Below are 57,671 nucleotides of genomic sequence, written 5' to 3'. Positions count from 1 at the left end.
ATGCCGATCTTCGACAAGGCCTGCCACAGGCTTTCATCGCCAAGGGCTTCCAGCACCGTACCGCCGTCACGGGTGACAATCGACGCCGGGTAGGCGGTGAACCACACCGACGACAGCGCCGTCGCATCCCGTGGCCGGGTCTGGGCATAGGGTTGCTGCCACAGGCGCCCTTGCCCGGAATAGAGCCTGGCCCGCTGGCGTGCCGCGTGCAGCATCGACTGTTGCACCAGCCAGTTCACATGATCGTTGTCCGCCGCCGTCATAAGCCCGATACCTGTCTTGGAGAAACGTTGCGTGTAGACATATGAGGGGTGTGGGGGCGAATCGTTGCATTGGGGTGAGGGCCTGGAAGTGGGATATCGCCTGGGCCGCCGCCATCGCAGGCAAGCCAGCTCCCACATTTTGACCGTGTTCGCAGCCCCCTGTGGGAGCTGGCTTGCCTGCGATAGCGGTGGTACTGCCAACCACCCGACTACTTGACCAGCCGCTTCTCTTTGGAAGGCCGATACCCAAAGTACGAGCTATAGCACTTGCTGAAATGACTCGGCGACACAAACCCGCACGCCACCAGCACTTCCACCTGGGACAGTTCGGTGTGCTGCAACAACCGCCGTGCTTCAGTCACACGCAATTCCATGTAGTAGCGCTGCGGCGTGGTGCCCAGTTGCTCCTTGAACAACCGCTCAAGCTGACGGCGAGAGCGCCCGGCATAAACGGCCAATTGGTCCAGTTCCAGGGGTTCTTCGAGGTTGGCATCCATCAACTTGACCACTTCGCGCAACGGCGCGCTGACGCTGACGTTTTCCGTCGGCTTGATACGCCGGTAGCGCGATTCTTCGAACGCCAGGATGTCTTCGATACCCTCCACCAGGGCTTTGCCGTGCAAGCTTTTGATCCAGTCCAGGGCCATATGAAACGCCCCCGATGGGCTGGACGCCGTGAGACGGTCGCGATCGATCACAAAGGGTTCGCTGGTGACGTGGGCCGCTTTGGACACCTCTGCCAAGGCCGGGCGATGTTCCGGGTGGATCGCGCAGTGATAGCCCTGCAACAAGCCGGCACGGCCGAGGAACCACGAGCCATTCCACAGCCCCGCAAGACCCACGCCTTGTTCGGCGGCAACCCGCAGGAGTTGCACAAAGTCGTCACCAGCCTTGAGTTCGGTGCGAAAGCCCCCGCAAATCACCAGCAATTCCAGCTCGTGCAACGCCGCAACGTCCAGGCGCGCGTCCGGGCGGATCACCAGGCCGAGGTCGCTGATGACTTCGCCATCGCCCCAGCCAAAGGTGCGCGTGGCAAACAGATCCGGGCGCAGCAGGTTGGCGGTGACCAGGGTGTCGAGGGTCTGGGTGAATGCGGGCAGGGAGAAGTGTTCGAGCAGCACAAAGCCGACACGGGTGACCGGCGACGGCTGTTGTGGGTTGTCATTCAGGTAGCGCAGGTTCTTGCCTTTCATGCCACCGCTGAACTGGCGTCTTTCCATCGAGGGGTTGCCCACTTTATTGTTGTTGGTGCAGTGGGCGCCATCTTAGAGGATTGGCGCACCAAATCGGCGAAATCGCGGCATCCAATGATCGAGGATCTGCGCGGACGCCAGGATATGGTGCGCGCGACCGATCAGCAATCGGCGCGGTACGAAGCCGATGTAGCGCGAATCGGCGCTGTTGTCACGGTTGTCGCCGAGCATGAAGTAGCTGTCGGCGGGCACGACCAGCGGGCCGAAGTCGCGGCGCGCGCGCACCTGGGGCATGAACTGCACCGTGCGCTGGCTGTTGCTCGCCAGCTCGGTAAGCTTGATTCCGGCGATGGACTGATCAGGCGAAATGCGCTCGCTGATGGCCTGCGCATCGAGGTAGGTGGCCGGCACGCCGTTGATCCACAGCACCTCGTTTTTCATTTGCAGGGTGTCGCCAGGAATGCCGACGATGCGCTTGATCAGGCGCACGCCGTCCTTGGGCGAGGTGAAGGTGACCACGTCGCCGCGTTGCGGGTTTTCCAACGCGAATACCGAGATGTCGGTCAGCGGCAGCTTGAGGTCGTAGGCGACGCGATTGACCAGCACCACATCGCCCTCCACCAGCGTCGGGCGCATCGAGCCGGAGGGGATGGGGTTCCAATCGGCCAGGGAGGTGCGGAAAATGCCGAAGCACAGCCAGAAAATAATGGCGTAACGGTATTTGCTCAACAGACGTCGCATACATCCTCGCACTGGCACGGTAACGGTCACTCTCGAGCGTAAAGATTACAGGTTGGCGGGCGCATAAACACCGGGATGTGGGCTGAGCTTGAAAAATCCGCCACCCTGCACAGGCTGAACCCAGGCGCCTGAACGCGCATCTGATACGGTTTTTTCTTTAGCATCTGCCTCTGTATCGAAAACTGCCCCGGGCGGACAATACGCCCACTCCCGACACCCTTGTCGAGTGCACCAGGACACTTCCTGGCGCCCCCTTCCCTTCGGAGGCCTTATGACCAAGATGGCAATTTTCCTGTTCGGCTTTTTAGTGCTGACCATCGGCATCGGCCTGCTGGCGACCATCTCGCCGGTGTAACGCCGTCAGCTGGCAAACAGCATCGGGTACAACGACAGCACCAGCAAGCCCGCCATTGACCCGTTGAACACCCGCAACCAGCGCGGCTCGCGCAACACATTGCGCAGGCCGCTGCCACAGACCACCCAGACACACACGCTGGGCAGGTTGACCACGGCAAACACCAAGGCGATCACCAGCACGTTGGTGACATACCCCTCGGCCGGCGTATAGGTAGTGATTGCCCCCAGCGCCATGATCCACGCCTTGGGATTGACCCACTGAAACGCCGCCGCGCCGAGGAACGTCATCGGCTTGCCATGCGCATCACTGCTCTCGGACATGCCGGCGGACGTCGCAATCTTCCACGCCAGGTACAGCAGGTACGCCGCGCCCACATAACGCAACAGCGTGTAGGCCCACGGGAACACCTTGAATACCTCGCCCAACCCCAGGCCCACCGCAACCACCAACAGCATAAAACCGATGCTGATCCCCAGCGCATGAGGCATCGAGCGACGAAACCCAAAGTTCACCCCCGACGCCAGCAGCATGGTGTTATTGGGCCCCGGGGTGATCGAAGACACGAAAGCGAACAGCACAAAGGCTGAGAGCAGGCTGGTAGACATGAACATGGCGCAGCATCCAGACGGTGGTGACAGGTCTGTGACAGTAGAGGTTTAGCGGGCCGAACGCCCCGTACAGCTAGGGGTGGATCGGGGAATACACTTTCGCCGCACAAAAAAAGGAGCAAACCGCAACGGTTTGCTCCCGGGATGCACTACTTAGCGCTGGCCACCGCCACCGCCTGGACCACCACCGTGGCCACCGCCTTGTCCGTGCCCACCACCACCACCACCACCACCACCACCACCACCTGGTGGTGGCATGAACATCCAGCAACCCGATAGGGTGGACAACAGCGCGACCACGACGGCCGCCTTGGTCAGGTAATTCAACTTCATGAAAACACTCTCTGCTTGGCAATATTTGTTTCGCGAGAGATAGGACAAGCGAAAGCCGACTGCGTCACGGCTATCGTGTAACGTGTTGGTAGGCTTTGTATTTTTAAACTTACAACGCGCTGCGAACGAAGCGTTTGCATCCAGCGCTATCGGAGTTTGAAACATGATGATCGTTCGATGCATCACCTTGGCTGCCCTGCTCGGCTTATCGCCCCTAACGATGGCTGAGCCCGCTATTGCAGTGGGCTTTTCACCGGAAGGCTCGGCGCGGGCCTTGGTCCTGGAGACCATCGGCAGTGCGCGGCACAGCATCCAGATGCTTGCCTACGCCTTTCAAGCGCCCGACATCACGCGGGCGTTGGTCGAGGCGCAAAAGCGTGGGGTGAAGGTGCGTGTGGTCATCGACAAGAAGCGCAACCTTGGCAAGGCCAGTACCACGGCCATGGACTTTGTCAGCCGCAATGGGGTGGAACTGCGTACCAGTGACCACTTTCACCTGCAGCATGACAAGGTGATTATTGTTGATGGCAGCACGGTGCAAACGGGGTCATTTAATTATGCGACGTCTGCGGAGACGGCGAATTCGGAGAATGTGCTGGTGATCAAGGGGACGCCGGAGGTGGCGCGCCGGTATGTTGATCATTGGCAGTCGCGGTGGGAGCTTGGAGTGGGTTATACGGCTCGGTGAGGTACGTTTCAGGGCGATAAAAAACTCCGTGGACGTTGGTCTACGGGGTTTTCAAGAGTGGGGGCCGAGGTTGGAATCGAGGCGGCGTAGGGGGATTTACGATCTATGAATAAAACCGAGCAACCTAATTAGTTAGAGCAAAAACCTTTCCAGATTTATGATTTATCAAGACGGCTAGAGGCTTCCTTCATGCGGCATTGATTTGTCATTGCGTAACTGATTTTCGCTGCAATCTTGGCTGGCTAGCATCGCCGCAGTCGTTTCATCCACGTCTTTCTAACCCTCCACAACAGATAGCTATCGGCCAAAAGCGAACAGTGATCCCGCTAAATAAAACTGTCCGCTTTTCTGTTAGAGGCACAGTTCAACCCTTACTTAAAAGCCGGTGAAGTGCATACCATCAGTTTTGATGGCAAGAACTCCAAGGCGACTCACATTTGAATCAGAAGAAAAAAATGGGGCTCACGATACGGCTAATGGGCAGGTAAATAACGGTTAAATAGCGTGGCGAAATCTATATCTTCGAGCTCCCGCCCAATGAAATAGCCTTTATCCCGAGCGAGATTAAGCGCTGCCCCCCCTGGGGCGGCAACAGGCAGAATAAAAGCCTTAGGGTTGAGCCGCCTTAACATATCGTATTCGACCTCAACACCTTCCATCCCGCCAATGAAAACTGCACCGACAAGATCTTCCCTAGAGAGCATCTGCTCGCGCATCAGTTGCAAGCTACCTTGGATATCCTCGAGAACGGGATCGGTATAAATTACGTTGCCAAACCGTTGGTTCTCTTCCGGATAACGACCTTCGAAAAAGCGGCTTTGATACAGGATCACAGAGCTTGCGTAATCAACCCCGAGATCTTCGCAGATGCTCCAAATCATTGGGGTAATTGCAGGATGGCCGCCCCATACAATCTTGTGACGGCGAACGGTAGCGATAGCCAATTCACGAACGGCACACTGGATTAGAAACGGGTCAGCGGTCTCGTAGTACGTCCCTCGCCCGTTCACGGGGATGCTTGCAGAGAGGAAAATTGCCCCCATTTCTACGCCCTCCAGTCTGCAAATTGCCAGCCAGCCTCGCAAGCCTTAACCCAGTGCGTCGCTTGGATGTATTGGCCCAGCCAGTCCAAGTGACTCAGCCATTGGGGATGCAGACCTATATGGTCATAGAGTATGGCCACAGATTCGTCAGGAGAGCTCATTGAAGCTTCGTGCATTGTTGTCGAGGTCGGCACGCCCACCGTTGGGTAAACCACAACCATCCGGTCGTCGGGAAGACGTACTCGAATCCCGCGGCCGGTGCCCATGCCAATCACTTCGCCACCTATGGCCTCAATGCCTATTCGCAGATTGCTTACCAAGTTGACGGTTCGCACCGCATGGCTCTTGCTGCGAACTTCTTCAAGCTGAAGACAGATCCGGTCAATCGCGGGGTCACTAATCCGTCCAGATATGACATCTATTTCACTCGCATCAAGTTCAGCGAGGCTTGCAGTTGCCAAGCGCGCGTTCCGCTGGGCCTCAGGCCACCCTACTCGAAGAACACTAATGCCCTTGGCAAGCGCCCTTCCGAACTCGGCTGCCGTCCATCGACTGTTGAAGTAGTCAGGCGTGTCGAGCATCAACAGCACGTCAGAGTCGCAAAGCCGATGCCACAGCATGGCCTGAAAATCTTCTGCCGGCGCGATGCTATGCGTATCCAGGAAAACGTCGAAATGCCTGGCAGAGAGCGCCTCGAACATCTGCATGGCTGTCTGCCTGGCCTCGTCTCGTCGATAACTGACAAAGACCCGACGTTGCTTCGGAAGCAGGCCCGCACATTCTAAAAGCGCAGTGGCGATACGTTTCACCCCACCATTGGCGTAAGACAAACAATTCAATGGGTGCAGAATTTCCGGGATTTCCGTCGCAACTCGATCTAGGTCAGACACGACCGGGACAACAGGAACGCCACCTCGCAGCAAGCTTGGTAGGCTGGGGTGATCCGCACCTACTCCGCCAAAAAAAACAACGGCAGCCGATCGTTGCTGATGAGGAGTAAAAGCAGCAGGAACTATCTCCAAGCTGATATCTTGGCCCAACCTCAAGCCGAACATGGAAACCGCATCTGCTACGGTGGTTTCAAGCTCAAAGATTTGTGCGGCCGTGGGCGCCCCCAAGACAGCTAGCTGATAGATGAATGACATGACAGCCTCACTATCGGAGTTGATTAAGCGCCAATAATCAAATAGACGCCGAGAGACTATCCCCCGAGCGCCCGCGCCTACTCAGAACCGCTCCCACGCATCAACATGTTGGCCGCCAAAGAATCTGGAGCGCACCTCCGCAAAGTGTTCTTTGCCAGCCTCATTGCCACGTTGCGCCATATCCTGGATAGCCTCGGCGTCATCCATTTTGATTTCGACAGGGGTCTGCTGGTTAACGCGCACGTGACGTGTCGGACCGAGGAAGCTCTCTGCGAGTACCAGAGCACCATGCTCTTGGGCGGCGAAAAAAAGATCGACACTGTGTGGTGCCCAACCTGCCTTGCCCTTTCCGAGCTGATCGGTGAAGTCGCTTTCGCTACTGAGCGTGCCGATGCTCAGTACATCAATCCTATCTAGAGGGATTTTCAAGTATCGAACCGCTTCCGCCAGAGCCGGGAGGATGGGGTTATTGGCCCAGACGCCTCCATCTAGGAACGTCTCCAGTGCGATAGGCCCGTCGAAGGCAACTTCATCGAAATAGGTAGGTGCAGCGGATGAAGCCAATGCGGCATCGACGGCTGAAACATCTCGATAAGCGGTGCGATCTGGGCTATGCGGGGTGACGATCGCCTCTGCTTGACCTTGCTTAGCCCGAACAGTGGGAATCACCAGACGGCAGCGAGAATCCACAGCCAACGTTTTGTTCCCGTACACCTCAGTCAACAGGTCGCGAAGTGTGGCTGAGTCATGCTTGGATTTGAGCCAGTGCCGCAGTTTCCGATCCTTCGGAAAAATCTGCGGCCCCTTTTTCTCGTAAAACTCAAGGATTTCACGCGGTTTCAGGCCCATGGCGAGCCCAATAGCAAGAATTGCACCCGTGGAAGTGCCAGCAACCAAGTCGAAGTGCGAAATCAGGTCATTCCCACCACCGGCCTTGAGCATGTCATCCCACTTGGCTAAGACTGCTGCAGTGAAGGTACCTCTGAGCCCTCCTCCGTCGAGCGCCAAGATGCGGAAGTTACGACCACGCGAGATGTTCCGGCGGGCAAGTGGTAGGTTCTTCAGTTGCTCAACAATCAGCCCTACGACCTGGTCAACCGATGTGCTGTTGGCAATGGTCGCATTCGCCTCGTGAGGTAGCCCGTTTCGCAGGCGAGATAACAACGAAGGGTCGTCTTTGAGATAACCCGCGATCGCTCCGCCAAAGCCAGCGACGACAAAGGCTGGCTTTCCGAGCTCAAGCATCGTATCCAGCTCATTGGGAACACCTGCTTTTGCTTTGTTCAGGTCCCACCACGCACCACCCACGCAAATGACGGCGTCCGAACGATCAGCCATCCAATCACGCATCGGCGTCAGGCCGTCTGCGGCCGGACCATCGCTATTATCTGCAGGCACGATCTCTACAGAAGCGAACGCACTCTGCTCTTCAATTTCAGCAGTGTACTGGTCCGTTGAGTAGCTCCTCGCCCGCACTAGAGTAAGTGCATCCTTGCTCCCACCTGCCTGGATGAAGCCCTCTGCGGCTTTGCGCAGTGGTTCAGTGAACGAAGGATGGCTCCCATGGACAATGGATCCCCCCTCACTGAAGACTTTCGCTGCGATTTTCTGTACGAAATCAGCGATGTCTGCTTGCAATTCTTTGTTCGACCCGGACAGGTGAATCCTGACGCCGGCCAGGCGCTGTGTGACTGCCATGTGTAATACCTGAGTGATCTGAAATGTCGATTTCTGAGGGCCACTAAGGCTAGGATCGTATTTCTAGTGGCCAGCCAAGCCCGCTGCGGTTTCGATCCAGCCAGCAATATTTTCCCTGCCGTTTTGAGCGACGAAGTCGTATCTCACGCAGTGCTCGGACAGCTTGACAACCTTGTTGTCGCTGGTAGGGGCATCAAACCACAGATCAGAGGCAGGGATGGCGGCGGCGTAGTCCGAGTACTTCACCCATTTACCGTCCTTGAACTCCGCGAAATAAATCTTTCCGCTGGAGAGATAGACACCCACTTCAGCCAGTGGGTCTTGGCCCTTAACTCCCAACTCCTTCGCGTTGTTTTTTAGGTCATGGATATCGACAGTGAGCAGCCCATTGCCCTTCAAAACGCTACGCACGATCTCATAACGTACCCAGCGCCTGGCAGCGGTGTACTGACCGGCAAGCACGCACGTCACGGAAGTGTTCTTGAGACCATTACGGAGGAATGTCTTGAGCGCCTCATCGCCTTCCTTCTGGGAAGCTTCGAATACACTGCCGTCGAAGAACCCATCCGCGGCTTGATCGTTGCTGACAACCAAGCAATTCCTGACATTAAAGACTCGCCAAACGTCTTCTTGATAATGGAATGAAAAAAATGTTTTACGTGCCATCCCTTGCCTCCATTCGTGGACAACCCACCGCCATTATTTCGGAGCGACCGCAGTTCACTCTGGCATGTGTCGTCTGTGGTCACCCTGTTAAGTGAGACCGCCAGACATCGAGCGGGTTAGAAGCCAACAAGATTACACCAAGCAATCGCCGGCGACATCAATATGATGGCCAGGTAGGAGTTATGGCGTGGTTCACTGCTTAGACATGTTGAATTGAGACACGGTAGGCAGCTTGAACAACGCATCAAAAGATGGCACTTTGCTTGCAAAATGCTAGGAAAGCTTGATTATGCCAATTCGCCAGTCAGATCTCCTTAACGCAGGCCAACGCCGCTCCATGCAAGGGCGATTCAGTAAGCGTTTCAGCCAACCCACAGCTTTTTTGAGCCATAGCCACAAGGACGCAACACTCGCTCTAGGCCTACAAGAACTGCTCAACAGTCAAGGTTGGGACGTCTACATTGACTGGCAGGATCAGACAATGCCCGACAAGCCGGATGCTGAAACGGCCTTCAATATCAAAGCAGCAATTATCCGCGCAGACTGGTTCCTCTTTCTTGCAACGCAGAACTCGATGACGTCACGCTGGTGCCCCTGGGAAATCGGCTTTGCGGACGGCAAAAAGCCCCATGATCGCATCGCGATTGTCCCCACCGTGGACAACTTTGGCCATTTTTATGGCAACGAGTACCTGAACCTGTATCACAAAATTGATGTGCCTAGTGGCGCCGCTGGTCTTGCCTTCTACGACACTCGAGGCAACGGCAAGTGGGTCAACACTCTTTAATTTCAACCTACCTGTATTGCCTACAACATGAAAAGGGAACATCTACGATCTGTATTACTTTTTTGTTAGGACCTGTGACTATGACGTAATGGACAAACATTAAAGCCTAGAAGAATACCATCTATGTACAAGGACTGGAGGTGACCGATGGCGGAGAAAAGGAATGTATTTATCAGCCATGTCCACAAGGATGATCATGGACTGCAGAAGCTTAAGGATTTGCTAGCCCCTAAAGGGCTGGAGGTAAGAGATTCCTCCATTCATACAGGGAAATTCAACAACGCCACTGATGAGCACTACATAAAGACACAGATCCTTGCGCCAGCTATCAACTGGGCGGGCGTTTTTATTTGCTACGTTTCCCCCCAGACCAAAAGCAGTGATTGGGTCAACTGGGAAATTGAATATGCAGCCAAACAGGGAAAGCGCATTGTTGGTGTATGGGAGCATGGCGAGAAAGAATGTGACCTCCCAAGTGCCCTAAAAGAGTATGCAGACGCTTTAGTTGGATGGCGTGGTAATGCCATCGTTGATGCAATCAACGGGAAGGATTCTTGGGAGAAGCCTGATGGTGACGGCTGTGATCAGGTGCCATTGAAGAGGCATCCATGCTAATGGCTCGTATTCATTCTTATGTCGTGCGGTATGACAGTGGTTTCGCACCTAACCCATTCTACGGTTATTGTTCGCTTGCAACTTGCAAACCCAGAATCCGTCAAACAGCTCATGTCGGGGATTGGGTAGTCGGTAGTGGCAGCAATGATCGAAGTATTCGACTTGGTGGACATCTCGTTTATGCGATGCGTGTCACTGAAGCAATGACATTTGATCAATATTGTTTAGATCCTAGGTTTGAATCCAAGAAACCGTACCGTAGTGGTAGCCGGAAGCAAAGCTGTGGAGACAATATCTATTTCAGGGCTGCAGTTGGGGCCGATTGGCAGCAGCGCGACTCGTTTCACTCTCATCCAGATGGCTCATCCAACCCGGATCATGTGGCTCGTGATACAGGTGTTAACAGAGTTCTGATTAGCGACGATTTTGTGTATTTCGGAGGCGAAGGCCCTGAGTTTCCCGATGAGTTGAAAGACCAGCAAGGCCGCAACATATGTAAAACAGGAATTGGGCTAACCACCTTTTCTGATGCGCAACTGATTATGAACTTTGAAAAGTGGATTCGTAGTTTTGGTGTGCGCAATTATCAGAGCGCGCCATTCGAATGGCTGAATCTACGCAGGTGACCTATGAAAAAAGAAGGCTCACTCCTACTATCAGATTACGCTGCGGAAATCGCAGCTACAGACGTACTTGATTCGCACGACTTCAATCCAGTCCTCCAAGGACTATACGGAGAGGTTGGTGGGATAATGGCTACGGCCAAAAAAAATGTTCGAGAGAGAACTGCATACCCTGGCTTTAGAAGGGCGGCAGAAGAAGAATTTGGCGACACTCTTTGGTATTTAGCGGCAATCTGCAGACGCTTGCAGATCCCTCTTGAAGATATCTTCGCGGAAGCTGCGAATCACGGAAATTTCAGAAATGTAGGAGCTGCAAGTGATGTAACCGAGGGTGCGTTAGCTTACATCGCTGTGCCCGTAGACTCGACCACTTCCTTGGACGCCACCTTAGTCCTTCTTGGACAATCAGCGGCGGCCTTGCTGGGAAACACTCCCACCCGTACTAATTTGGTTTCTTTCGCACGAGCGTATTTGGATGCAATGCACGCAGCCAAGCTTGCGTTTTCGGAGGTAGCTCGCGGTAATCTTCGGAAGGCTCGTGGCGCGTTTTTGGAGCCTCAAGTAGATGATTTAGCTGGCCTTGATTTCGACTGTGAGTTTGGGATCGAAGAGCAGCTACCTAGGGACTTTAGGATACGGGTAAATCAACGAGGAAGCGGCAAGAGCTATCTCCAATGGAAGGGGGTGTTCATTGGAGACCCGCTGACTGACAACATTGCCGATAATGATGGCTATCGATTCCACGATGTCTTTCACTTTGCTTACGCAGCAATCCTGCACTGGTCGCCTGTGATGCGGGCATTGATCAGACACAAACGGAAGAGTCATCCGAGGTATGATGAAGAACAGGACAGTGGTCGGGCCATCGTCGTGGAAGAAGGGGTTTCGGCGTGGATATTCTCCAGAGCCAAAGAGCTGAATTTCTTCGAGGAACAAGAAAAAATTTCACTTGGGCTTCTCAAGACTATTGGCGAGTTCGTGGCTGGTTACGAAGTTGCGAAATGCCCGCTGAAGCTCTGGGAGAGAGCGATTCTGGATGGTTATGCTGTCTTTCGCCAGCTTAAGGCGAACCAAGGTGGTTGGATCATTGGAAACCGAGAACAACGCACCATCACATACATGCCGCTTGAGTCTGAAAAATGAAGATCCACCCATTTGTTAATGCAGTTGCTTCGCTGCAGTTTGAAGACTGCTTCAATCCGTATTCTGATCGTTGTGAAATTCACGACCGACGCGATGCACCGCGTCGCCGTGCTGCCGCGCTGTCCGCCATGTTGCGTCGTGCGACTGAGGAGCCCGTAGATGCGATATGGATCGGACGAGATCTAGGATACCGCGGAGGACGCCGTACAGGCTTAGCCCTGACTGACGATGTTCACATAAACCAGCACACTAGACGTTGGAATCCTGACCTAGTCTCCGAGCGACCGACGATAGGTAATGCTGTGGCCGAACGAACCGCTGCGGTCATATGGGGGATGCTGGAAAACATTGATGCTCGCATCTTCTTGTGGAACGTATTTCCTCTTCATCCGCATGAATCAGGAGATCCGTTCACAAACCGGCAGCACAACGCGAGTGAGAGACGAGCAGGTGAAGCGCTTCTCCAGCAGCTCATTGACTTACTACGGCCCTCTCGCATCGTGGCCATTGGCAACGATGCTGCCGCTGCGGCACATCGCATTACAGATTCTGTACCTGTGGTTTGTGTGAGACATCCTAGCTACGGGGGGCAGACCCAGTTCCAGAAGCAGATATCGGAGCTCTATGGGCGTTGCATGAGCACTGGATCGTTGTTTTGACAAGCTTCGCTTCTTCGTGAACGGTGGTTGCCGTTTCAATTCCGCATGATAGCTGCCTCTGATGTAGTTGTAGCCCTGCGCTAATGTTGACGCCCGGCGTAGAGCTTTTCCTCTAGCGTCGCGCTTCTCTGCTAGAGGTACTCAAAAAAAACAGCTCCCGAATCTGATGGAATAGATCGATTACGCTATTCGGCCTTTTCCATTAAGCATATTGACCTTTGGAATGAACACTGCGGGTTGGGCTGCAGTAGCCAAAGGTGAGTGACCGCTTCTGGACGATTGCAGCCTAACATCACTCTGATCACGCGCACTCCCATTGCTCACACTTGCGGAACACTACTGACAATTGCAGAAACCTCACTTTCCTGCGGCCAATAAAAAACCCCGTAGACGTTAATCTACGGGGTTTTCAAGAGTGGAGGCCGAGGTCGGAATCGAACCGGCGTAGGTGGATTTGCAATCCACTGCATAACCATTTTGCTACTCGGCCTCAAACGATCAATGCCCTAATCACTGGCACTCACCGCATGCAAACTTGAGTGGGCTAATGAAGCCTGCCTCTACTCTAACTCATTGAATACATTGAAGTTTTTAATGCTTCGTTGCGTTCGATGGGCGCCATTATGTACGTATTTGCCAATGCGTGCAACCCCTTGATTTCAAAAATATTTCGCAGCGCTTTCAAGAGGTTGCGTGCCTGCCCTACTCCTTGATCTGTAGCTGCTGGTACTGCGGGTCGGCCTTGATCTGGGCGTCGGTGAACGGCAGCGGGCGGAGTTTTTTCTCGGAGAAGGCCTGGGTCTGGTCCTTGCCGTGCCTGGAGGCTGGGTCGCTGGACAGGGAGAACGCCAGCAAGCCTTGGGCCTGGGGGCCGTTGTCGTCGAAGGTGACGATTTGCAGGTAGCTGCTGCCGCTGACCACTTCGCGTTTGCCGTCGGCACGTGGGACGGTTTGCATGGCGTTGTAGATGCCCAGTGCCTGCGGGCCGCCGTGGATCGGGGTTTGGCCGCTGACCTGGATATCGCCCCAACGGCTGTTGGCGGTCAGGCCCAACTTGCCCACGTCGGCGGCGGACGCAAGCATCGCCTCGCGCAGGGCTGTGGCGACAGGTTCACGGTCGATGGCCAGGCCGCGTGGCGTGGTCAATGGTTGCGCCGGGTCGAAGGCCACGCGCCAGGCGTCGGGAAGCTGCTGCAGGTGGTCCATCAGGTTGATGAAGTGCACCAGGCCCAGGCCGCTGTCGAGGTTGGCGCGCTGGTCCCAGGTTTTCAGGCTGGTGCACAACGGTTGTAGCGCAACGGCGTCGGCGCCCAGGTGTTTGGCGCAGAACGCCAGCAGGTCTGGCATGAGGAGCCCTGCCAGGTACACCTCGTTGTCCATCACCATATGTTGCAGGTCGGTGACGCTGATCGGCTTGCTTTCCAGGGATTGCAGGCGTTGCACAGCGAAGCGTGCACGAGGGCCCAGGCCGATGTGGTCTTGGCTGATCACCGGTGAAAAACCGGTCAGCGGCGCCTTGGGGTTGGCCAGCCACGCCGAGTCGTTGGAGTGCTGCACATAGTCGCTGCGTTCCAGTTGCGGCAGCTGGTCGGCGGCAAAGATGCCGGCCTGGGCCGCGCGCGGGTCGATGTCCCAGGCGCAGGCGCTGTGGGCGCCGTCGAGCACGATCAGTTGCAGGCCGGCGCGCGGGTCGCTGCATTGGGCGAGCTTGGCCTGGCTGACGTTCGGCACCACCGACAGGTTCATGTACAGGCTCTGGCCTTGGTCGTCGGCGGCCAGGGTGTTGACCCACGGAATGCCTTGCAGGGTATGCACCGAGGTTTGCAGCTCCTTGAGGCTGGCGGCGCGGTTCATCGCGTACCACTGCTGCAACACACGGTCGTTGCCGAGGTTGGCGTCGCGCAGGCTGAAGGCGTAGTGACTGTCCCAGTCCAGCTTGCCGGGCCATTGCACCACTGGGCCGAATTGGGAGCTGTAAAGCGTCTGGGACACGGCCTTGAGGCTGCCGTCGGGCTGTTTGGCCTGGACGGTTACCGTGGTTTTATCCAAGGGGATGGATTTGCCGTCCAGCAGGTAACGCGTGGCGTCCTTGGGGTCCAGAGTCAGGCGGTACAGGGTGAAATGCTTGGAGGTATCGACCGTATGGGTCCAGGCCACATGTTGGTTGAAGCCAATGTTGATCACCGGCAAGCCCGGCAATGCGGCGCCCATCACGTCCAACTGGCCGGGAATGGTCAGGTGCATCTCATAAAAACGCATGCCACCGACCCACGGAAAATGCGGGTTGGCCAATAACATGCCACGGCCATTGAACGAGCGGTCACGGCCGACTGCCACTGCGTTGCTGCCACGGTCCAGGGCAAAACGCTGTTGATTGGCCGCTGCCACCTCGAAGCGCTGGGCGCTGGCCTGTACGCCAGCGGTAACGCCAGGCGGTGTTGCACCCGCCAGTGCTTCGGCGAATTGGCCTACACCCCCCTCCACCAGCAAGCGGCGGGTCAGCTTGACCACGTCCTCAGCCGTGATTGCGCGCACCCACGCGGCCTGGCACTGTGCCGGCGCGCCGTGTTCTTTCAGATAACGGTTGTACCCCGCCACGTAGCCTTCGACCCGCTGCTGGATCTGCGGCGTTTGCGCGTTCCAGAAGGTGGCGACCGCCTGCGGCGTATTCAGCCAGGTGAAAAACACGTCACTGGCCAGGTTGTTGCGCTCTTCCAGCGTCGCCTGCTCCGGACCAAAGAAGCGTGAACGTTCGCCACTCACCGTCACCACTTCATTGGCCAGCAGGCACATATTGTCCTGGGCATACGCATAGCCGATGCCGTAGCCCAAACCACGCTCATCATTGGCGCGGATATGCGGCACGCCAAAGCCGGTGCGCTGGATTTGCACCGACGCCTGAGCCACCTGCTCCCGTGCCGATGCGGCCAGGCTCAACCCCAGCAATACACCCGCCACACACACCCTGGACAACCCGTTGGAAATAATCACGCCCACTCCACAGTCAAATTGAACACCCTCGCAAGGGGCAGCTACCCCACCGTAAGGACGCAATTGACCGGGAACAATTTAGGCACGCGCAGGCTTTGTCGCTGTGACAAATCCGATACTGACGAAATTTACACATCGAAAACTTCATGATTTCGGCTGCTCGTTCGTCTTATTAACTAAGAGCGCTCATTTTCCTGATCAGGCTCTGATAAGGAGTTTTATTGCATGTACAACTCGCAACTGCCCACGGATGGACATTCACCCGCCGCCGAGGCCACGTTTGGCAACGGCGGCCACGCCTTCGGCAAGGCGCCGGAACAGCAAGGCAACCAACGGATCCGCCATTTGCTCAAGTATTTTGGCCTGCGCACCAGCCTGATCCGGCTGAAGGTCATCGACGCCCTGCTCACGGCCGCCGACAACCAGCGCACCCTCGGGGTACGCGGCGTGCACAGCCACTTGCTGGAGCTGGGCATTCCGTTGTCGTTTCTCAGCGTGCGTGAGGTGCTCAAGCGCCTGTGCAGCGAGGGCGTGATCACCCTCAATGCCGATAAAAGCTACAGCCTCCATGCAGAGGCTGCCAAAGTGCTCGAAGGCCGCGCCTGACTCAGAGGTTGGGCTTGACCTTGCGCCGCATGATGCCGTTGATCACCACCACGATCACGGCGACGGAAATCGCGATGTACTGGAAGGTTTTCTCACTGATGGCCCCGATGTTCTGCAGGTAGGACAGGCCAAACATCGTCGCCAGTACCGTCAGGGCGATCAGAATCGAATATTTCAAACGTTGCTTTTGGGTCATGACAGTTCCTGAATCTTGAGAATGTAGCCGCTGTGTATCGCCGAACATACCAGGCACACCGCCCTTACCAGGGATGAGCCAGGGTCGGCAAGGTCCCATGTTACAGGCGATGACGCACTTTGGCTTGCCTGACGCAGACGTTATCGCCGTAATCCCAGGCCCGGAGAGGCGCACAACTCCACCAGCCAATCCACAAATACCCGCACCCGCTGGGACAACTGGCGGTGCGGCGGGTACAACGCCGTCAGCGCCATTTCCGGCACCGGCAGTTTGGCCAACACCGGCACCAACGTGCCCTCGGCCAATTGACGCATGGCGTGGTAATGCGGTGCCTGGATCAGGCCGTACCCGGCCGCGCACGCCGCGAAGTACCCATCGGCGCTGTTGACTGCGATGCGCTTGGGCAGGTTGATCGCGCGCAGTTCGCTGCCCAGCTGGAACTCCAGGCCAAAACGCTTGCCGCTGGTGCTGGAAACGTACTCGACCATCTGGTGATGGGCCACCAGTTCGTCAAGGGAGGTGGGCACCCCCATGCGTTCGAGGTAAGCGGGGCTGGCCAGGGTCACCTGCTCCATCATCGCCAAAGGCCGCGCCACCAGCGATTCATCCAGCGCCAAACCACCGCGCAGCACGCAATCCACACCTTCGCGGATGAGGTCTACCGGGCGGTCGTTGAGGCCGATCTCCAGCTCGATCTGCGGGTAACGCGCGGTAAATTGGGGCAGCGCCGGGATCACGATAAAACGCCCGATGCCTGATGGCATGTCCACGCTCAACGTGCCCCGTGGGTGCTGGCGGCTGGCGGAAAATACCGCCTCGGTTTCCTCAAGGTCGGACAGCAAACGCACACAGCGCTGGTAGTACGCCGCACCGTCCAATGTCGGGCTGACCTGTCGCGTGGTGCGCTGCAACAGCTGCACACCCAGGTGCGCTTCCAACTGCTTGATCAGCACCGTCACCGACGCGCGCGGCAGTTGCAGGCTGTCGGCGGCCTTGGCGAAACCACCTAATTCGACGATCCGGGTAAACACGCGCATCGCATTAAAACGGTCCAAAGGCACCCTTCTCCGTCGATTATTTGGAATTTACGAATAGTGATAGCGGTTTTAGCCGGTTTATCCAGGTTTTGTCGAGGATAACAATAGCGACCTACCCCACCCAGGAGCTGCACCCATGCACACCCGTCAACTCGGCAAAAACGGCCCTCTTGTCTCCGCCATCGGCCTCGGCTGCATGGGCATGACCGATTTCTACACCACCGGCACCAACACCCAGGAGGCCATCGCGACCCTGCACCGCGCCCTGGAACTGGGGGTCAACTTCCTCGACACCGCCGACATCTACGGCCCGCACACCAACGAGAGCCTGATCGGCCAAGCCATCGCCGGCAAGCGCGACCAGGTGTTCCTGGCCAGCAAGTTCGGCATTGTGCGCGACCCGGCCAACCCCGCGCTGCGCGGCGTCAACGGGCGCCCCGAGTACATCCGCGCGGCCATCGACGGCACCTTGCGCCGCCTCGGCGTGGACACACTCGACCTCTACTACCAACACCGCATCGACCCCGAGGTGGCCATCGAAGAAACCGTCGGCGCCATGGCCGAGCTGGTCACCCAGGGCAAGGTGCGTTACCTGGGCTTGAGTGAAGCCTCCGCCGCCACCCTGGAGCGAGCGCACAAGGTCCACCCCATCAGCGCCCTGCAAAGCGAATATTCGCTATGGAGCCGCGACCAGGAAGACAACGGCTGCCTCGCGGCGTGCCAGCGCCTCGGCGTCGCTTTTGTGCCCTACAGCCCACTGGGCCGTGGCTTCCTCACCGGCGCATTGAACAGCCCGGAGGATTTCGCGGCTGACGATTACCGACGCTTCAGCCCGCGCTTCCAGGGCGAAAACTTTGCGAAAAACCTTTTGCTGGTTAACCAGGTTCAAGCGCTGGCGGCCGACAAAGGTGTATCCGCCGGGCAACTGGCGCTAGCGTGGGTGTTGGCCCAGGGCGACTTCATCATCCCGATCCCCGGGACCAAGCAGCGCAAATACCTGGAAGAAAACGTGAAGGCCCTGTCGATCACCCTCGCGCCTGACGAATTGGCCGCGCTGGAAGCGATCTTCCCGGCACAGGCAACCGCCGGCCTGCGTTACCCCGAAGCGGTCATGGCGATGCTGGATATATAAAAATCAGGCGCCGGCAAACGGCGCCTCGACTTTCTTGCACGAACGTACCTAAAGCTCCTGACACCCAAGCCGATAGCCCTACGAAGCTCCAACAAAGCCGCGTGAATAATAAACGCTTCGTAAGGACGACCCCCATGCCTGCACTGCGCTCCATCCAAGCCCGCTACACCCTGTTTTTGGTGCTGTTCGTCCTGGTGTTATTTGTCTTGACCGTGGTCGGCATCGGCCAGTTGGTCGCGCCCAAGTTGCAGCACACCGAAGAACAGGTGGTGCTCAACCGCGTCAGCGAAGTGGCCGAACAGATCCAGGGCGAACTGAACAAGGTTCAGGCCCAGCAACGCACCATCACCCAAACCATTCCCCTGCTCGACAGCGATGCCATCGACAAGGTCCTGCCGGGCCTGGTGGATCAGTATGGCGAGCTGAAAGTCTTTGGCGGCGGCATCTGGCCGTTGCCCAACCAGCGCACCCCGGGGCGCAACAAGCACAGCACGTTCTGGCACCGCGATGCCTCGGGCAAGCTGGCGGTCAACACCTTCTGGAACAGTGACCCCGCGCCGAACTACTACGACCAGAGCTGGTACAAAGGCGGCCTCGCCTCGCCGCGCGGCCAATGCGCCTGGGCTGCCGCGTATAAGGACGACGCCAGCCAGGAACCGCGCACCAACTGCGCCATGGCCATCCAGCGCGACGGCACCGCGTACGGCGTGGCGACCATCGACGTGACCCTGGGCTTCTTCAATGACCTGGTGGCCAGCAAGGAAAAAGACATCGGCGGGCAAATGCTCATCGTCGAAGGCGACGGCAAGATCATCAGCAACAGCTCGCGCATCAGCGGCCCGGTGGTGTTGAAGAACATCAGCGAACTGACCGGCACCTCGGAGTTTGCCGCCCAGGTCAGCAAAGCCCTGGCCCAGCGCAACCAGGGGTTGCAGCGCAGCGAGTTCGACAACGGCGGCGTCGCCAGCACCTTCTATATGCGCCCGATCGAAGGCACGCCGTGGTTCCTCGCCACTGCCCTGCCCACGTCACTGATTACCGCCCAGCGCAATGACGTGTTGGGCAGCCTGGCCCTGCTGCAAATTCCCATGGTGTTGTTGCTGGTGCTGTTGCAGGTCTACGCGATCCGCCAACTGGTGCAGCGCATGAAGTCGCTCAAGAGCAACATCGACGCGCTGTCTGCCGGCGATGCCGACCTGACACGGCGCATCACCATCCGCGCCGAGGACGAACTGGGGGCCATCGGCCATTCGGTGAACCGTTTTATCGTCTACCTGCAAAACATGATCGGCGAAGTGACCCAGGCCACCGCCGCCATGTCGTCGGGCCTTGCGCAGTTGCAGCAAACCTCGGCGCAGACCAACCAGATCCTGGTACGCCACGCCTCGGAGACCGACCAGACCGTCACCGCCATCACCGAAATGAGCTCCACCGCCGACACCGTCGCGCAGAACGCCGCCGAAACTGCGGCGTTTACCCAGCGCGCCAACGAGCACGCCGACCGTTCCCGCGTGGTGGTGGGCGAAGCCTCCAACAGCGTCAGCGCCTTGATCGGCGAAGTGTCCAGCGCCACCCATAGCGTAGAAAACATGCGCCAGGACGCCGCACGCATCACCGAAACCCTCGGCGTGATCGGCGCAATTGCCGGCCAGACCAACCTGCTGGCGCTCAACGCCGCCATCGAAGCGGCGCGGGCCGGCGAACAAGGCCGCGGCTTCGCCGTGGTCGCAGACGAAGTGCGCGCACTGGCAGCGCGCACCCAGGCCAGCACCTCGCAGATCAACGAGATGCTCGCGCGCCTGACCACCGGGGTGAGCACGTCGGTGGCGGCCATGGAAAATACCCAGGCCAGCTGCCAGTCGGCGGCCGATGCGACGGCGCGGGTCAACACCGGCCTGGACGAGATGGCCGGCTCCGTCAGCCATATCAACAACCTCAGCACGCAGATCGCCACCGCCGCCGAGCAACAAAGCGCGGTCACCGAGGAGATCAACCGCAGCATGGTGCACATCCGCCATATGGTCGAAGAATTGGTGCAAAGCGGGCACGCCACCGAAACCAATACCCAGAGCCTGCTGGACGCCAATGGCCGGGTTATTGCGCTGATGAGTCGCTTCAAAGTCCGTTGATCAATTGCTCGCATACTCCCGTGCAAAGCACGGGAGTCGGACTATTCTGACAGTTCCCAGTGCTAAGAACGCCACACAGGAGGTGTGCAATGCGCGCTGTCGAGCAGTCGGTCCGCTTGGAGCGGATCAGTCAAGAACGCTTCATTCAGGCCCCCATCGAGGCCGTCTACGACTACGTCACCCAGCCCGATCGCTGGCACGAATGGCACCCCACCTCCCTCAGTGCCGACACCGGAACCCTCGGTTCCCTCCCCGTCGGTGCACGCTTCACCGAGTACATCGACCTGCTGGGCGTGCGCGTGCCCATGAGCTACCGCGTGCAGATCGCCCGGCGCCCCAGCGAATTCAAGACCGTGTTCACCTCCCTGGCCGTTGACGGCTCGATTCACTACTTCTTGCAGCCCCACCGCGACGGCACTCTGTTCAAGCGCGTGCTGGTCTATGAAACAGAACTGCAACTGGCCACCTTGCATGACCGCATGATCGAACTGTCGGCGATTGCCCTGGACCAGCTCAAACATCGGCTGGAAAACCCACCCTTTGTATAATTTAGAAACATTACCGCCACAGCTCCCCCCTGAGGGAGCTGGCTTGCCTGCGATGACGTCGTCATGATCGCCCCGACCATCACCGTGTGAGCCCATCATGAAAACCCCATTGCGCTTGGCCCTGCTGTCCGCCCTGTTCACCACCACCCTGGCCCAGGCGGCCGACCTGATCCCCATCGACGTGCACCGCGACGCCAATTGCGGTTGCTGCAAAAAATGGATCAGCCACTTGGAAAGCAACGGCTTCAAGGTCAACGACCATGTCGAAGCCGACATGAGCGCCGTCAAGCAACGCCTCGGCGTCGCCCCGCGCCTGGGTTCGTGCCATACCGCGGTGATCGACGGCAAGTTTGTCGAAGGCCACGTGCCCGCCGAGCAGGTGCTGGCCTTGCGCAAGCGCAGCGACCTGCTGGGCATGGCCGCGCCGGGCATGCCGATGGGTTCGCCGGGCATGGAAGTGGACGGCCGCAGCGAGGCCTATCAAGTCATCGGCCTGACCCGCGAAGGCAAAGATGTGGTGGTGGCTGACTACCCGGCGCAATGATCGCCGGCTACCTGGGGCTGTTCCTTGCGGCGTTTGGCGCCGCGACCTTGCTGCCGTTGCAATCGGAAGCCGTGCTGGTGGGCCTGCTGCTCAGCGGGCATTACAGCTTGTGGCTGCTGCTGGGGGTTGCCACCCTGGGCAATGTTCTCGGTTCGCTGGTCAACTGGTGGCTGGGGCGCTGGGTCGAGCACTTCAAGGGGCGGCGCTGGTTTCCGGTCAGCGACCAACAACTGGACAAGGCACGCCGGCATTACCAGCGGTGGGGGCATTGGACGTTGCTGCTCAGTTGGGTGCCGATCATTGGCGACCCGTTGACCTTGGTGGCTGGGGTGATGCGTGAGCCGTTGTGGCGGTTTTTAGTAATCGTCAGCCTGGCAAAATTGGCCCGATATCTCGTGGTTGCTCTAATGACACACGCGTACTTCTAGACGCTGCCGGTTAACCACTTGTCGCCAATGTCAATATTGACAGCTAGGCACTCATATCTACAAAGCGTTTCACTTGCCTGAGGAGAGAGCTTGGTGCTCTCACCAGCAGGGGATATGAGTCATGTCAAAAAAAATACGTGAGCCCTTTGAGAATGAATTGCTTCCGTCTCCGCCAATGCGGCCCGATCCGGAAGTTTCAGTGGAAGATCTGGACGACCCCTACGTGAGTGGGGCCGTTAAACCTGTGGTTGACGCCTACGCAGGACTGGGTATCCGCCACGTGGAAAATTACCTGATTGTGCATTTCGAACGTTGGGGTTCACTGAACCTCGGCGACATATTCGAGTTTTACATGAGCGGTCGGTATCCCCTGGCGTGGGGGGAAATTGGTGAAGATGACATTGGTAAATCAAGCCTTCAGTTAGCAATCCGTCGCGAACTGGTTCCCCTGGGATTGGTTCAAAACTGCTTTGGCCGTGTCGAGCGAAGAGGCTCTGGAACAGAAAGTACCTCACCCAAGCGGACGATGTTAGTAATAGACACCCGCCCCGGCGGCGCTGAATCGGTTGGCCTACCGTATAACGATAAACTGAAACTTCACCTGCCGGCGGATTTGCAACTCCCAGGGGCGATACTGGATCCCGAGCGGGCGGCGCTAGGTGTCGTGTTTACCTTGGACCGTTACCTCAATATCCGGATACGAGATGTCGTTCAGCTTTTTTGGAACAGCGATCCCACCAAAATGGTGGAATTAGTCATAGACGCTGACCATGTAAGCGGAATTAAAAAAATCGAAATTTTCGTTGACGGAAGCATCATTATACTTGGCGGTAGCGGTTTGCTGTCGCACAGGTGCTGCGTGCATGACGAGGTGTTTAATTTTTCCGGCTACCATCAACGGTACTCAAAGGCCTTGCCCCTTGAGGCCGACCTGGACCCAAACCTACTTGAAAGACCCTATCTACTTGCTGACGGGGTAGATATTTCAGAGTACGACCACGACGTTTACAGTCGCAGCCACGTGCAGGTCGAAGTGTATGTGGACAGAAGGCTTCCAGACGGCACACTGACGCCGACAGGTACTGAAATCGAGGTGACATTTTCAGGTAGTCGTGAGGACGGTACGAGTTACGTTGTCGTCCTGGATCGATTCCCTGCTCGGATTGGTCGATCAACATTTGCCGATGTGGATACTGATTACTTCAAAGAAGTGATCGGTGGGTCCGTCAACTTCAGCTATAAATTGTTTTTCCCTGCCGCAACGGAACTGGCAAGATCCCGCAACGTAAGGGTGCCGGTCATTGGCACAAGAGCAGTAATGCCACGACTCTTCGTAGTGGAAAACGAAGCCGGGTTAATTGATCCGAACTTACCGCTTATTACCGTAGAGTTCCCCGAATACGAACCCTACAACCGAAATTACAGTGTCAAACTCGTCATGCAAGCAGTCCTTGTTGGCGGTGGTACAGTGGAATACACCGAAACCCTACTGGCGGGTAACCCTCCACCTCCAACTCGATTCCGAATTGTATTCCAGCATCAGTTTGAACGCTTCATCGGACTGGGCGACGTGCGCATGTGGTACGAGGTCGACGACGGGGCTATCGGTCCACTAAGTGCAGGTACCCTGACAGTGCGCAAATCCGAGGAGCTTATCGTGCAGTTCGGCGAGCGTGTAAAAGAAATGCCAGAGATGACCGTCGAAGCGGTAGATGAAGATTACAACTTGGACCCCGATGATCTGGTACGTCAAGCTCGCGTAACGCTACCTTATATGCGCACTGCTCCCGGAGATACATTTGTTTGGCGCCTGAATGGAAGCGTCCCTGGGGGAAGTACGGGTGGCGAAATCGATATCAACGGTGCCACCGCAGGCAGAGCGGTATCGTTCAATGTGGACAAGGAAGTTTTTACCACCAACAAGAATGGCGAAATGCGGGGTACCTACTCCCTTATACCCGGCAATGGCGGCCGAACCCTGCACTCGGAGGTTTTGATATTCAGCGTTGGCAAGGCATTGCGCAACTTGCCTGTGCCGGAAGTGATTGAAGCAGAAAAAAATCCGGACAAATTGACACCTGAAGCAGTGTTGGACGGTGCTACAATAAAAGTATCCTTTATAGAAATGTTGCCGAGTGACCTGATAATGGCCGAATGGCTAGGCGTGCTCGGGAGCGAAATCGACACTTACCGGGAGACGAAAAACGGCAACACCAACAAAACAGTTCAATTCATTGTGCCGAAGAGTGTCATAGGTGCCAGCATTCGGCAGCATGGCAGTGACATTGTCGTAAGGTATAACCTGATACGGGGTACCCGCAAGCTCCCCTCTCCCCCCTTGCATTTGAATCTGCGCCCGCTAAATGCGCCACCAACGCCAACTATTCAGGGCATTCCTGGCCAAACACTAAATCCACTCATGTTATCTGGCGAGGAACTAACAGAGATCACTCGCTGGCACTTCATTAACCGCAATCAAACTATGCGGCTAGATCACTATGGTGTATTTCCAGACGACGAGCCCTATCGAGAGTCAACCTTAGACGGTGACCTGGTTGGCGAAGATGGAGAACGACTCGGCATCATGTCGCGCACGCCAGTGAGCCAAATCCAAGTACTCAAGAACAACTCAAACTACAACATTGAGTTCTGTGTAAATTTTGCTCAAACAGATGATCGAGAAGACGAAACTTGCTTCCCCCTGAGAACGTACACCATCGAAAACACAGTAACCACGCCGGCAATCACCAGTGTTCGAGATGGCAGTGGGAATGCGCTCACCAAAACCTATTACACGACTCTTAGTTCTGTGAGGCTGAGTGGCACAGCCGAACCTTTAAGCAAATTGGAGATTTGGACAAGCGCTATTCGCAGAGATGCTTTCGATGTCCCCAGCAGCGGCAATTGGAGTAGAACTATTTCAGGCTTATCAAAAGGAACTTATGATTTTCAAGCACGCGCCGTTGTCGGAAATCCTCCACCCGTCTCAAATATTAAGAGGGTCATTGTGCAGGCAATCATAGGCAAGCCTGTGATTACGGCAGCTTACAATGCCGCGGGTCAATACATTCCCCCAGGTGGATACGTGTCACACCCCGGTACTGCTGGTGGGTTTGTAAGATTCACAGGAACGTGCACCGCTCGTCCCTACCAACGCACGGCACACATACGTTTCCCTGCAGGCGGTGGTTACGGGTTCATTATTAACGCCGGTCGAACAACATGGAGTAGAGACACGGAGGGTTTTTCCCAAACCCAAAACTGGCTAGATTGGCAGGTTACAGAAACTGAGGAAAACCCGCAGAACCGCTCAGACTTGTACCGTATTGTGTATAAACAGTGAGCACTGCGAATGACTCCCGATGCATTGCATCGGGAGTTTTTTTGTGCCTGAGCCTTACTACGTCGAGCGCTGGAAGCCCGAGTACGAGCGCTGGGTGAACATGTATGCCAGCCTCATTCGCTGATCAACTGGTGGCTGGGGTGATGCGCGAGCCATTGTGGCGCTTTCTCTTGCTGGTCACCGTGGCCAAAAGCCTGCGTTATGCGGTGCTCGCCGCCGTGACCTTGCAGTGGGTGTTAATCCCCACTTAATCGCCTCCAAAGAGCATCCGGGCACCCTTCCCGGAGCCTTGCCAATGCCTTCTTTACGCGCTTTTTGCATCGCCACCCTGCTGACGGCGGGCACCGCCCCGGTGTTCGCCGCGACCTACGGCCCCGAGCTGCAAGGTTTTCAATACCCTTACCCGCTGGAGCATTTCGCCTTCCAGTCCCAGGGCAAGCACCTGCAAATGGGCTACATGGACGTGCCCGCAAAGGGCCGCGCGAATGGTCGCAGCGTGGTGCTGATGCACGGCAAGAACTTCTGCGGCGCCACCTGGGAAGGCTCGATCAAAGCCCTCAGCGAGGCGGGTTACCGCGTGATTGCACCAGACCAGATCGGCTTCTGCAGCTCCAGCAAGCCTGAACATTACCAGTACAGCTTCCAGCAGCTGGCAACCAACACCCACCAGTTGCTGGAAAAACTCGGCGTCCAGAAGGCCACGCTCCTTGGCCACTCCACCGGCGGCATGCTCGCCACCCGTTACGCCCTGATGTACCCGGCACAAACCGAGCAACTCGCGCTGGTCAACCCCATCGGCCTGGAGGACTGGAAGGCGCTGGGTGTGCCCTCCCTCACCGTCGACCAATGGTACGCACGTGAACTGAAGGTCAATGCCGACGGGATTCGCAAATACCAGCTCAATACCTACTACGTCGGGCGTTGGAAGCCGGAGTACGAACGCTGGGTGGACATGTACGCCGGCCTCAGTAACGGCCCGGGACACAAGTTGGTCGCGTGGAACTCGGCATTGATTTACGACATGATCTTCACCCAACCGGTGTACTACGAGTTCAAAGACCTGAAGATGCCTACGCTGCTGTTGATTGGCACGTCCGACAACACAGCTATCGGCAAGGACCTGGCGCCGCCGCAAGTGAAAGCGAAGCTGGGTAACTATCAGGTACTGGGCAAGCACGTAGCCAAGCTGATCCCACACGCTACCCTGGTGGAGTTCGCCGGCCTGGGGCATGCGCCACAAATGGAAGAACCCGCCCAGTTTCATAACGCGCTGTTGCAGGGCTTGAACGCCCTTTAATCCAACCCCCTTTCGAGGTTCGCGTGAATGTCGATACAGATTGCAGTCATAGATGATTGGCAAAACGTCGCCCGTGACGTAGTGGACTGGTCAGCCCTGGAAAACCTGGGCCAGGTGCACTTCCTGCACGACTACCCGGCGGATACCGCCACGATGATCGGGCGTTTGCAGGGTTTCGACGTGATTTGCCTGATGCGCGAGCGCTCCACCTTCGACCAGGCCCTGCTGCAAGGCTTGCCCCGGCTCAAGCTGCTAGTGACCGGCGGCATGCGCAACGCCGCCATCGACATACCCGCCGCCAAGGCCCTGGGCATCCAGGTGTGCGGCACCGACAGCTATAAACAGGCGGCACCGGAATTGACCTGGGCGCTGATCATGGCCTCCACCCGCAACCTGCTGGCTGAAGCCAATTCACTGCGCGCCGGCGGCTGGCAAGTTGGCCTGGGCGGCGACCTGCATGGCAAGACCCTGGGCATCCTCGGCCTGGGCAGCATCGGCCAGAAAGTCGCGCAGTTCGCTCAGGTGTTCGGCATGCGCGTGATCGCCTGGAGCGAAAACCTCACGCCCGAGCGCGCGGCGCAAGCTGGCGTCACCTGGGTCAGCAAACAGCAGCTGTTCGAACAGGCGGACATTCTCACGGTGCACTTGGTACTCAGCGACCGCAGCCGTGGCCTGGTGGACGCCGAGGCGCTGGGCTGGATGAAACCGGGCGCGCGCCTGGTGAACACCGCACGCGGGCCGATCGTGGATGAGCAGGCGCTGATTCAGGCCCTGGAAAGTGGCCGACTGGCCGGCGCCGCACTGGATGTGTTCGCCGACGAACCGCTGCCGTCGGATCACCCGTTCCGCCGCTTGCCCAATGTGCTGGCGACGCCCCATGTGGGCTATGTGAGCGAGCAGAATTTCCGGCAGTTCTATGGGCAGATGATCGAAGACATCCAAGCCTGGGCCAACGGTGCGCCCATTCGCGTGCTTGGCTGACGCACCATTCTGGAGCGCACGCACACTTGTGGCGAGGGCGCTTGCTCCCGCTGGGCTGCGCAGCGGCCCCAAAAATCTTGGGAGCGCTTCGCACTCCAGCGGGACGGTGCGACGATTCGACAAGCGCCCTCGCCACAGAACAGGCTTTTTCAAGGCTGCATAAGGTTACAAGTTTTTTGTCCTACAAAAATCCCTCACAAACCCTACAGGCTCTAGGATCTGTCCTAGACTGATGACCGATGGGTCCGTTCGAAAACAAAAACCCCGCAAAAAATCGAAACTTTCCAACTCTGCCGTAGGTCCAGTTTTAAGGTAAGGCGAACGTACGCGGTTCACACCAAACGCCCGTCTATCCAATCTTTTCGAGCTTAACGTGCAACTGGCATACGCCTTGCCAGTTTGTACAGTGCTTGTGCGCCTGACCGCAGGAAGCGGTCATCGGAGCTGATGGCAGCGGGCCATTAGCCAACCAACATGTGGGAGAGAACTATGATCAGTGCCGCTGTAGATGTTCAGGGAGAGCGTGTCAGTCAGCCGGTAGAGGGGTCTTCATTGATCGATCTGCCAGCCACTTCGCGGCCGGTCGTGAGTCAGAATCCCAACCGCAAGAAAGTCCTGTTCGTCACCTCCGAATTCGCCGACCTGGTGAAAACCGGCGGCCTGGGCGACGTCTCCGCCGCCCTGCCCCGCGCCATGGCCCATCTGCATGATGTGCGCGTGTTGATCCCCGGTTACCCGCAAGTGATGGAAAGCGACAACCCGATCCACATCATCGGCGAACTGGGCGGCCACGCTGCGCTGCCGCCGTGCAAGATCGGGCGCATGGACCTCAAGGATGGCCTGGTCATCTATGTGCTGATCTGCCCCGAGCTGTACGAGCGCGAAGGCACACCCTACGGCGCCAACAATGGCCGCGACTGGCCGGACAACCATATCCGCTTCGCCCGCCTCGGCCTGGCCGCCGCCGACATGGCCGCCAACCTCGCGCAGATCCACTGGTGCCCGGACCTGGTGCACGCCCACGACTGGCCCGCGGGCCTGGCCCCGGCGTATATGCACTGGCGTGGGTCACGCACGCCGACCCTGTTCACCATTCATAACCTGGCCTATCAAGGCGTGGTCAGCCTCGCTTCGACGCCGGAGCTGGGCATTCCGCCCCACGCCTTGCAACAGGAAGGCATGGAGTTCTACGGCAAGATGTCGTTCCTCAAGGCCGGCATGGCGTATTCCAGCCATATCACCACGGTGAGCGCGACCTACGCCCAGGAAATCACCACCCCCGAATTCGGCTGCGGCCTCGATGGCTTCCTCGCCAGCAAGACCCAGCAAGGCCTGCTCAGTGGCATCCCCAACGGCATCGATGAAAGCTGGGAAACCTCCACCGACAGCCACCTGACCCACAACTTCAATATCGGCGACTGGGACGGCAAGGCGATCAACGCGGCTCATGTGCGCAACCTGTTCGGCCTGGACGACTCCAGCGGCCCGCTGTTTGCCGTGGTGTCGCGCCTGGTCTATCAGAAAGGCCTGGACCTCACCGAAGCCGTTGCCAGCTTTATCGTCGAACACGGCGGCCAGATCGCGATTATCGGCCGTGGCGAACCGGAAGAAGAGCAAGCCATGCGTGAACTGGCCCTGCGCTTTCCCGGCCAGATCGGTGTGCGCATCGGCTTCAACGAAACCGACGCCCGGCGCATGTTCGCCGGCAGCGATTTCCTGCTGATGCCGTCGCGCTACGAGCCGTGCGGCCTGAGCCAGATGTACGCGCAGCGCTTCGGTTCGCTGCCGGTGGCGCGTAACACCGGCGGGCTGGCGGACACCATCGAGGATGGCGTCACCGGTTTCCTGTTCAACGAGTCCACCGTGGACAGCTACCAGGAAGCCCTGAGCCGCGCGTTCAAGGTCTTCGCCTTCCCGCGCCTGCTCAATGCCATGCGTTGCCGCGCCATGACCCAACCCTTCAACTGGTGCCAGGCGGTGGAACCCTACGCCCACCTGTACGAACAACTGGTGGCCAAGGCCCTGGGGAAATCCGCTAAATAAATACGGGAGGTCTCTATAGATGCCGTCACGGACTCTGGAAACCTGGCCCCACGGCGCAATCATGCTGGACGCGCAACACACGCGTTTTGCCTTGTGGGCGCCAGATGCGTATTACGTCAGCGTTGAACTGGAACACGGCAAGTCCGTCGCCATGCTGCCCCAGGCAGATGGCTGGTTTGAAAGCGAAATCGCCTGCCCCGCAGGCACCCGCTACCGCTTCAATATCGACGGGGAACGGGATGTCCCCGACCCCGCATCCCGCGCCCAGGCCTCGGACGTACACGGCTGGAGCCTGGTGGTGGACCCGCTCGCCTACCCCTGGCGCCACAGCCAGTGGCAAGGCCGGCCATGGCATGAAGCGGTGATCTACGAGCTGCATGTCGGCGCGCTGGGCGGCTACGCCGGCGTGGAGCAACACCTGCCGCGCCTGGCCGAATTGGGTGTGACAGCGATTGAATTGATGCCGCTCGCGCAATGCCCCGGCGAACGCAACTGGGGCTACGACGGCGTGCTGCCCTACGCCCCCCACGCCGCCTACGGCACACCCGAGCAGCTCAAGCACCTGATCGACAGCGCCCACGAACACGGCCTGGCGGTGATCCTCGACGTGGTCTACAACCACTTCGGCCCCGACGGCAACTACCTCGGCCAATACGCCCAGGGCTTTTTTCGTGAAGACGTGCACACGCCGTGGGGCGCCGGTATCGATTTCGAGCGCCGCGAAGTGCGCGACTTCTTCCTCGACAATGCGTTGATGTGGTTGCTGGAATACCGCTTCGACGGCCTGCGCCTGGACGCCGTGCACGCCATCGACAACCCCGGTTTCCTGCAAACCCTCGCCCAGCGCGTGCGCCAGCAAGTGGATATCGGCCGTCACGTCTGGCTGGTGCTGGAAAACGAATTCAACCAGGCCAGCCTGCTGGAGCATGATTTCGACGCGCAATGGAACGACGACGGCCACAACGCCCTGCACGTGTTGCTCACCGGCGAAACCGACGCCTACTACAGCGACTTCGCCCGCGACACCACGGCCAAACTGGCGCGCTGCCTGGGAGAAGGCTTTATCTACCAAGGCGAAACCACCCGGCACGGCCACACGCGCGGCGAACCCAGCGCCCACCTGCCGCCCAGCGCCTTTGTATTGTTCTTGCAGAACCACGACCAGATCGGCAACCGCGCCTTCGGCGAGCGCCTGCATCAACTGTGCTCGCCCCAGGCACTGCGCGCCGCGACCGCCTTGTTGCTGCTGTCACCGATGATCCCGCTGCTGTTCATGGGCGATGAGGTCAACGCCAGCGAGCCGTTCCTGTTTTTCACCGACCACCACGGCGAACTGGCCGACGCCGTGCGCGAAGGCCGGCGCAACGAGTTCGCCGACTTCGCCGCGTTCCACGACCCGGCGCTGCGCGCACGCATTCCCGATCCGAACGCCCCAGCGACCTTTGCCCAATCGACCCCCACGTTTGCCGCCAGCGAACATAGCGATCTCTATCGACATCTGCTTAGCCTGCGCCATCAGCACCTGGTGCCGCACCTACCCGGCAGCGTGGCACTGGGCGCGCAGGTGTTGGCCGACGGCGCTGTCAGCGCACGCTGGCGCCTGGGCAACGGCAGCCTGTTGCAGATCGACCTCAACCTCAGTGCCACCGCCCTCGATCATCCCGCCAGCACCCACCTGCTATTCGAAACGCCTGCGCACCAAGGCGCGCAACTGCCGCCCTACAGCGCACGCGTCACCCTATCCCCTGTTGGAGAGCACCCTTGAGCGAAGCGAACCTGGAAATCCTCGCCAGCCGAGCGGGCCTGGCCGTCGATTGGATCGACGCGAATGGCCGCCCGCAACGTGTACAACCCGACGCATTGCGCGCGGTTCTCAAAGGCCTGGGCCACCCGGCCGACAGCGACGCCGAGATCGACGCCAGCCTGCTGCAACTGGAGCAGGTGCAACACGCCAAGCACCTGCCACCCTTGATGACCATCGACAGCGGCGCCGGCCTCGACCTGGCGCGCTACTTCGAGCCAGACACCCTGTGCCGGGTCAGCCTGGAAGACGGTGAAACCCTGGAACTGCGCCTCGACGGCGACGCGGTACTGCCCGGCGTCATCGCCCTCGGCTACCACCAGGTGCATATCGCCGACCAGGCCTTCACCCTCGCCGTCGCCCCCACCCACTGCTACAGCGTGGCCGAAGCCGTCAACAGCGACCCTGCCCGCGCCTGGGGCCTCAGCGCCCAGCTCTATGCCCTGCGCCGCCTGGGCGATGGAGGTTTCGGCGACACCCTGGCCCTGGAACACCTGGCCCGTGCCGCCGCCGAACGCGGTGCCGATGCCCTGGCGATCAGCCCGATGCACGCGATGTTCAGCGCCGACACCGGACGCTACAGCCCCTATTCACCGTCCAGTCGCTTGTTCCTCAACAGCCTGTACGCCTCGCCCGCGTGCATCCTCGGCGAGCGCGAAGTGCGTAACGCGATTGAAGCCCTCGGCCTCAGCGAAGAGCTGCACCGCCTGGAACAACTCGACCTGATCGACTGGCCCGCCGCCGCCCAAGCCAAGCAACGACTGTTGCGCGCGCTGTATGCAGACTTCCGCCACGGCGGGCATCCGCAACACGCCGACTTCCTCAGCTTCCGTCAGGCCGGCGGCGAGGCCTTGGAAAACCACTGCCGCTTCGAAGCCGTGCAAACCCTGCGCGCCGCCGCTGGTGAAGACCTCGACTGGCGCCACTGGCCCGAAGCGTGGCGCACCCCGCAAAGCCCGGCACTTGCGCAGTTCGCCGAGGAACACCGCGACGAGATCGGCTTCTTCGCCTTTAGCCAATGGTTGATCGCACGCAGCCTCGAACGCGCACAACAGGCTGCCCGTGGCAGCGGCATGGGCGTCGGCTTGATCGCCGACCTCGCCGTGGGCGCCGACGGCGGTGGCAGCCAGGCGTGGAGCCGCCAGGATGAGCTGCTCGCCAACCTCACCGTGGGCGCCCCCCCCGACATCCTCAACCGCGCAGGCCAAGGCTGGGGCATTTCCGCGTTCTCCCCCGAAGGCCTCAAACGCAACGGTTTCCGCGCCTTTATCGAGATGCTGCGGGCCAATTTCGCCCATGCCGGTGGCTTGCGCATCGACCATGTGATGGGCCTGCAACGCCTGTGGGTGATCCCCATGGGCGCCTCGCCGCGTGAAGGCGCGTACTTGTATTACCCGGTGGACGATTTGTTGCGCCTGTTGGCCCTGGAATCCCACCGCCACCAAGCCATCGTCCTCGGCGAAGACCTCGGCACCGTGCCCGACGGCCTGCGCGAGAAACTCAGCGGCCGCTCGATTCTCGGCATGCGCGTGCTGCTGTTCGAACAAGGCCACGACGGCCAGTTCAAACCCATCCTCGACTGGCCGGACAACGCCCTCGCTACCACCAGCACCCACGACCTGCCGACCCTCAACGGCTGGTGGCACAGCCGCGATATCGAGTGGAATATCCAACTGGGCCTGATCGACGCCCCCACCGTGGAACAATGGAGCGAACACCGCCTGCGCGAACGCCAGGCGCTGCGCCAAGCCTTAAGCCAGGACCCGCAGAACTTCGTCGATGAGATCCGCAACGACACCGACCATATGATCGACGCCAGCGTGCGCTACCTCGGCCACACCCGTGCGCCGCTGGTGTTGCTGCCGCTGGAGGATGCCCTCGGCGTGGAGGAACAAGCCAACCTGCCCGGCACCCTCGACACCCACCCGAATTGGCGCCGACGCCTGGCGGGCGAAGCCTCCAGCCTGCTCGACAATGCCGGCGCCGCCCGCCGCCTGGAACTGTTGGCCGTGGCGCGCAACCAGGCCCACGAGCGTGACCGATGAAACACCTGCCGCTACGGGCCACCCAACGCCTGCAATTCCACGCCGGGTTTACCCTGGATGACGCGGTGCCGCTGGTGCCCTACTTCGCCGCGCTGGGCATCAGCCACCTGTATGCCTCGCCGCTGCTCAGTGCACGCGCCGGCTCCATGCATGGCTACGACGTGGTCGACCCAACCCAGGTCAATCCAGAGCTGGGCGGTGAAGCGGCCTTGCGCCGTCTGGTAGCGGCGCTGCGGGCCCACGACATGGGGCTGATCCTCGATATCGTGTCCAACCACATGGCCGTCGGCGGCGCGGATAACCCGTGGTGGCTGGACCTGCTGGAATGGGGACGCTTGAGCCCCTACAGCGAATTCTTCGATATCCAGTGGCACTCGCCGGACCCACTGCTCAAGGGCCAATTGCTCATGCCTTTTCTCGGCAGCGACTACGGCGAAGCCTTGCAGAGCGGCAGCGTGACCCTGCAGTTTGATGCAGCCCACGGCGCGTTTTATGTCGCGCATTACGAGCACCGCTTTCCGATCTGCCCACAAGATTACGCGGAGATCCTCGGCACCGGGGTCTTGCTCAAGCCCATGGCCGAACGCTTCAGCGCACTGGCCGACCAGGACGCTGCCTACCACGAGGCCGCGTGGCTCAAGCAGGCGTTGGCCGAGCGCGCCACTGACGCGCCGGTGCTGCACGCCATTGAGCAGCAGCTCGCCACATTCGACTTCGAGCGCCTGCACCATCTGCTGGAACAACAAGCCTACCGCCTGGCCAGTTGGCGCACGGCGGCGGACGATATCAACTGGCGGCGCTTCTTCGACGTCAACGAGCTGGGCGGCCTGCGGGTCGAACGCAGCGCCGTCTTCGAAGCCACCCACGGCAAGATCTTCGAATTGATCAGCGAAGGCTTGGTGGACGGCTTGCGCATCGACCATATCGACGGGCTGGCCGACCCACGGGGCTATTGCCGCAAGCTGCGCAGGCGCGTCGACGCATTGGCGCCAGGGCGGCACTTGCCGATCTTTGTCGAGAAGATCCTTGGCGAAGGAGAAACCCTGCGCGAAGACTGGCAAGTGGACGGTACCACCGGCTACGAATTCATGAACCAGCTGTCGTTGCTGCAACATCACCCCGACGGCTTCGCCCCGCTGGCCGAACTGTGGAGCCGCCACAGCGAGCGCCCCTCGGCGTTTATCGAAGAAGCGCGGCTGGCCCGCCAGCAAATCCTCAATGGCTCCCTCGGCGGCGACTTTGAAAGCGTGGCCCAGGCCCTGTTGCAAGTGGCCCGCGACGATGTGATGACCCGCGACCTGACCCTCGGCGCGATCCGTCGCGCCTTGCAGGAGCTGATCGTGCACTTTCCGGTGTACCGCACCTATATCAGCGCCCGTGGCCGCAGCGCCGCCGATGACAAACTGTTCCAGCAAGCCATGGACGGTGCCCGCAGCACCTTGGGCGAAGGCGACTGGCCGGTGCTTGATCACCTGGCCAACTGGCTCGGCGGCCAGCCGTGGCGCGATCGCCCGGTGGGCCGTGAGCGCAAGATCCTCAAGCATGCCTGCGTGCGCTTCCAGCAACTGACCTCGCCCGCCGCCGCCAAGGCCGTGGAAGACACTGCGTTCTATCGCTCGGCGGTGCTGCTGTCGCGCAACGATGTGGGCTTCAGCACCGAACAGTTCAGCGCGCCGCTGGCCGACTTCCACGAGGCCAACCGCCAACGCCTGCACAGTTTCCCCGACAACCTGCTGGCCACCGCCACCCATGACCACAAACGCGGCGAAGACAGCCGTGCGCGGTTGGCGGTGCTCAGCGAATGCGCGCCTTGGTTTGCGCAGCAGGTGGAGCATTGGCGCAGTCTGGCCGCTCCGTTGCGCCGAGACGCCAGCAGCCCTTCGGCGGGCGATGAATTGATCCTCTATCAAGTGCTGCTGGGTAGCTGGCCGCTGGACGCAGACTTCGCCGACTATCAATCGCGTCTCTGGCAATGGCAACAAAAAGCCCTGCGCGAAGCCAAGTTACACAGCAGCTGGAGCGCACCCAACGAGGCCTATGAGCAAGGCGTCGAAGCCTTCCTCACCCGCCTGCTGCAAAGCGATGCTGGCCATGCGCTGCGCACGGCCATTGGCGACGCCGCCGAGGTCATCGCCCGCGCTGGCGCGATCAACGGGCTGGCGCAATCCTTGCTTCGCATCACCGTGCCGGGTGTACCGGACCTGTACCAGGGCGCCGAGTTCTGGGACTTCAGCCTGGTGGACCCGGACAACCGTCGCCCAGTGGACTTCAACGCACGGCAACAAGCGCTGCAAACTCCACCGGACATCGGCGAACTGTTGTTGCACTGGCGTGACGGGCGTATCAAACAGGCCGTGATCGCCCAGGCATTGGCCTTGCGCAAGGCCCATCCCGGGCTGTTTCGCAGCGGCGGCTACCTGCCGCTGGAAGTACTGGGCAAACACGCCGCACACGTTGTCGCGTTCGCCCGTGAATATCAGGGCAAACACCTCGTGGTGGTGGTGCCACGCTGGCCCCATCACTTGCTTGAAAACGGTGTTCAGCCCCGGATCGATGCGCAGGTTTGGGGCGATACGCGGGTCGCACTACCGTTCGCCGCCACGGCACAAAAATGGAAGGGACTTTTCCACACAGGCGCAGTCACACCAAACAAGGAGCTGGCGCTGAGCACTGCCCTGGGGGATTTCCCGGTCAATGTCTTTATCAATCCTGATGATCAAGAAAGCTGAAAATTTTCTGTGAGGAGCATTGCGATGAGTACTGAAGACAAACGCATACGGGAACTGGCCCATCAGATCTGGGAGTCGGAAGGCAAACCCCATGGCCAGGACACCCGCCATTGGGAGATGGCGCGCAAGCTGGCGGAGGCTGAAGCCTTGACGCCGAGCAAGCCCAAGGCGAAGGCGGCGGCCAAGCCGAAAGCGCCACCCAAGCCAAAGCCGCCCGCCGAGAAAAAACCCAAGGCACCGCGCAAGCCGGCCAGCTAAACAGCGATCCCCTGTGGGAGCGGGCTTGCCCGCGATGGCGATGTTGAATGTACCGCCGCCATCGCGGGCAAGCCCGCTCCCACAGGGGACGCCATTCACTCTGAATCCAGTATTGACCTGACCACTGTCAGCCAGGCGGCGTTCGCCTCGAGAAAACCCTTTTGCAGGAGCACCCCCATGAGCAAACCCGACAAAACCCCACCGACGCCCCCAAACGAGCCGTCGCGGATTCGTGAAGGTTTGCCCTTCCCCCTCGGCGCCACCTGGGATGGCCTGGGCGTCAACTTCGCGCTGTTCTCGGCCAACGCCACCAAGGTCGAACTGTGCCTGTTCGACGATACCGGCGAGGTCGAGCTGGAACGCATCGAACTGCCCGAATACACCGACGAAACCTTCCACGGCTACCTGCCCGACGCCCACCCCGGGCTGATCTACGGCTACCGCGTGTACGGTGCGTACGACCCGGCCAACGGCCACCGTTTCAACCACCACAAATTGCTCATCGACCCCTACGCCAAACAGCTGGTGGGCGAACTCAAATGGTCCGAGGCCCTGTTCGGCTACACCATCGGCCACCCCGACGATGACCTCAGTTTCGACGAACGCGACAGCGCGCCCTTCGTGCCCAAGTGCAAGGTCATCGACCCGGCGCACACCTGGGGCAACGACCAACCGGTGCGCGTGCCCTGGGACCGCACGATCATCTATGAAACCCACTTGCGCGGGATCAGCATGCGCCACCCTTCGGTGGGTGAATCAGTACGTGGCACCTGCGCCGGGTTGATGGAAGACGATGTGCTCAAGCACATTCGCCAGCTCGGCGTGTCATCCGTGGAACTGCTCCCCGTGCATGCCTTCGTCAATGACCAGCACCTGCTGCAAAAAGGCATGACCAACTACTGGGGCTACAACAGCATCGCGTTTTTCGCCCCCGACCCGCGCTACCTGGCCAGCGGCAAGATCGCCGAGTTCAAGGAGATGGTCGCGCACCTGCACGAGCAGAAACTCGAAGTGATCCTCGACGTGGTCTACAACCACACCGCCGAAGGCAACGAGCGCGGCCCGACCTTGTCCATGCGCGGGATCGACAACGCCTCCTACTACCGCTTGATGCCGGATGACAAGCGCTTCTACATCAACGATTCCGGCACCGGCAACACCCTGGACCTGAGCCACCCGTGCGTGCTGCAAATGGTCACCGACTCCCTGCGCTACTGGGCCAACGAGATGCACGTCGACGGTTTCCGCTTCGACCTGGCGACCATCCTCGGCCGTTACCGCGACGGTTTCGACGAGCGCCACAGCTTCCTCGTGGCCTGCCGCCAGGACCCGGTCTTGCGCCAGCTCAAACTGATCGCCGAACCCTGGGACTGCGGCCCCGGTGGCTATCAAGTGGGCAACTTCCCACCGGGCTGGGTGGAATGGAACGACCGTTTCCGCGACACCGTGCGCGCCTTCTGGAAAGGCGATGACGGCCAACTGGCCGATTTTGCCGCGCGCATGACCGCCTCCGGTGAGATGTTCAACCACCGTGGGCGTCGCCCCTACAGCTCGGTGAACTTCATCACCGCCCATGACGGTTTTACCCTGCATGACCTGGTGTCGTACAACGACAAGCACAACGAGGCCAACGACGAGAACAACCAGGACGGCAGCAACAACAACCTGTCCTGGAACCACGGCGTCGAAGGCCCCACCGACGACCCGGAAATCAACGCGCTGCGCCTGCGCCAGATGCGCAACTTCTTCGCCACCCTGTTGCTGGCCCAGGGCACGCCAATGCTGGTGGCGGGTGACGAGTTCGCGCGCACCCAGCACGGCAACAACAACGCCTATTGCCAGGACAGCGAAATCGGCTGGGTCAACTGGGACCTGGACGACGATGGCAAGGCCCTGCTCAAGTTCGTCAAACGCTTGATCAAGCTGCGCCTGGCCTACCCGATCCTGCGCCGTGGGCGCTTCCTGGTGGGCGACTACAACGAAGACATCGGCGTCAAAGACGTCACCTGGCTCGCCCCGGACGGCAACGAAATGACCACCGAGCAATGGCATGACAGCCATGGCCGCTGCCTGGGCATGCTGATGGATGGGCGCGCACAGGAAACCGGGATCCGCCGCCCGGGTGCCGACGCCACCTTGTTGCTGGTGGTGAATGCTCACCATGACATGGTCAATTTCCGCCTGCCGCCGGTGCCGGAAGGCGAGTTCTGGACCTGCATGGTCGATACCAATCAACCCTCGGTACGTGGCCAGGAACGCTTCGAGTTTGATCACGAGTACGCCGTGACCGGCCGCTCACTGCTGCTGTTCGAACTGCAACACTCGGAAGAGGTGTGACATGACGCTCCATGGATTCCTCCAGGGCAGCGGGCGCTATGGGAACACCCAGGCCCTCGGCGAGGCACTGAAGGTTCTTCAACGTGAAGAACTCGATTGCCTGCCACTGCCGGGCAGCGGCGAAACCCTGGAGCGCTTCAGCCGTTTGGCCCAGGTCGCAGGCCATGACCTGAGCCTGTGCAAGTTGTTTGAGGGGCACACCGACGCCTTGGCGATCATCGCCGAACTGCATGGCCCGCTGCCGCCGTCGGGCAGCACCTGGGGCATGTGGGCCGCCGAGCCGCCGACGGCCAAGGTCCGCGTACGTCGGGACGGCCAGCATTGGGTCGTCGAGGGGCGAAAGGCCTGGTGCTCCGGTGCGGCGGTGGTCAGCCATGGGTTGTTGACCGCCTGGAATGAGGCGGATGAACAGCAGTTGGTCGCCGTATCCATGGACCAACCGGGCGTCACGGTGACGGACACGGGCTGGCACGCCGTGGGCATGGCGGCCACGGGCAGTGTCGAGATTGTGTTCAGTGGCGCTACAGGCATGGCGGTCGGCGGGCCGGGGGATTACCTCGCGCGCCCCGGTTTCTGGCAAGGCGGGATCGGCATTGCCGCCTGCTGGTACGGCGCCGCGCAGCGCCTGGCTGAAACGCTGCGTGCGCACTGCACCCAACGCCCGGAGCCCCATGCCCTCGCCCATCTGGGCGCGGTGGACAGTGCCCTGCACAGTGCGGCCTGCGTGTTGCGCGCATCGGCCCAGCAGGTGGATCAGCAACCGTTGGCCAATGCCCAGCCATGGGCGCAACTGGCCCGCGCGTGTGTCGAGGACGCCGTGGAGCAAGTGATCCGCCACGTCGGTCGCGCCGTCGGCGCGGGCCCGTACTGCAAGGATGCGCACTTTGCGCAGTTGATGGCGGACCTGCCGGTGTATGTCCGTCAGAGTCATGCCGAACGCGACCTGGCTGCGCTGGGTGAAAGCGTGGTCGGTGCACCCACAGGGAGGTGGCAGTTATGAAACCCAATCCGATTGTTGGCCAGGGCACGCCGCTACACCGTTGGCAGGCATCCACGCAATTGGCGCAACTGGCCCACATCAGCGTTGCGCAATTGGTGCCCGAGGGGTGTCGTGCGGTGATTATCGCGCCGCACCCGGATGATGAAGTGCTCGGTTGTGGTGGGCTGTTGCAAGGGTTGGCTGCGCTGGGGCGGCCCCTGCAGTTGATCTCCGTCACCGACGGCAGCGCCAGCCACCCGGGCTCGCGCCGTTGGCCGGTGGAGCGGCTGAATGTGGTGCGCCCGCAAGAGTCGGCCCAGGCCCTGCACCGCCTTGGCCTGCCCCTGCACAGTCTGAAATGGTTGCGCGCAGGGTTTGCCGACAGCCAGGTGGCCGCCCGCGAGGATGAACTCGCGGCGTTTATCCAGCGCCATCTCAAGGCCACGGACGTGGTGTTCGCCACATGGCGTGAGGACGGCCATTGCGACCACGAAGCCGTGGGCCGCGCCAGCGCCGTGGCAGCGCAGGCCGTCGGCGCGCGTTTATATGAGCTGCCGGTGTGGGCCTGGCATTGGGCGTCCCCCGACGGCAGCCAGTTGCCCTGGCACCGCGCGCGCAAAATCCCGCTGACCAGTGCAACCGTGGCGCGCAAACGCCATGCGATCCACGCGTTTGCCAGCCAACTGGAAGGCGACCCGCAGATCGGCTTGCCTGCGGTCTTGCCGCCGTATGTGGTGGAACGTTTGCTGCAACCGTTCGAAGTGGTGTTTGTATGAGCGTGGCCACGCCGTATTTTGACCAGTTGTTTGCCGGTAACGACGACCCTTGGGCCTTTCGCCAACGCTGGTACGAGCGCCGCAAACGCGCACTGACCCTGGCAATACTCACGCGCCCACGCTACGCCTCGGTGTTCGAACCCGGCTGCGCCAATGGCGAGCTGAGCGCCGAGCTGGCGCCACGCTGTGATCGCCTGCTGTGCTGCGACACGGCGGCTGCCGCCGTCGCACTGGCGCGCAACCGCTTGCTCGGATTACCCCAGGCTCGTGTCGAGCAAGCGCGCTTGCCCGAACAATGGCCGAGCGAACGGTTCGACCTGATCGTGTTGAGCGAGTGGTGTTACTACCTCGACGTAGCGGACCTGCACCGGTTAATCGAGCACGCCCTCGGCTCGCTGAGCGACGACGGGCAACTGCTCGCCTGCCACTGGCGCCCGCCCATCGAAGGGTGCCCGCAAACGGCGGACCAGGTGCATGCCGTGCTGGCGCAACGCTTGGGAATGGCGCGGGTGGTGAGCCATCACGAAGCCGATTTCCTGCTCGATCTCTGGAGCCGCGACGGCCGTTCGGTGGCGACACGCGAGGGCCTGCAATGATCGGCGTGCTGATTCCCGTGCATAACGAAGAAGCCTTGCTGGCGGAATGCTTGAAGGCCGCAGTGATCGCCGCCAACCACCCCGGTCTATTGGGCGAACAGGTACAGGTCCTGGTGCTGCTCGACAGTTGCAGTGATAGCAGTGCGCAGATTGCCCAGGCGTACCCGGTGCACAGCCTGTCCGTGCAGGCACGCAATGTGGGGCGGGTTCGCGGTATCGGCGCCCGGCACTTGTTGAACCAAGGCGCGCGGTGGATTGCCTGCACGGATGCCGACAGCCGCGTTGCACCGGACTGGTTGGTGGCGCAATTGGCGCTAGGGGTCGAGGCCGTGTGTGGGACGGTCACCGTAGACGCCTGGAGTGAAGGCTTCGATCCGGCCGCGCAGATCCGCTATCACCAGGCCTATCAAGCCCGCGACGGGCACCGGCACGTGCACGGCGCCAATCTGGGCATGAGTGCAGGGGCTTATGTGCGGGCCGGCGGGTTCGAGCCACTGGCCTGCCATGAAGATGTGCAGTTGGTGCGCAACCTGGAGCGCTGCGGGGCCTCCATTGCCTGGAGCCACTCCCCGCAGGTGATCACCAGTGCCCGCCTCGATTGCCGCGCCGAGGGCGGCTTTGGCGATTACTTGAAGACCCTGATGCACGCCCCGTGAAAAAAACGACATTACAAGATGTAAAAGCGACCAGTCCTTGACTATGCTGAGGACGCCTTGCGGGCAATCCAGGGTTGGAGTGCCGCGCAATCACCACAGCGGAGCCTGTGGTGAATAAAAGAGCGTCGTCCCGTCAACGGGGTACGACCCGCATTCACCGACAAGGACGTGACACCCATGAAGCCTGCCTCCTTAAGCGAAGGCCGCCGTGGCCCGGCGCAAATCTGGAACAGCGCGCCGCAACTGGCGCAAATCCCCGTCATCCATCCGTCCAAGCTGGTACCACCGGGCGCCCGGGTGGTGGTGATTGCCCCGCACCCTGGCGATGAAGTGCTGGCCTGCGGCGGCTTGCTGCAACTGCTCAGCACCCTCGACCACCCGCTGCAATTGATCTCGGTCACCGATGGCAGCGCCAGCCATCCCGGTTCCCATGTGTGGCCGGCGAGCCGCTTGAGTGTGGTGCGCCCCCAGGAAAGCGTCGAGGCCCTGCGCCGCCTGGGCATGCCGCTGCACAGTTTGAAGTGGATTCGCGGCGGCTTTTGCGACAACGCCCTGGCCGCGCGCGAACAACCGCTGAGTCAATTTATCGCGCGCTACCTGCAACCGGGGGATGTGGTGTTCAGCACATGGCGCAACGACGGCAATGACGACCATGACGTGGTCGGCCGCGCCAGCGCCAAAGCCTGCAGCCTGGTGGGCGCCCGCCATTACGAACTGCCGATCTGGGCATGGCACTGGCCGGCGCGGGAAACCTCGATGATTCCCTGGCAACGGGCGCGCAAGGTGCGCCTGGACACCTGGAGCGTGGCGCGCAAGCTGCACGCCACCCATGCCTATGCCAGCCAACTGGCCGGCGACCCCGAGATCGGCCTGGCGCCGATGCTCGCCCAGGTGCTGCTGGAGCGCATGCGCGAGCCCTATGAAATCATTTTTGCCTAGGCCCGCAACTGGTCTACACCTGTTATTTCTGACAGTGGCGGTATGCGCAAGGCATGACTAAAGTGCAAGCGTGCTGCACAGGTTGAGATGCAGTCGAGAAACCCATGCCAACCCCTTGCATTGGCCGGTGTTTTTGATCAGGTAACCCCCGATCCGTATCGTGCATAACGTTGTCATGGTCTGGACCGAACCGGAAAACACCGGTGACGGAACAACACCCCTCTACGCGAGGACAGATCATGCGCGGACAGATCCCCCCCACGCTGTACCTGAGCTTGGCCACCTCGGTGGTCCTGGCCGCATGGCCCCTTGTCGCGCCAGCGGCCTGTGTCGTCACCCCTGCTCCCACGGGCCAGGTCTTCACCTGCACCAGCGGCACCGACCCCGGTATTACGGCGCTGACCGGCGACAACGAAGTGTTGTTTCCCAGCGGCGACAGCGTGATCAACGGAAATGTGGCGTTAGGCCCGGGCAACGACCTGGTGCAGTTGGACGCGCCGGACACGCGGATCAACGGGTCGGTGAATATGGGCGATGGCGTGAATATTTTCCGGCTGAACAAAGGCACGATCACCGGGGCGGTCAACCAGGGTTCCGGCACCGATATCGCGCAGATCAGCGGCGGGCAGGCCGGTGCCATCAGCCAGGGGGCAGGCGTCGATCGCTTCGCCATGAGTGGCGGCACGATTGCATCCCTGGCCCAGGGCGACGGGCATGACACCTTCAACATGAGCGGCGGCACCATCACAGACGCGTTCGAGGACGGCGACGATGCGACGATGACCGGCGGCAGCATTGGCCGGGTGGACATGAAGCTGGACAACAACCTCTTCGACATGCGTGGCGGCACCATCATCCGCAACCTGGTAACGGGGTTTGGCAATGACACTATCCGGGTCTCGGGCACCAGTGTGATCGGTGGCAACATCAGCACCAGCGGCGGGACCGACAGCATTACTGTCACCGGTGGAACCATTGGCGGGCAAATCCTCGCCAGCGCGGGCGAGGACCATTTCAGCTGGATCGGCGGCGGGCAAATCCGTGGGTTTGTGCTGATGGGCAACGACAACGACACGGCGCTGATCCAGAACCTCACCGAAGCCAGCCTGGCGACCACGCCGTTGATTGACGGCGGCACGGGCACCGACACGCTGACGTTCGACAACACCCAGGCCGCAACGCCGGGACGCTATACCAACTGGGAGCAGGTGACGCTGGACAATAACGCCACGTTCACACTCGGCGGCACCTTTGTACTCGGAGACACCGTCACCCAGACCGGCACAATGACCCTCAACGGCAGCAGTTCGCTGCTGGTCGACACCGGCATCATCAGCCCATTCACCGCCGGCCAACAGGTGACACTGAACAACGCCGGCAGCATCGATATGACCACCGGCAGTTCCACCGCCACCGACTCACTGACGGTCAATGGCAACTACAGCGGCAACAACGGCAAACTCCTGCTGCAAAGTGTCTTGGGGGCCGATGGTTCGCCCAGCGACAAATTGGTGGTGAGCCAAGGCACCCTCCAAGGCAGCACCGCCATCAGCGTCAGCAACCTCGGCGGCGCAGGTGCGGCGACCTTGCAGGATGGGATACAAGTGGTGCAGGCCACCAACGGCGCCAGCGGCAGCGCGGGGGCGTTTACCCTGGCCGGTCCGGTGTCTGCCGGGGCGTTTGACTATCGCTTGTTCAAGGGTGGGGTCACTGCAGGCACGGCCGAGAACTACTACCTGCGCTCCACCGTGCCGGTCACCCCACCGGACCCGGTGATTATCGTCCCGCTCCCGAGCCCCAGCCCTGACGAACCGCCGCTGCCGCCCAATCCAGGGATCACGCCGATTCCCATCTACCGTCCCGAAGTACCGATCTACGCCGCGCTGCTTCCAGCCGCCCAGCAAATCGTCCAGGGCATGCTGGGCACTTATCACGAGCGCATGGGCGACCAGGGCCAGCAACAGGGCGATCCCCTTCGCGCTGGTTGGGGCCGGGTCTACGGCAGCAGCAGCCGGCAAAGCTTTGCAGGCACGGTCAACCCCACGCTCAACAGCTCGATCACCGGGTTTCAAGTGGGCAGTGACCTCTATACCCACCGCACGGAAGGCGGCACGGATGTGCACACGGGGTTCTTCGTCGGCCATAGCCGCTTGAGGGGGGATATCAAAGGCTTCAATGGCGGCTGGCAAGACAACAACGCCGGCAACACCACCCTGCGCGGCGACAGCCTGGGCGCTTACCTGACGCTGATTGCCGCCAACCAGGCTTATCTGGATGTGGTGTTGATGGGCACGCGCCTCGACGGCCATAACGAGTCGGACCGTGGTGTGAAGATGGATACCCGTGGACATAACGTGGCTGCATCGGCGGAAGTGGGCCGGCCATTCCAGGCCACGCCCCAATGGGTCGTAGAACCCCAGGCCCAGTTGATCGTTGGCAAGACCAAACTGGACCGCCAGAACGATGGTGTCTCAGACGTTGCGTATAAAGCCGACACCACCGTCACCAGCCGCCTGGGCATCCGCCTGCGCGGTGATTACCAGGTCAGCGGCATGCCGTTGCAACCCTATGCCCGCGCCAATATCTGGCACACCCGGGGCGGCCAGAACACGGTGACCTTTGCCGACGTCACCGACATCGATACCGAGCAGAAATCCACCACCCTGGGCGTCAGCCTCGGCGCCAACCTGACCGTGGCGCCGGGCGTCAGCCTTTACAGCGAAGTGGGCTTCAACCGCAACCTGGACAGCAATGCCTTGAATGGCCGACAAGGCACGTTGGGGTTGCGCATGGCGTTCTGAGGTGCAGCATCAGAAATCCACCGTCGCCGACAACTCGAACGTGCGCGGCGCGCCCAGGCCCAGGCTGGCCGTCAGCGGCATGCCCCAGTACGCCTTGTCGGTGACGTTGGTCACCGTGCCACGCAGGGTCACCGGCCGCCCGGCGACCTGCATTGCATACCGCGAGCCCAGGTCGAAAATCGTATAGCCGGGAATCGACTGCGCGTTGTCATCACTGATGTATTGCTGGGACACCGCCGTCGCGTTGGCCGTCAGCGTCAGGCCGGAGACCAACGGCGTGTCCCACTCCACACCGAGCTTGCCTTGCAGCTTGGGCAACCCGGTGGCCGTCTTGCCTTCATCATCGCCCCCCGGCGACTTGGTGATTTTCGGATCAACATGGGCCACGCCGCCCATCAAGCGCACGTCGTCGATGGGCGAGCCGAAGAAGCCCCACTCGATGCCACGGTTGCGCTGCTCGCCGCCAAAGGAAAACACATTGGTCACCGGATCGGTGGAGCTGCCCGGGCGCTCGATCTGATACAGGCTGAGGGTGTGGGTGAACGTGCCCAGGTCGAGCTTGAGGCCGATCTCCTTCTGCTTGGATTTATACGGGGCGAACACATCGCCGTAGTTGGCCGCCGTCATCGGTGCCATCGCGCCTTTGCTCAGGCCCTCGATGTAGTTGGCATACACCGAAACCTGCTCCGTGAGCTTGACCACCACGGCTGCGGCGGGTGTGGTCGCGCTTTCGTCATAGCCGGGCTTGTTACGGGCGCCGGTGGTGGTATTGAAGGTGTCCGTGACCACGTTCTGGCGGCGCACGCCAAGGGTCAGTTGCACCTTGTCGTCCAGGATCGACAAGGTGTCCGCCACGCCGTAGCTGGTCAGGGTGGATTCGGTGTGTGCCACCGGCGCAAAGCTGCGCGGCGCCTCTGGCCCCCAGGTCGGGTGATAGATATTGGTCAGCCAATCCGCCCCGGGCACCCAACGCCGGCCGTAGTCCTTTTGCTTGTCGGCATACCGCGTGGCGTTCACCACCCACTGGTGCCCGACCGGCCCGGTCTGCCATTGGCCCTTGAGCCCCGCCTCGCCCGAGGTTTTCTCGATGTCCATCTTCAGCTGGCCCATGCTGGTCTTCAAATCCCCGGCGTTGTTGATCACCTGGGCCGACATCGCGCCGCTGTAGCGGTAGTGGGTCTCGCTGGCGCCGAACGCCGCGTAGGCCAGCAGGTGCTCCGTCAGGTCAAATTCGCCGCGCACGATCGCGCCCTGGTCCTTGGTATCGACAAACGCCCAGTCCGGGTTGAGCAAGGTGTCCGACTTCGGCGGCTTGGGCACGGCCACATTCGCCGCCAGGCTGATCCCACGGTTCTGCCCGCGCACCCGATCTTCGCTGTTGTAGAGGTCGGCCGACAGCCGCGCGCGCTCGCCGCGCCAATCCAGGCCCAACGAATTCAACTGGGCTTTCTGCTGTTGATGCTCGGTCGCGGTGTCGCCATCGCGGTACATGCCGTTGAAGCGCACGCCAAACTGTTGCTCATCGCCAAAGCGGCGGCCCACATCGAGGTGGCCGCCGAACTGCGCATCGGACATGTAGGTGGTAGTAAAGCGAGTCAACGGCTCAGCACCGGCACGTTTCGGCACCAGATTGACCATGCCGCCCACCGAACCGCCTGGCGGCATGCCGTTGAGCAATGCCGACGGGCCTTTCAACACTTCAATGCGCTCGTACATTTCCGGCGAGATGCGGTAGTACGGCGCCACGCCAAACAGCCCGTCGATGGTCACGTCGCTGATGCTGGTGGCGAAACCACGGATCGAATAGTTCTCGCTGTAGGTGCCCTTCAGGCCGTTGCTGAACACCGCAGGGTCGGTTGCAGCGATCACATCGGTGACGGTCTGGGCCTGGCGATCGGCAATGAACTTTTCCGTGTAGCTGATGGTGCTGAACGGCGTTTCCATAAAGTCCTTGTTGCCCAGCAGGCCGAGCCGGCTGCCGTACGCCACCTGGTCACCGGCGTAGGTCAGCGGCAGGTCGGCGGCCGGCGCTTCACCCTCGACGCGAATGGCGGGCAAGGTGGACACGCGGTTTTCTTCGGCTTGCGCCAGTTCTTCGGCGAATGCGGGGGCGCTGCTGATCGCCAGCCCGAGCAAGGCCATGGAGGCAAAACCCGGACGAGCGGGCACAGGGGTACGTGTACGGTGAGTCATGGAAGGCTCCGTAAGGTGGGATGTTTTTTTAGTGTTGGCAGTGTGAAGCGGGGTTAACGCCTGGAGTCAGGGTTGGTAGCCCTGGAGCACATCGGCGATCACTTGCTTGATCGAGCTCGGGCTGGCCGCCATGACGTACCAGGCGTCGGCATCGACAAACACCACGCGCCCGGTTTTCCAGGCATTGGTCTGGCGCAATAACGGGTTGCCCAGGGTTTGCGCGTTGAGCAACGGGCGATGCTCCATCACCGCCGTGCGGTCGACCACGTAGAGAATGTCCGGGTTGGCCTGCTGGATGAATTCACTGGAAATCGGCTGGCCATGCAAGCCGGCCTCGGCGGTCGGGCTCGCCGGTTTCACCCCCAGTTCGGTGAACACAAAACCGTAGCGCGACTGCACGCCAAACGAGCTGAACGCGCCGTTGTTATGCAGCACCACCAAGGCGCGCTCGGGGCGGTCGGCGGTGACGCGCTGTGCTTCGGCGACCTTGGCGTCGAGGGCGGCGGCCTGTTGTTGCGCCAGGGCCGGCTTGTCGAAGATCTGCCCAAGGGTCAGCAAGTGCTGCTTGATCACCTCGATATGGCGCTTCTGGCTGTCGCGGTAATCCACGTCGAAATGCACCGTGGGCGCGATCTCGCTGAGTTCGCCGTAGTGTGGGGCCTGCAACGAGGTGATCAGGATCAGGTCCGGCTTGGCCCCGTGCACCCGCTCCAGGTTCGGCTGGACGATGGCGCCGGTGTCCACCACCGCCGCGTCATCCTTGTAGCGTTGCAGGAACGGCGGCACGAAGTCCTTGGGCATGCCGGCCACCGGCACGCCGAGTTGGTCGAGGAAGTCCACTTCGTTCATGTCCAGGGCCACCACCCGTTGTACGGGCGGCTGAACCAGTGTGGTGCCCAACGCGTGCGTCACGCTGATGGGGCCGGCGGCCGAAGCCGGCCCTGCGCCAAGCGCGGCCAGTAACAGGGCGCAGGCCCAGGCGGAATGTTTGCGGTTCATGGGCGTTCTCATGCGGGGTTGAAGTAGTTGCACAGGCGGCCACGGGCGCCGTGGGTGATCTCGAAGTCGAGGTCGTACAGTTCGCCCAGGCGGGTTTCGTTGACCACCTCGGCCACGCTGCCGGCGCAATGCACGGCGCCGGCTTTCATGGCGAGGATGTGGTCGGAGTAATGGGCGGCGAAGTTGATGTCGTGCACCACCAGGATCACCGTGCGGCCCTGCTCGTCACACAGGCGGCGCAGCGCGCGCATGATGTGCACGGCGTGCTTGATATCGAGGTTGTTCAACGGCTCGTCGAGCAGCAGGCAGTCGGTCTGCTGGGCGATGGTCATGGCCAGGAATGCCATTTGCCGCTGGCCGCCGCTGAGCTCGTCGAGGTAGGCGCGGCGCAGGGCTTGCAACGCGAGGAAGCTCAGCGCGTCATCGATCACGCGGTGATCTTCGCCGGTCAGCGCGCCACGGCTGTAAGGGAAGCGCCCGAAGGCCACCAGTTCCTCGACGGTCAGGCGCAGGTTGAAATCCGGGGCCTGGCGCAAGGTGGCCACGCGCTTGGCGTAGTCACGCAGGGGGATGTCGCCGACTTCGCGACCCTCCAGGCAAATGTCGCCGCCGCTCGGTGCCATCAGGCGCGCGATCATCATCAACAGCGTGGTCTTGCCGGCGCCATTGGGGCCGATCAGCGAGGTCAGGCGCCCAGCGGCAAAGCGCGCGTTGACGCCAGCCAGCACGGTCTTGGTGCCGTAGGTTTTGTGGAGGTTGTGCACAGTGATCATCGGGTGCCTCGGGTGCGCAGCATCAGCGCCAGGAAGTACGTGCCGCACAGCAGGTTTACAAGAATGCTGACGGTGGTCTTGTAGTTGAAGACGTGCTCGACCAGCAGTTGCGCTGCGATAAACATCGCGATGGCAATCGCACTGCCCATGGGCAAGGTCACGCGGTGACGGAACGTACGCGCCAACGCATAGGTGGTGTTGGCCACAAACACACCCATGAACGCCGTGGGCCCCAGCAGCCCGGTGGAAATCGCCACCAACGCCGCGACCAATGCCAGTTGCAGGCGCACCACGCGCGGGTAATCCACCCCCAGCGACACGGCTTGGTCACGGCCGAGGGCGAGCACGTCGAGGGTCGGCAAGGTGCGGGCAAAGCCCAGGCACAGCGCCGCCACCAGCAGCCCCGAGAGCAGCAATTGCTGCGGCTGCACACGGTTGAACGATGCCTGGCTGAAGCCTTGCAGGATCGAGAACTCGCCGGGGCTGATCTTCAACTGCACGAACTGCGTGACCGTGCCGATCACCAGGCTCAACACCAGGCCCAGCAGCAACAGGAAGTACACGTTGCTGTGGCCCTCGCGCAGCAACCAGCGTTGCAGCGCCCAGGAATAGCCGAGCATCAGCAGCACCGACAGCACAAAGTTGCCCTGGCTGCCCAGCACCACCAGGCTGGCGGTGCCCAATACCAGCACCAACACCGCCTGGAACAACAGGTACACCGCTTCATAGCCCATGATCGCCGGCGTGAGGATGCGGTTGCCGGTGAGGGTCTGGAAGATGATCGACGACCACGCCACGCACACGCCGCCAATGCATATCGCCGCCAGCCGCGCGAGGCGCTTGGGGATCACGTAGTCGAAATCCAGCCCCGAACGGAACAGCACAAAGCCCAACGCAAGGACGAGCACCAAGACCCACAGCCGCTTCATCGCTGCCTCCAGACGATCAACGCCAGGAACAACCCACCGCCGACGATGCCCGCCGTCAGGCCAATCGGCACTTCGAACGGGAAGATCAGCAGGCGCCCGAGAATGTCGCAGGCCAGCAACAACGCAGCACCGCCGAGGGCTACGATGGGCAGCGTGCGGCTGAGGTTTTCGCCGTAGTACAAGGCCACAAGATTGGGAATCACCAGCCCGACAAAGGGGATCGAACCGATGGCGATCACCGTCGCCGCCACGGTCACGGCCACCAGCAGCAGGCCCAGCGCCGCCGTGGCCGCGTAGTTCAGGCCCAGGCTGCTGGCCATGCCCTCGCCCATGCCCATCACGGTGAAACGCTGCGCATACAGGTAAGCCAGCGCGACGATGGGCAGGATCAGATAAATGATCTCGTAGTTGCCCTGCACCACCTTGGAAAAATCCCCCAGCAACCAGCCCTGCATGCTTTGCAGGATGTTGTGGCGGTACGCATAAAACTCGGCGATGGCGCTGAGCACGCCGCCGTACATAAGGCCAATTACCGGCACCAGCAAGGTGTGGTGAAAACGCAGGCGCCGGATGATCGCCAGGAACACCAGGCTCGCCGCGAAGCAACACAGCAGCGCAAACAGCATACGCATGCTGGCGCTGGCGGCCGGCGCCACGCCCAGCGAGACAAGGATGCCGAGCTTGGCCGCGTCCAGGCCGCCGGTGGTGCCCGGCTCCACGAACTTGTTGCGCAGGATGTGCTGCAAGATCACCCCGCACACCGCCAAGCCCACGCCGGTCAACACTAGCGCTGCCAAGCGCGGCAAGCGGCTCGCTGTCAGCGTCAGCCATGCATCGCCGTCAGATGCAAACAGGTCGATCTCGCGGGCACCGACCAGCAGCGACACGCCACACAGCACCAGCAACACGCCACAGCCCACAAGACGCATCATGCAATCCGCCAACCACGGGCCGCCCGGCGCTGGGCAAGGAAATGCGCGTACCGCCCACCGCTGGCCGCCAAGACCTTAGGCGCGCCCTGCTCGACGATCTCGCCGTCATCCAGCACCAGAATCTGATCGGCCATGGCCACCGTCGACAGCTGATGGGCGATCACAATCAAGGTGCAGCGCCCGCGCAACCTGGCCAGCGCCTCGGCGATGGCGGCCTGGTTGTAGGTATCGAGGGCGGCGGTGGCTTCGTCCACCAGCAGGATCGGCGCGTCCTTGAGCAACGCGCGGGCAATGGCGATGCGTTGGCGCTCGCCCCCCGACAACCGCGCCCCGCCCTCGCCCACCGGCGTGTGCAGGCCCAGGGGCAGCCGCGCAACGATCTCGGCCACGCCGGCTTGCTGCGCCACCGCCGCAATCTCGGCCAGGCTGGCGTCCGGTTTACCGAGGCGGATGTTGTCGGCAATGCTGCCCTGGAACAGGTAGGTGTCCTGGAAAATCTGGCTGATCTGCGCGGCCAGCGCTGCTTCGGACATCTCGCGCACATCCACGCCACCAATCAACACCTGGCCCCGGCTCGCGTCGAAGAAACGCGCCAGCAGCCGCACCAGCGTGGTCTTGCCCGAGCCCGACGCACCGATCAGTGCGGTCATGCTGCCCGGCTCGATGCGCAGGCTCACCCCGCGCAGCACCCGGGGTTCGCCAGGGGCATAACGAAAACTGACGCTGCGCAATTCCACCGAACTGTCCATTGGCGTTTTCGGCTGCGCGGCGACCGGTAACGGCTGCTCGGCCAGAATGCTGTGCACCGCATCGAGCTGGGCGTTGGCGCTGCGCAGGATCTCGCCGTAACTGGCGACTTCCAGCAGCGGTTCGATATAACGACACACCAACACCAAGGCCACGCAGGCGGCGATGGCTTCGTGGGCATCCAGCACGTCGCACCACAGCGCGACGGCCACCAGCAACGCGCAGAAGATTCCTTGTACCGCCCAGGCATTGAGCACCGCCGACAATGACGAGCGATAAATCAAACGCTGGCCGGACTGGCGTTGCTGGTCGATGGCCTGGTCCAGCAAACGCGTGGCGCCGCCGCTGCCATTAAACGCGCGCAATACCGACTGGGCCTGGGCGAACTCGACCATGCGCTGGCTGGTCTGGGCGAAGTGCTGCTGATAAGTGCTGTCGGCACTGTGGCCGAGGCGCGCGGTGAGCAGCATCACGCCCACCAACACCGGCAGCGCCAGCAACGCCAACACACCCAGGGGCCAGTGCAACACCATCAGCGCGGCAACCAGCACCAACGGCGTCACCGCGCCACTGATCACCGGAGTGAACACATGCGCCGGCAACTGCGCCACCGCCATCATGCCCTGGGTGATGAGATGGCCGAGCCGCGCACTGTTTTGCGCATTGAACCAGCCCACCGGCAGGCGCGCCACGTGATCGCCGAGGCGTTGCCGCGCGCCTTGCAGCACCGCCACGCCGACGGCCACACCGGCCTTGTCGAGTGCACGGCGCCACAACGCGCAGGCCATCACGCCGACCAGCAGCGCGACCAACCAACGCCCAGCCTCCACTGCATCCCCGGTCAACAAGTGGCTGAGCACCGGCACCAACGTGAGCAAGGTCAACCCGCTGAGCAAGCCGTAGAACACCGCCATCACGGCATAACGGCGCAGCGTGGGCGCGTCTTCACCGAGCAGGCGCACAAAAGTCTTCAGCATGGTTGCACCGCCTGTGATTCGCTGCGGGCGTAATCGCCCAGTTGCCATAACCGCGCGTAGAGCCCGCCGTGGGCCAGCAGGTCGGCGTGGCGGCCCTGCTCGTGCAGGGTGCCGTCGTGGATAACGAGGATCTGGTCGGCATGCATCACCGTGTCGAGCCGATGAGCAATGACCAGCAGCGTGCGGCCCTGGGCGAAGCGCGACAGGGCTTGCTGGATTGCCACTTCGTTGTCGGCATCGGCGGCGGCGGTGGCCTCGTCGAGCACCAGCACCGGCGGGTCCAGTAGCACGGCGCGGGCGATGCTGAGGCGCTGTTGTTCGCCGCCGGAGAGCTGGGCGTCTTCGCCGATTACCGAGTCATAGCCACGTGGCAGCAGCAGAATGCGGTCGTGGATATTCGCAGTGCGCGCGGCGTGTTCAATGTCCAGTTGAGTCGCGGACGGTCGGCCGAGGGCGATGTTGTCGCGCACGCTGGCGTTGATCAGGCGCACCTCTTGCAGCACAAACCCGATGCGCTGGTACAACAGCGGCGTGTCGAGGTGGCGCAGGTCGGCGCCGCCGAGGGTGATGCGCCCACTGCTGGAGTCGAAAAACCGCAGCAGCAGGCGCGCCAGCGTTGACTTGCCGGCACCGGACAGGCCGACGATGGCCGTAGTCGTGCCCGGTTGCAGGGTAAAGCTGATATCGCTGAGCACCGCGTGGTCGGGCTCGTAGGCATACCCGACCTGCTCAAAGCAGATCGTGTTGCCCCTGGGCAACTGCACGGCCGCTTGCGCCAGCGTCGGTGTGTCCAGCAAGCCCTGCACGCGCTGCGCGGCGCCGGTGGCATTGTTCAAATCGTGGGTGATGTAGTGCAACAGCAGCAACGGCGCGCTCAGACCCGGCGCCACCAATACGAAGGGCAGCACGTCCACGGGCGCGATCCAGCCCAGGCCAACAAACAGCGTACCGGCTGCCAGCACCACACCGAGCACGGTGACCGGCGCGATCATCGCATTGGCATTTGCCATCGACGCCACCAGCGGGCGGGTGAAGTCGATAAAGGTCGTGGCGAACGTGTCGATAGCGCTGCGATAAGCCCCGTGCGCCTTGCCGCTGGCGCCAAAAGCCTTGACCACCGGGATGCCATTGACGAACTCCACCACCGCGTTGTCGATGCGCGCCATCGCGCTGATAAATTCCTGCATACTCGCGCCGCTGGCGCGCATGGCCCGCGAGAAAAACAGGAAATACCCGGCAAACGGCAGCAGCGCCACCAGCGCCAGGCGCCAGTCCATGACGAACAGGTAGATCGCCGACACCAGCACCGCCCCGCCCGCGCGGCCAGCGGTGGTGTAGAAATGCGCGGTGAGGCTATGCAGCGTATTGATGTCGTCCTGCATCGCCCGTTTCACTTCGCCCGATGCCCGGCTGCTGAACCAACCCAGCGGCACACGGCTCAAGCGCTGGGTGATCGCGCGGCGCAAATGATGGGTCAGGCGATTGTCGGCCAGGTGGGCGAGCAGCTCAGCGGTAAAAATCAACGCCATCCCCGCGAAAAGGCTGACAGCGCTAAGGCCAACAACCCACCACACTTCGCTCGACAGCTGACCACCAGCGCCGAGTACACGTGCGGCGATATGGGCGATGGCCGCCAGCGGCACCAGCGTCAGCATCGCGCCGACAGCGGCAAGCCCTGCGGCTATGCAAAGACGCCCACGGATAGGCGTCAGCATCCGGCCAAGCGTGCCTGCGACTTGAGGGGTGGCCGAAGCCGCTTCAGGAGAGTCCATTGACAGAAAAAGTCCGTTTGAGAATCAGAATCATATTTAGTTGCATGACTATAAACTAATTTGCGCAAAGCCGACAAGACAGCTACAACCTTGTGTTCAGCAATTAAGGAATACCCATGGAACCCGCAAAAAAAACCGCCACCCGCGGCCGCCCGCCGAGCATCACCCGCGAACGCATCGTCGACGCCGGCATCGAGATGGGCCTGCCCAACATCACCTTCGTCGGCCTCGCGGCGGCGTTGGGCGTCAGCCATATGGCGCTGTACAAACACGTGGCCAACCTCGAAGCGCTCAAGGCCATGGTCGCCGAAGAAATCTTCACCCGCTGGCAGATCCCCCAGGACTGCGGCGATGCCGATGGCGGGTTGAAGGACTACCTGATCGTGTTTGCCACCTCGGTCCGCGAATTCGTCAAAACCCACCCGGGGTTGACCCCGTACGTGATCCGCCGCGCAGCCGCGACCGCGCCGATGCTGGCGAAGATTGATGGGCACCAGGCGTTGATTGCGCAGGGGTTTGGGGTGAGTAAAGAGCAGGCACGGTGGTTGCTGGCGACGGTGGCGTTTCACTGCATGGCGGTGGCGGATACGGTGTATACAGTGACGCAGCGGGAGCCGGTGGTGGAGACCTCTCGTGCCGCTGAAGAGGCGGAGATGGAGGTGGAGTTGGCGCGGGGGATGGAGGCGTTGGTGGTGGGGGCGTTGGTGATGGTGGAAGGGGTTGCCTGAGCGTTGGCATGGCCTGCCTCGGGCAGGCCGATCGCAGATACCCAAGTGCGAACTGCGCTGCACAGCTACCAAGCGCAGAGCGAGGTTGGCTTCTTCGCGGTGCTGCATTCCGCCGTGAACTGCTCCTCACTCGCCCAACTAATCGACAGTGTCGCCAGCAACTCTCATGCATTTAGACAACTTGGCCAGGATCTCAACAGCGCCGGCAGCCCTCTAAAAAACGCCCGCCACCAATTTCGAAGAACTGTTCTATACAACGCATAGATCACGCCTCGGCGTCATATCACGGAGCACCTACAATTAGATTCGTCGGCACACCTGCTGCCGATCACAATCGGACGCCCGGCCAAACGTCATATTCGGAAAACTTGGCGCAGGGACAGCATCCTGTTTCAAGCATAAAAACAGAACCCCACCAGCAAACTTAATTATTTCTCAACAGCATCAGCTATTGCAGAGGATTTATAAATTTTAGATTTCAATTTTCTATAATTACTTATAAATGTTTTATTTGCCGGATCTGCTTTAAGTGCCTTCTGGTACACCTCTCTTGCCGCACCGCAATCTTTTCTATGATTCTCTAGCAGCTCTGCGTAGCTCGTAACGATCCATTCACTTGTAGGTGACATCTCGAAAGCCCTTTCATATAACGACTCCGCCAAAACATAGTTTTCTCTAACTTTTTCCAAAAAAGCCGCATACACACCTATAACCCAAACACTCCTCTCGCTTAATCCAATAGCTGACTTATAATAAATTTCTGCCAAATCAAAGTCTTCTTTGGCATACGCTAAAAACTCTGCATAACTAGCGGCAATCCATCCGCTTTTAGGTTCAAGATTAAGCGCTTTTTTGAATAGCAATTCAGCAGACTCATAATTCTGGAGATGCGTCTGCAAAAATTTTGCATAGGTACAAATATTCCAAGCATCACTTGGATTTAGGTCTATTGACTTCCTAAACAACGAGTCTGTCACGTCAGGCTCATTTCTATTTTCCGCAAGAAAATTCGCATACCCCCCTGTAACATCCGCACTACTTGGATCAAGATCCAAAGATTTTTTGTACATTTTTTCTGCAGAATCAAGATCCTCCAACGTCACTTCTAAAAATCTGGCATAGCTCCCTACAATGGCTGCATTGCGAGGATCGACTTCAAGAGATTTTCGGTAAACCTCTGCACCTGCCTTTAGATCCTCACGTTCTTCAGCCAAGAAAACCGCGTAGGCTTCAATACACTCTTCATTGCCCGGATCCAACCCTAAAGCCTTGTTATAAACCTCCTCCGCAGAATCTAAGTCCCTGCGGGCATTTACTAGAAAACGTGCATAGCCGACTAGCGTGGTGACATCTTGCGAATCTAATTCAAGAGCTTTTTTAAACATCTGATGCGCTGCGTCGTGATCGCCAAGTTCGTTCGCCAAAAACAGCGCATAGCTTCTAGCTAACTCAACAACGCGAGGAAAAACCTCAATTCCCTCTAAATAAATCTTGTTGCGTTTATCTGGATCTAATTCTTCTCTGGCTTGAATCTCCCAAGACCACCAGCTACGTCCTTGGCGCACCGATTGCGTTAGTATCGCCCCTGACCTCTGCTCTTCGGGTGTTCCGTGCGCAAAAGATTCGCTCAGCTTACTAGCCTGCTCGCGGTATCTTACTGCTCTTTCCTGACCAAGCTGGGCAGTGCGCTCAGCAATTGCAGCAACATCAAAGTCTGATACTAATTTGGCAGCAAGCTGAAGCATAAACTGGTCGAACCCAGGTATTTTCACTATAACGCCGCGATGCTTTTCCAAAACATTTAATGCCTTCTCTGGCGGAGGCGAACCATCGCGATAACACCAAATCATGCGACCAGCGATATCC

48 protein-coding genes, 1 tRNA gene and 1 pseudogene (2 of these 50 only partly in view) are annotated in these 57,671 nt (G+C 60.3%); 30 read left to right on the top strand and 20 right to left on the bottom strand.

Features of this window, described 5'->3' with window-relative positions; all coding sequences use genetic code 11:
• The 4 genes from treS to J1G37_RS15180 form a co-directional block, all read right to left on the bottom strand.
• Positions 1–263: the 5' portion of a maltose alpha-D-glucosyltransferase gene (treS, locus tag J1G37_RS15195; protein ID WP_207042954.1), read on the bottom strand. 1,804 nt of this gene lie to the left of the window's left edge; 263 of the gene's 2,067 nt are visible here — the first part of the coding sequence; it begins with the start codon at positions 261–263; its stop codon lies off the left edge, out of view.
• 209 nt (positions 264–472) lie between these two features.
• Complete coding sequence (locus J1G37_RS15190; RefSeq protein WP_207043078.1) at positions 473–1,456, bottom strand: GlxA family transcriptional regulator; 984 nt, start codon at positions 1,454–1,456, stop codon at positions 473–475.
• Between the two features lie 72 nt (positions 1,457–1,528).
• Positions 1,529–2,197: a signal peptidase I gene (lepB, locus tag J1G37_RS15185; RefSeq protein ID WP_207042952.1), complete on the bottom strand. Its 669-nt coding sequence runs from the start codon at positions 2,195–2,197 to the stop codon at positions 1,529–1,531.
• A 360-nt stretch (positions 2,198–2,557) separates the two neighbouring features.
• A complete protein-coding gene (locus J1G37_RS15180) occupies positions 2,558–3,166 on the bottom strand; it encodes a LysE family translocator (RefSeq protein WP_207042950.1) in 609 nt (202 codons plus the stop codon).
• A gap of 141 nt (positions 3,167–3,307) precedes the next feature.
• Here J1G37_RS15180 and J1G37_RS29145 point away from each other — a divergent pair, with 141 nt between their 5' ends.
• Positions 3,308–3,442 carry a hypothetical protein gene (locus J1G37_RS29145; protein WP_277990758.1) on the top strand — a complete coding sequence of 45 codons (135 nt, stop codon included), beginning with the start codon at positions 3,308–3,310 and terminating at the stop codon, positions 3,440–3,442.
• A 217-nt stretch (positions 3,443–3,659) separates the two neighbouring features.
• A complete protein-coding gene (locus J1G37_RS15175) occupies positions 3,660–4,184 on the top strand; it encodes a phospholipase D family protein (RefSeq protein WP_242551598.1) in 525 nt (174 codons plus the stop codon).
• Between the two features lie 473 nt (positions 4,185–4,657).
• Here the strand turns inward: J1G37_RS15175 and J1G37_RS15170 are convergent, their stop codons facing one another.
• From J1G37_RS15170 to J1G37_RS15155, 4 genes are all read right to left on the bottom strand, one after another.
• On the bottom strand, positions 4,658–5,227 hold the full coding sequence (locus J1G37_RS15170; protein WP_207042949.1) for a hypothetical protein: 570 nt from the start codon (positions 5,225–5,227) through the stop codon (positions 4,658–4,660).
• A 2-nt stretch (positions 5,228–5,229) separates the two neighbouring features.
• The gene (locus tag J1G37_RS15165) at positions 5,230–6,372 is read right to left on the bottom strand and encodes a toll/interleukin-1 receptor domain-containing protein (RefSeq protein ID WP_207042948.1); all 1,143 of its coding nucleotides are present in this window, start codon (positions 6,370–6,372) and stop codon (positions 5,230–5,232) included.
• 81 nt (positions 6,373–6,453) lie between these two features.
• Entirely contained in the window at positions 6,454–8,070 is a 1,617-nt protein-coding gene (locus J1G37_RS15160) for a CBASS cGAMP-activated phospholipase (protein ID WP_207042947.1), read from the bottom strand.
• Positions 8,071–8,133: 63 nt separating this feature from the next.
• A complete protein-coding gene (locus J1G37_RS15155) occupies positions 8,134–8,736 on the bottom strand; it encodes a TIR domain-containing protein (RefSeq protein WP_207042939.1) in 603 nt (200 codons plus the stop codon).
• Positions 8,737–9,025: 289 nt separating this feature from the next.
• Here J1G37_RS15155 and J1G37_RS15150 point away from each other — a divergent pair, with 289 nt between their 5' ends.
• The 5 genes from J1G37_RS15150 to J1G37_RS29180 all read left to right on the top strand — a co-directional run bounded on the left by J1G37_RS15150 (position 9,026) and on the right by J1G37_RS29180 (position 12,563).
• Complete coding sequence (locus tag J1G37_RS15150) at positions 9,026–9,523, top strand: toll/interleukin-1 receptor domain-containing protein (protein WP_207042937.1); 498 nt, start codon at positions 9,026–9,028, stop codon at positions 9,521–9,523.
• A gap of 147 nt (positions 9,524–9,670) precedes the next feature.
• The gene (locus J1G37_RS15145; protein ID WP_207042935.1) at positions 9,671–10,138 is read left to right on the top strand and encodes a TIR domain-containing protein; all 468 of its coding nucleotides are present in this window, start codon (positions 9,671–9,673) and stop codon (positions 10,136–10,138) included.
• The gene (locus J1G37_RS15140; protein WP_242551597.1) at positions 10,132–10,764 is read left to right on the top strand and encodes a hypothetical protein; all 633 of its coding nucleotides are present in this window, start codon (positions 10,132–10,134) and stop codon (positions 10,762–10,764) included. Before J1G37_RS15145 ends, J1G37_RS15140 begins: the two co-directional genes overlap by 7 nt.
• Positions 10,765–10,767: 3 nt before the next feature.
• Positions 10,768–11,904: a nucleoside triphosphate pyrophosphohydrolase family protein gene (locus J1G37_RS15135; RefSeq protein WP_207042934.1), complete on the top strand. Its 1,137-nt coding sequence runs from the start codon at positions 10,768–10,770 to the stop codon at positions 11,902–11,904.
• Complete coding sequence (locus J1G37_RS29180) at positions 11,901–12,563, top strand: uracil-DNA glycosylase (RefSeq protein ID WP_207042932.1); 663 nt, start codon at positions 11,901–11,903, stop codon at positions 12,561–12,563. Before J1G37_RS15135 ends, J1G37_RS29180 begins: the two co-directional genes overlap by 4 nt.
• A 416-nt stretch (positions 12,564–12,979) precedes the next feature.
• Here the strand turns inward: J1G37_RS29180 and J1G37_RS15125 are convergent.
• Both J1G37_RS15125 and J1G37_RS15120 read right to left on the bottom strand, forming a co-directional pair.
• Positions 12,980–13,053: transfer RNA gene (locus J1G37_RS15125), tRNA-Cys, on the bottom strand.
• Positions 13,054–13,265: 212 nt separating this feature from the next.
• Entirely contained in the window at positions 13,266–15,554 is a 2,289-nt protein-coding gene (locus J1G37_RS15120) for an acylase (protein WP_207042930.1), read from the bottom strand.
• 225 nt (positions 15,555–15,779) lie between these two features.
• Between J1G37_RS15120 and J1G37_RS15115 the strand changes: the two genes are divergently transcribed.
• Positions 15,780–16,160 (top strand): fe2+ zn2+ uptake regulation protein, encoded by a 381-nt coding sequence (locus J1G37_RS15115; protein ID WP_207042928.1) that lies wholly within the window; start codon positions 15,780–15,782, stop codon positions 16,158–16,160.
• 1 nt (position 16,161) lies between these two features.
• Here J1G37_RS15115 and J1G37_RS15110 read toward each other — a convergent pair whose 3' ends face one another.
• Positions 16,162–16,356, bottom strand: coding sequence for a hypothetical protein (locus J1G37_RS15110; RefSeq protein ID WP_017735715.1), 195 nt, complete (start codon positions 16,354–16,356; stop codon positions 16,162–16,164).
• 140 nt (positions 16,357–16,496) lie between these two features.
• Positions 16,497–17,411 (bottom strand): LysR family transcriptional regulator, encoded by a 915-nt coding sequence (locus J1G37_RS15105; RefSeq protein ID WP_124527648.1) that lies wholly within the window; start codon positions 17,409–17,411, stop codon positions 16,497–16,499.
• Positions 17,412–17,529: 118 nt separating this feature from the next.
• Between J1G37_RS15105 and J1G37_RS15100 the strand changes: the two genes are divergently transcribed.
• From J1G37_RS15100 to J1G37_RS15000, 21 genes and pseudogenes are all read left to right on the top strand, one after another.
• A complete protein-coding gene (locus J1G37_RS15100; RefSeq protein ID WP_207042926.1) occupies positions 17,530–18,525 on the top strand; it encodes an aldo/keto reductase in 996 nt (331 codons plus the stop codon).
• Positions 18,526–18,659: 134 nt separating this feature from the next.
• Positions 18,660–20,654, top strand: a complete 1,995-nt coding sequence (locus J1G37_RS15095; RefSeq protein ID WP_207042924.1) for a methyl-accepting chemotaxis protein — start codon at positions 18,660–18,662, stop codon at positions 20,652–20,654.
• A gap of 89 nt (positions 20,655–20,743) precedes the next feature.
• Entirely contained in the window at positions 20,744–21,202 is a 459-nt protein-coding gene (locus J1G37_RS15090; protein ID WP_207042922.1) for an SRPBCC family protein, read from the top strand.
• A gap of 97 nt (positions 21,203–21,299) precedes the next feature.
• A complete protein-coding gene (locus tag J1G37_RS15085; RefSeq protein ID WP_124527643.1) occupies positions 21,300–21,746 on the top strand; it encodes a DUF411 domain-containing protein in 447 nt (148 codons plus the stop codon).
• Positions 21,743–22,174 (top strand): YqaA family protein, encoded by a 432-nt coding sequence (locus J1G37_RS15080; RefSeq protein ID WP_207042920.1) that lies wholly within the window; start codon positions 21,743–21,745, stop codon positions 22,172–22,174. Before J1G37_RS15085 ends, J1G37_RS15080 begins: the two co-directional genes overlap by 4 nt.
• Before the next feature lie 121 nt (positions 22,175–22,295).
• Positions 22,296–25,517 (top strand): hypothetical protein, encoded by a 3,222-nt coding sequence (locus J1G37_RS15075; RefSeq protein WP_207042919.1) that lies wholly within the window; start codon positions 22,296–22,298, stop codon positions 25,515–25,517.
• Positions 25,518–25,645: 128 nt separating this feature from the next.
• Positions 25,646–25,768 (top strand): annotated as a pseudogene (locus tag J1G37_RS15070) (DedA family protein); the annotation flags it as partial.
• Positions 25,769–25,812: 44 nt separating this feature from the next.
• A complete protein-coding gene (locus tag J1G37_RS15065; RefSeq protein WP_207042918.1) occupies positions 25,813–26,814 on the top strand; it encodes an alpha/beta hydrolase in 1,002 nt (333 codons plus the stop codon).
• Positions 26,815–26,841: 27 nt separating this feature from the next.
• Positions 26,842–27,795 carry a D-2-hydroxyacid dehydrogenase family protein gene (locus J1G37_RS15060; RefSeq protein WP_207042917.1) on the top strand — a complete coding sequence of 318 codons (954 nt, stop codon included), beginning with the start codon at positions 26,842–26,844 and terminating at the stop codon, positions 27,793–27,795.
• A gap of 489 nt (positions 27,796–28,284) precedes the next feature.
• Positions 28,285–29,838 carry a glycogen synthase GlgA gene (gene glgA, locus J1G37_RS15055; protein WP_207042916.1) on the top strand — a complete coding sequence of 518 codons (1,554 nt, stop codon included), beginning with the start codon at positions 28,285–28,287 and terminating at the stop codon, positions 29,836–29,838.
• A gap of 19 nt (positions 29,839–29,857) precedes the next feature.
• Entirely contained in the window at positions 29,858–31,603 is a 1,746-nt protein-coding gene (gene treZ, locus J1G37_RS15050) for a malto-oligosyltrehalose trehalohydrolase (RefSeq protein WP_207042915.1), read from the top strand.
• Positions 31,600–33,684: a 4-alpha-glucanotransferase gene (gene malQ, locus J1G37_RS15045; protein WP_207042914.1), complete on the top strand. Its 2,085-nt coding sequence runs from the start codon at positions 31,600–31,602 to the stop codon at positions 33,682–33,684. The genes treZ and malQ overlap by 4 nt, the downstream gene beginning before the upstream one ends.
• Positions 33,681–36,413, top strand: a complete 2,733-nt coding sequence (locus J1G37_RS15040) for a malto-oligosyltrehalose synthase (protein ID WP_207042912.1) — start codon at positions 33,681–33,683, stop codon at positions 36,411–36,413. The genes malQ and J1G37_RS15040 overlap by 4 nt, the downstream gene beginning before the upstream one ends.
• Before the next feature lie 24 nt (positions 36,414–36,437).
• Positions 36,438–36,671, top strand: coding sequence for a DUF2934 domain-containing protein (locus J1G37_RS15035; protein ID WP_207042911.1), 234 nt, complete (start codon positions 36,438–36,440; stop codon positions 36,669–36,671).
• 177 nt (positions 36,672–36,848) lie between these two features.
• Positions 36,849–39,008: a glycogen debranching protein GlgX gene (gene glgX / locus J1G37_RS15030; RefSeq protein ID WP_124527633.1), complete on the top strand. Its 2,160-nt coding sequence runs from the start codon at positions 36,849–36,851 to the stop codon at positions 39,006–39,008.
• Between the two features lies 1 nt (position 39,009).
• Positions 39,010–40,008, top strand: coding sequence for an acyl-CoA dehydrogenase family protein (locus J1G37_RS15025; protein WP_207042910.1), 999 nt, complete (start codon positions 39,010–39,012; stop codon positions 40,006–40,008).
• The gene (locus J1G37_RS15020; protein ID WP_207042903.1) at positions 40,005–40,763 is read left to right on the top strand and encodes a PIG-L family deacetylase; all 759 of its coding nucleotides are present in this window, start codon (positions 40,005–40,007) and stop codon (positions 40,761–40,763) included. The genes J1G37_RS15025 and J1G37_RS15020 overlap by 4 nt, the downstream gene beginning before the upstream one ends.
• A complete protein-coding gene (locus J1G37_RS15015; RefSeq protein ID WP_207042895.1) occupies positions 40,760–41,359 on the top strand; it encodes an SAM-dependent methyltransferase in 600 nt (199 codons plus the stop codon). The genes J1G37_RS15020 and J1G37_RS15015 overlap by 4 nt, the downstream gene beginning before the upstream one ends.
• Complete coding sequence (locus tag J1G37_RS15010; protein WP_207042893.1) at positions 41,356–42,015, top strand: glycosyltransferase; 660 nt, start codon at positions 41,356–41,358, stop codon at positions 42,013–42,015. Before J1G37_RS15015 ends, J1G37_RS15010 begins: the two co-directional genes overlap by 4 nt.
• Positions 42,016–42,192: 177 nt before the next feature.
• A complete protein-coding gene (locus tag J1G37_RS15005; RefSeq protein WP_207042891.1) occupies positions 42,193–42,954 on the top strand; it encodes a PIG-L family deacetylase in 762 nt (253 codons plus the stop codon).
• 239 nt (positions 42,955–43,193) lie between these two features.
• Positions 43,194–45,755: an autotransporter outer membrane beta-barrel domain-containing protein gene (locus tag J1G37_RS15000; RefSeq protein ID WP_207042882.1), complete on the top strand. Its 2,562-nt coding sequence runs from the start codon at positions 43,194–43,196 to the stop codon at positions 45,753–45,755.
• A gap of 9 nt (positions 45,756–45,764) precedes the next feature.
• On the opposite strand, the gene J1G37_RS14995 is transcribed toward J1G37_RS15000, so the two are convergent.
• From J1G37_RS14995 to J1G37_RS14965, 7 genes are all read right to left on the bottom strand, one after another.
• Entirely contained in the window at positions 45,765–47,948 is a 2,184-nt protein-coding gene (locus J1G37_RS14995) for a TonB-dependent siderophore receptor (protein WP_242551596.1), read from the bottom strand.
• A 66-nt stretch (positions 47,949–48,014) separates the two neighbouring features.
• On the bottom strand, positions 48,015–48,947 hold the full coding sequence (locus J1G37_RS14990; RefSeq protein ID WP_207042880.1) for a siderophore ABC transporter substrate-binding protein: 933 nt from the start codon (positions 48,945–48,947) through the stop codon (positions 48,015–48,017).
• Positions 48,948–48,955: 8 nt separating this feature from the next.
• A complete protein-coding gene (locus J1G37_RS14985) occupies positions 48,956–49,720 on the bottom strand; it encodes an ATP-binding cassette domain-containing protein (RefSeq protein ID WP_207042878.1) in 765 nt (254 codons plus the stop codon).
• Positions 49,717–50,649: an iron chelate uptake ABC transporter family permease subunit gene (locus J1G37_RS14980; RefSeq protein WP_207042870.1), complete on the bottom strand. Its 933-nt coding sequence runs from the start codon at positions 50,647–50,649 to the stop codon at positions 49,717–49,719. The genes J1G37_RS14985 and J1G37_RS14980 overlap by 4 nt, the downstream gene beginning before the upstream one ends.
• A complete protein-coding gene (locus J1G37_RS14975) occupies positions 50,646–51,578 on the bottom strand; it encodes an iron chelate uptake ABC transporter family permease subunit (protein ID WP_207043073.1) in 933 nt (310 codons plus the stop codon). Before J1G37_RS14975 ends, J1G37_RS14980 begins: the two co-directional genes overlap by 4 nt.
• Positions 51,578–53,305, bottom strand: a complete 1,728-nt coding sequence (locus J1G37_RS14970) for an ABC transporter ATP-binding protein (RefSeq protein ID WP_207042868.1) — start codon at positions 53,303–53,305, stop codon at positions 51,578–51,580. The genes J1G37_RS14975 and J1G37_RS14970 overlap by 1 nt, the downstream gene beginning before the upstream one ends.
• Positions 53,299–55,077 carry an ABC transporter ATP-binding protein gene (locus J1G37_RS14965; protein ID WP_207042866.1) on the bottom strand — a complete coding sequence of 593 codons (1,779 nt, stop codon included), beginning with the start codon at positions 55,075–55,077 and terminating at the stop codon, positions 53,299–53,301. Before J1G37_RS14965 ends, J1G37_RS14970 begins: the two co-directional genes overlap by 7 nt.
• A gap of 116 nt (positions 55,078–55,193) precedes the next feature.
• Here J1G37_RS14965 and J1G37_RS14960 point away from each other — a divergent pair, with 116 nt between their 5' ends.
• Positions 55,194–55,805 carry a TetR/AcrR family transcriptional regulator gene (locus tag J1G37_RS14960; RefSeq protein WP_207042865.1) on the top strand — a complete coding sequence of 204 codons (612 nt, stop codon included), beginning with the start codon at positions 55,194–55,196 and terminating at the stop codon, positions 55,803–55,805.
• A gap of 428 nt (positions 55,806–56,233) precedes the next feature.
• Here the strand turns inward: J1G37_RS14960 and J1G37_RS14955 are convergent, their stop codons facing one another.
• Positions 56,234–57,671, bottom strand: partial view of a tetratricopeptide repeat protein gene (locus J1G37_RS14955; RefSeq protein ID WP_207042864.1) — the 3' portion only. It continues 716 nt past the right edge of the window; only the last 1,438 of its 2,154 coding nucleotides appear in the window; its start codon lies beyond the right edge, outside the window; it ends in the stop codon at positions 56,234–56,236.

Origin of the sequence: Pseudomonas sp. Marseille-Q1929, assembly GCF_017316265.1 — a bacterium.
In the GTDB taxonomy this organism is placed as follows: Bacteria; Pseudomonadota; Gammaproteobacteria; order Pseudomonadales; family Pseudomonadaceae; genus Aquipseudomonas.
The sequence above is the reverse complement of the archived record's forward strand: the minus strand, read 5'-3'. Positions and strand labels throughout refer to the sequence as shown.

Excerpts from the sequence above, each read along its gene's own strand:
- lepB (WP_207042952.1), bottom strand. The coding sequence starts at position 2,197 with ATGCGACGTCTGTTGAGCAAATACCGTTACGCCATTATTTTCTGGCTG.
- J1G37_RS14995 (WP_242551596.1), bottom strand. The coding sequence starts at position 47,948 with ATGACTCACCGTACACGTACCCCTGTGCCCGCTCGTCCGGGTTTTGCC.
- J1G37_RS15115 (WP_207042928.1), top strand. The coding sequence starts at position 15,780 with ATGTACAACTCGCAACTGCCCACGGATGGACATTCACCCGCCGCCGAG.
- J1G37_RS15180 (WP_207042950.1), bottom strand. The coding sequence starts at position 3,166 with ATGTTCATGTCTACCAGCCTGCTCTCAGCCTTTGTGCTGTTCGCTTTC.
- J1G37_RS29180 (WP_207042932.1), top strand. The coding sequence starts at position 11,901 with ATGAAGATCCACCCATTTGTTAATGCAGTTGCTTCGCTGCAGTTTGAA.
- J1G37_RS15175 (WP_242551598.1), top strand. The coding sequence starts at position 3,660 with ATGATGATCGTTCGATGCATCACCTTGGCTGCCCTGCTCGGCTTATCG.
- J1G37_RS15075 (WP_207042919.1), top strand. The coding sequence starts at position 22,296 with ATGTCAAAAAAAATACGTGAGCCCTTTGAGAATGAATTGCTTCCGTCT.
- J1G37_RS14970 (WP_207042868.1), bottom strand. The coding sequence starts at position 53,305 with ATGCTGAAGACTTTTGTGCGCCTGCTCGGTGAAGACGCGCCCACGCTG.
- J1G37_RS15080 (WP_207042920.1), top strand. The coding sequence starts at position 21,743 with ATGATCGCCGGCTACCTGGGGCTGTTCCTTGCGGCGTTTGGCGCCGCG.
- J1G37_RS15110 (WP_017735715.1), bottom strand. The coding sequence starts at position 16,356 with ATGACCCAAAAGCAACGTTTGAAATATTCGATTCTGATCGCCCTGACG.
- J1G37_RS14960 (WP_207042865.1), top strand. The coding sequence starts at position 55,194 with ATGGAACCCGCAAAAAAAACCGCCACCCGCGGCCGCCCGCCGAGCATC.
- J1G37_RS15190 (WP_207043078.1), bottom strand. The coding sequence starts at position 1,456 with ATGAAAGGCAAGAACCTGCGCTACCTGAATGACAACCCACAACAGCCG.
- J1G37_RS15135 (WP_207042934.1), top strand. The coding sequence starts at position 10,768 with ATGAAAAAAGAAGGCTCACTCCTACTATCAGATTACGCTGCGGAAATC.
- glgX (WP_124527633.1), top strand. The coding sequence starts at position 36,849 with ATGAGCAAACCCGACAAAACCCCACCGACGCCCCCAAACGAGCCGTCG.
- J1G37_RS15095 (WP_207042924.1), top strand. The coding sequence starts at position 18,660 with ATGCCTGCACTGCGCTCCATCCAAGCCCGCTACACCCTGTTTTTGGTG.
- J1G37_RS15160 (WP_207042947.1), bottom strand. The coding sequence starts at position 8,070 with ATGGCAGTCACACAGCGCCTGGCCGGCGTCAGGATTCACCTGTCCGGG.
- J1G37_RS15140 (WP_242551597.1), top strand. The coding sequence starts at position 10,132 with ATGCTAATGGCTCGTATTCATTCTTATGTCGTGCGGTATGACAGTGGT.
- J1G37_RS15020 (WP_207042903.1), top strand. The coding sequence starts at position 40,005 with ATGAAACCCAATCCGATTGTTGGCCAGGGCACGCCGCTACACCGTTGG.
- J1G37_RS14985 (WP_207042878.1), bottom strand. The coding sequence starts at position 49,720 with ATGATCACTGTGCACAACCTCCACAAAACCTACGGCACCAAGACCGTG.
- J1G37_RS15100 (WP_207042926.1), top strand. The coding sequence starts at position 17,530 with ATGCACACCCGTCAACTCGGCAAAAACGGCCCTCTTGTCTCCGCCATC.
- J1G37_RS15170 (WP_207042949.1), bottom strand. The coding sequence starts at position 5,227 with ATGGGGGCAATTTTCCTCTCTGCAAGCATCCCCGTGAACGGGCGAGGG.
- J1G37_RS14990 (WP_207042880.1), bottom strand. The coding sequence starts at position 48,947 with ATGAACCGCAAACATTCCGCCTGGGCCTGCGCCCTGTTACTGGCCGCG.
- J1G37_RS15025 (WP_207042910.1), top strand. The coding sequence starts at position 39,010 with ATGACGCTCCATGGATTCCTCCAGGGCAGCGGGCGCTATGGGAACACC.
- J1G37_RS15090 (WP_207042922.1), top strand. The coding sequence starts at position 20,744 with ATGCGCGCTGTCGAGCAGTCGGTCCGCTTGGAGCGGATCAGTCAAGAA.
- J1G37_RS14965 (WP_207042866.1), bottom strand. The coding sequence starts at position 55,077 with ATGGACTCTCCTGAAGCGGCTTCGGCCACCCCTCAAGTCGCAGGCACG.
- J1G37_RS15000 (WP_207042882.1), top strand. The coding sequence starts at position 43,194 with ATGCGCGGACAGATCCCCCCCACGCTGTACCTGAGCTTGGCCACCTCG.
- J1G37_RS15010 (WP_207042893.1), top strand. The coding sequence starts at position 41,356 with ATGATCGGCGTGCTGATTCCCGTGCATAACGAAGAAGCCTTGCTGGCG.
- J1G37_RS15065 (WP_207042918.1), top strand. The coding sequence starts at position 25,813 with ATGCCTTCTTTACGCGCTTTTTGCATCGCCACCCTGCTGACGGCGGGC.
- J1G37_RS15085 (WP_124527643.1), top strand. The coding sequence starts at position 21,300 with ATGAAAACCCCATTGCGCTTGGCCCTGCTGTCCGCCCTGTTCACCACC.
- J1G37_RS15035 (WP_207042911.1), top strand. The coding sequence starts at position 36,438 with ATGAGTACTGAAGACAAACGCATACGGGAACTGGCCCATCAGATCTGG.
- J1G37_RS29145 (WP_277990758.1), top strand. The coding sequence starts at position 3,308 with ATGCACTACTTAGCGCTGGCCACCGCCACCGCCTGGACCACCACCGTG.
- J1G37_RS15165 (WP_207042948.1), bottom strand. The coding sequence starts at position 6,372 with ATGTCATTCATCTATCAGCTAGCTGTCTTGGGGGCGCCCACGGCCGCA.
- J1G37_RS15040 (WP_207042912.1), top strand. The coding sequence starts at position 33,681 with ATGAAACACCTGCCGCTACGGGCCACCCAACGCCTGCAATTCCACGCC.
- J1G37_RS15155 (WP_207042939.1), bottom strand. The coding sequence starts at position 8,736 with ATGGCACGTAAAACATTTTTTTCATTCCATTATCAAGAAGACGTTTGG.
- J1G37_RS15060 (WP_207042917.1), top strand. The coding sequence starts at position 26,842 with ATGTCGATACAGATTGCAGTCATAGATGATTGGCAAAACGTCGCCCGT.
- J1G37_RS14975 (WP_207043073.1), bottom strand. The coding sequence starts at position 51,578 with ATGCGTCTTGTGGGCTGTGGCGTGTTGCTGGTGCTGTGTGGCGTGTCG.
- J1G37_RS15150 (WP_207042937.1), top strand. The coding sequence starts at position 9,026 with ATGCCAATTCGCCAGTCAGATCTCCTTAACGCAGGCCAACGCCGCTCC.
- J1G37_RS15145 (WP_207042935.1), top strand. The coding sequence starts at position 9,671 with ATGGCGGAGAAAAGGAATGTATTTATCAGCCATGTCCACAAGGATGAT.
- J1G37_RS14980 (WP_207042870.1), bottom strand. The coding sequence starts at position 50,649 with ATGAAGCGGCTGTGGGTCTTGGTGCTCGTCCTTGCGTTGGGCTTTGTG.
- J1G37_RS15005 (WP_207042891.1), top strand. The coding sequence starts at position 42,193 with ATGAAGCCTGCCTCCTTAAGCGAAGGCCGCCGTGGCCCGGCGCAAATC.
- glgA (WP_207042916.1), top strand. The coding sequence starts at position 28,285 with ATGATCAGTGCCGCTGTAGATGTTCAGGGAGAGCGTGTCAGTCAGCCG.
- treZ (WP_207042915.1), top strand. The coding sequence starts at position 29,858 with ATGCCGTCACGGACTCTGGAAACCTGGCCCCACGGCGCAATCATGCTG.
- J1G37_RS15015 (WP_207042895.1), top strand. The coding sequence starts at position 40,760 with ATGAGCGTGGCCACGCCGTATTTTGACCAGTTGTTTGCCGGTAACGAC.